The organism is Lysinibacillus sp. CNPSo 3705, from assembly GCF_028674935.1.
In the GTDB taxonomy this organism is placed as follows: domain Bacteria; phylum Bacillota; class Bacilli; order Bacillales_A; family Planococcaceae; genus Lysinibacillus.
This window is the reverse complement of sequence record NZ_JAQZSD010000026.1, coordinates 1-53988: the sequence shown is the minus strand read 5'-3', so window position 1 is coordinate 53988 and position 53988 is coordinate 1. Positions and strand designations below refer to the sequence as shown.

Here is a 53988-nt window from a genome sequence, read left to right as displayed (position 1 = left end):
TGTTTGATGTCCAAAATTTTGTTTCGTTCACTAACTCAAGGTTAGCTAGTAAAAACTTTATTGATTACGTTTTGCTTGTTCAGTTTTCAAGGTTCATTTCTTCACCGCTGTTTTCAGCGACTTTATTATCATAACTTGTATTCAACAAGAAGTCAACAACTTTTTTAAATTCTTTTTTTCAAATCTTTTTTTCAAGTCGTCCTTCTTGTTAAGGACAAGTAATAATATATAATATAGCAATTTAAAAATCAAGCTTTTTTTAAAAAAAGTTTAAAAATCTTTTTCTCATCAACTACAAATAAGAGAATTCCTACTATAACAATGAATCCACCAATAATTTGTGTGGCTATTAAATATTCTTTAAAAATTAGAAGAGCTAAAATGGCCGCGCCAATTGGTTCAAATAAAATCGCAATGGAGACTACATTTGTACTAACGTATTTAATTGACCAATTAAATAGAGTATGACCAAATAAATTAGGAACTATCGCTAATAAAATAAACCATATCCAGTCCATAGTTGAATAAGGGCCGAACGATTCCCCCTTAATAAGAACATAGATAAACAATGTAATTGTACTAACAGCATAAACAATCATCGTATATGTCACAAGGGATAACCTTTTCCGTACATCTTGTCCAAATAAAAAGTAAGCTGTAACAAGTGCGCACGCGACAAGAGCAAGCATGTCTCCATAAAATGCAGTACCACTAAGTTTAAAATCTCCCCAACTAATTAAAATACTACCGACAATAGCAATAACTCCTGCAAAAATGGTTTTCAAAGTAATGTTCTCTTTAAAGAAAAAATATGTACCTACAAATGCAAACAATGGCTGTAGTGTAACCAAAACTGTAGAACTTGCTACAGAGGTGTAATTGAGTGATTCAAACCATAAAATAAAATGAAAGGCTAAAAATATGCCAGCAACAGAAGAAAATAGCCAATCACGTATTCTTAATTTCTTTACCTCGTTTGTGTACTTCCAAAAAAACAGAGGAGCCATTATTACCACCGAAAAGAACATACGGTAAAACGCAATAACTCCCGCTTCTGCATTTGCTAATTTCACAAATATGGCTGACAGGGATACAGAAATTACGCCAATAAAAATAGGAATGTATGGATGAATTTTGGCTTTCTCCATTAAATCCAACCTCCAATAAATTTCGTCTCGGCATCATTACGTCTGGATTCGGCTTTATGTCCCTATAAAGGACCCCTTTCCAATTCCGTGTCATCCGCCGGAAACCTTAACTTATACTCGTATTACTTTCACTACCTATAAAGGTTGAGACATTTGTTGCTGTCGCTTCGCTTTCGCACAGAAAACATTTGTTGCTGCCGCTTCGCTTTCGCACAGAAAACATTTGTTGCTGCCGCTTCGCTTTCGCTCCCAAAAATATGTGGTGAAAGAAATTAAAAATACTTATACTTCATTACGATCGTGATGTACAATACAAAAAAGTAATGTACATATAATAATGACACCTTGCATATCTCTTAGCAATACGAAATATCTGTGGAGGGTTGCGTATGGAAACCTTGGAAAATATGATTACATATGAAGTTGGCATAAAATTAGTAATTGCAGCCACATTAAGTTTAGTAATCGGTATCGAAAGGGAATTAAAAAAGAAGCCTGTAGGATTAAAAACAAGCTTAGTTATCGCTACATTTAGCTGTTTATTAACTGTCATTTCGATTGAAACCGCCTATTCAACACCCCCAAGGTCAGAAATCAACATTACAATGGACCCTTTACGCTTGGCTGCCCAAATTGTTAGTGGGATTGGATTTCTTGGAGCAGGTGTTATTCTAAGACGAGGGAATGATAGTATCTCAGGTTTAACAACTGCAGCAATGATCTGGGGAGCTGCTGGGATAGGAATTGCTGTTGGCGCAGGCTTTTATATAGATGCTACATTAGCGGTTATTATCATTGTCTTCGGAATTGAGGTTTTATCGCCGTTTCTAATGAAAATAGGACCAAAAAGAATTCGTATGCGAGAAATATCATTGAAAGTTCAGATTAACAATGATGACAATAGTGAATCCTTTTTACAATTCTTAAAGGAAAACAATATTATTATTGAAAACATACGCATTCAAGATGTTCCAAATGATAATAATGTTTTTCACGAATTAGATTTACGCTTATCATTAATAGTCTCTGATAACTTACTGTCATTTTATCGTTCATTACGAGCACTACCCTATATAGAAAAAATCGAAATGGAAATTTTAAACTAGTTGGAGGATTCTTTCGTGGTAGAAATAATAAAACTATTAAAAAACGGGAATAAGCCCTCTCTGTTGGCAGCAGTAGTCAATGCTTTTTTAGGAATTATTAAAGGTGTTGCCTTCTTCTTTACAGGTAATGTTGCCATGTTTGCAGAAATGATGCACTCACTAGGAGATGCAGCAAACCAATTATTCGTTTATATCGGCTCAGCGCTGTCGAAAAAAGCACCGACAAAACAATTTCCGGGAGGCTTTGGCCGAATTGTAAATTTAGTTTGTCTTTTTGCAGTTATAATTGTGGCTATCCTTTCTTATGAAACCGTTAAAGAAGGCTGGCATCATTTTATACACCCTGCTGGAGAATCTAAAGGAATGCTCATTGCACTTGGCGTATTATTGATCGGTATTGTTTTAGAAGGGTCAGTTCTTGCAAAAGCTGCCGTTGAAATACTACATGACGCTGGACAGGAAAAAGCGGGAATAATAACAGCTATCCCTAAAGCTTTCCCTTATTTAAATCGCGCAAAACCAGCAACAAAATTAGTATTTATGGAGGACTTAGTAGCTACAGGTGGTAACGTGTTGGCCTTCGGTGCTATCTTAATTGCGCACTTTACAGGCTGGGCAAATATAGAAGGACTCGTTTCAATGATTATTGGCTTTATGATGTTCTATGTTGTAGCAAAAGTGTTTCTCGATAATGCACGTGGAGTTATTGGGGAAACAGACGAAGAAATGCTAAATCATATTGCTCATCTTGTAATGGATGACCCAAACATTAAAGATATTGTTCGCCTAGAAGTCATTAAAGAAGGTGAGTTTTTACATGTGGAATTAGTTGCTGAAGCTGACCCTAACCTATCACTCGCTTTTCTAGATGATGTACGCGACCATTTAACAGAGGTCATATTAAGTCAGAAGGGTGTATCGAAAGTGGCCATTTTATTTGATGAGGATGACGGAAAACAAGATTGGGTGCATATTGGCGAAAGACCGGAAAACTCAACATTTAAACAATAACTTATTATCAAAACATTTTAAATGAGATAAATAGCCAATTGCCATTTTCAGGCAGTTGGCTATTTTTTTATACCAGCACTAGATGATTTTGTTCTCGTTTAACTTCTTCTGTACCTTCCATTAAGCAATCTAAAATCTCTTCATTATTTAAAACATGAACTGTTATCATAAAAGTTAATAACTTTTTTAAAGTGATAATCTTTTTTATACCTTGCTGTTGAATAACGATTTTTGAGAATTTTAATGTTGCCAATCGATTAGCTAATGCATATTCTTCTGCATTTGTATTCTCTCTTCCATCTGCATAGCAACCTAATATGAAATTACCAGCATAAGAGTTTTTCAATACATTAGGGTGCATAGATTGGTAATGTACCTCTGCAATCGAATCATCATTATTCATCATTTGATGAGTCACCAAATAATGTTTTAAAGCATCTTTTAAATCAATTGCAATAGCTGTATACTTCGATAATAAACCGGCACTATTTCAGTATTCCCTAAATAAGGTTTTGCTTCTACTACAATTTCCCCAGAAGGACATACAAAAACTTGTACATTTGCTTTATTTACACCATCTGTAAAGGTAATATTCGTTTGGCCACTTTGTAAGCTTTTTAAAAATATACTTTGCTCAACGATAATCCCGTGACAATTTGGTCATTCTCAACTTGTAGTGATTGCGTTTCAATTCCCAAAACTTCTACACAATTTTGCATTTTATAAACATGCTGCTGAAATGACGTCTCTATGCAACCCTTTGTGCCATCGCGCTCTTCAAGCATTTGTTTCAACATTTGCTCCCTCTCCATCCTAGTAAACAGGGCTGGAACAAATGTGTTTCAGCCAACTAAAATACCGAACTATCCAATGAAACTCTCATGAAGTGTTTCGGAATAGTTCGGTTTGTCTAGTTATCGTGTTTTATTAATTTAGAGATTATTCGGCTTTATGAAGGAGCATTTAGTTAGGTCCCAGCCTCATATTCATCTTTACTAATCAATTATGTCTCATAACTAACGTCCAGAAATAGAAAGGAGTTAAAGTGAGTTTTGCAAAATAGTACGCACATCTTCTTCCTGTAATTTGTTAAAGTTTCCAAAGGGGCCATTTTGCATAGCATGTTCTACTATTCGCGGGAATTTGGAATCGTCAATTTCATAATCCGCTAGACTACTTGGAGCTCCTAGAGAAGTCCAAAATGCCGATAAACGATCAATTCCTTCGTATGCAACCTCTTCTAGAGACTTCCCTGTTGCGTCGACACCGAAAACGCGTATTGCGATACGTGCAAAACGCTCTGGATTTACGGGTACACTTAAACGCATCCAATGTGGTTGTAATATTGCTAGACCACCTGCGTGCGGAATATCGTAAACTGCAGAAACAGCGTGCTCAATATTATGTGATGCCCAATCTCCACGAGAGCCAATCGATAAGGATCCATTTAACGCAATTGTTCCTGCTAATAAAATTGTTTCACGCAACTGGATATTTCCTAAATCTTCTAACAGTTTAGGTGCTGTTGTAATGACCGTTCGTAAAACTCCTTCACACATTTCATCTGTAAGCGGTGTATTCGTCGTATTATGGAAATATTGTTCAAGTACATGCGACATCATATCAACGATACCGTAAACCGTATGATTTTTTGGTACAGTCACTGTATACACTGGATTTAAAATTGAAAATTTTGGGAATACTGCAGGGCTACCCCAACTTAGTTTTTCTTCTGTCGCAGCGTTTGTAATGACAGAACCTGAGTTCATTTCGGAACCTGTTGCGGCTAGCGTTAATACCGCCCCGAGCGGTAAAGCGTCCTTCACAATTACTTTACGTTTTACAATATCCCAAGCATCGCCATCATATTTTGCACCTGCAACAATTAACTTAGAACAATCAATTACAGAACCGCCACCAACAGCTAGGACTAGATCAATTTCTTCTTTTTTACAAAGATTAATACCAAGTCTTGCTGTTTCCACACGTGGATTTGGCTCAACACCGCTAAGTTCAAATATTGTTTTATTTGCTTCTTGTAACTTTTCGATAACAGCATTGTATACACCATTTTTCTTAACACTGCCTCCACCATAGACAACTAATACCTTTTCACCATGTTGCGCTAACTCATTCGCAAGCTTTTCCAGTGCATTTTCACCAAAGTGTAACTTCACTGGGTTATAATATGTAAATGAATCCATTCAATTCGCCCCTTTCTACTTGGATTTTCGCATATTTCTATTGATGAAAGCAAAGATTTAAAACCAATCTTGACTCCACTGTCATTGCATTCACTCTTAACTCTTCACACTTTTTTGCGTGCATACATAAAAAACGAGTCATCCGACTAGGAATGACCCGTTTTTCTTATATATTTATTAAACCCATCCACGGAAGCGTGAAGCTTCTGCAGTGCGGCGAACACCTACCATATAAGCTGCTAAGCGCATATTAATGTTACGTGTTGTCGCTGTTGTATAAACGTTTTCAAATGCATCAACCATTTTTTTGTAAAGACGTTCTTCAACTTCTTCTTCTGTCCAGTAATAACCTTGGTTATTTTGTACCCATTCAAAGTAAGAAACTGTTACACCACCAGCAGATGCTAATACGTCTGGTACAAGTAAAATGCCACGATCAGTTAAAATTCTAGTTGCTTCAGCAGTTGTTGGACCGTTTGCTGCCTCTACGACAATGTTTGCTTTAACATTGTGTGCATTGTCAGCAGTAATTTGGTTTTCGATAGCAGCTGGCACTAGAATATCACAATCAAGCTCTAATAATTCTTTATTTGAAATTGTATTTTCAAATAATGTTGTTACAGTACCGAAGCTATCACGACGATCTAATAAATAGTCGATATCTAAACCTTCAGGATCATGAAGTGCACCATAAGCATCTGAAATACCGATTACTTTCGCGCCTAAATCATGCATGAATTTCGCAAGGAAGCTACCCGCGTTACCGAAGCCTTGAATGACAACACGTGCACCTTTAATATCAATGCCACGTTTTTTCGCTGCTTCTTGGATAACAATTGTTACACCTTGTGCAGTTGCACGGTCACGACCTTGAGAACCACCAAGCACTAGTGGCTTACCTGTGATGAAACCTGGTGAGTTGAATTCATCCATACGGCTGTATTCATCCATCATCCATGCCATAATTTGTGCATTCGTAAATACGTCTGGAGCAGGAATATCTTTTGTTGGTCCTACGATTTGACTAACTGCACGTACATATCCACGGCTCAATCGCTCGATTTCATCCATAGACATTTGACGAGGGTCACAGATGACACCACCTTTACCACCGCCATAAGGTAGATCTACGATACCACATTTCAATGTCATCCACATTGAAAGCGCTTTAACTTCTTCCTCAGATACTGCCGGATGGAAACGTACTCCACCTTTAGTTGGCCCTACAGCATCATTATGTTGTGCACGGTAACCAGTAAATACTTTTGTTGTACCATCATCCATTTTCACTGGAATACGAACTTGTAACATGCGAAGCGGCTCTTTTAATAATTCATACATAGCTTCGTCATAACCAAGTCTATTTAGAGCCTCTTGAATGACTTCTTGAGTAGATGTGAACAGATTTAAGTTTTCAGACATATTAAATCGCCTCTTTGTTTTTTATAATGATAGTATATCGGCATCATTGTAACATACTTCCGAATTAAAATGTGAACATTTTGTTAAAGATTAAATACTTTTTCAATTTGTTCGATTGACCAGTCTAAATCCTCTTGTGAAATAACAAGTGGTGGCGCGAATCGAATGACTGTATCATGTGTTTCTTTACATAATAAGCCTAATTCTTTAAGCTTTTCACAGTATGGACGTGCAGCCTCTGTTAATTCCATTCCGATAAATAAACCACGACCACGAACTTCTTTAATGACTGGGTTATTAATTTCTTTTAATTTACCTTTAAAGTATTCACCAAGTTCGTGTGAACGCTCTGCTAATTTTTCATCTAGTAATACTTTAATTGATGCAATTGATACAGCACATGCTAAAGGATTACCACCGAAAGTTGAACCATGTGATCCTGGGTTGAATACACCTAAAATTTCACGATTTGCAGCTACACATGAAATCGGGAATACACCGCCGCCTAAAGCTTTCCCTAAAATGTACATATCAGGCTCTACTTCTTCCCAATCACATGCAAACATTTTACCCGTACGCGCTAAACCAGCTTGGATTTCATCTGCAATGAATAAAACATTGTTTTCACGGCATAGCTCGCGTGCAGCCTTTAAGAAACCTTCTGATGGAATAACGATACCAGCCTCACCTTGAATAGGTTCAATTAAAAACGCTGCTGTATTTGGAGTAATTGCAGCTTTTAATGCATCTAGGTTACCGTAATCTACTAACTTAACATTCGGTAACATTGGACCGAAGCCACGACGATATTCTTCGTCAGATGATAAAGATACAGCAAGCATTGTACGACCGTGGAAGTTACCATTACATGCAATGATTTCAGCTTTCCCATCTTCTACACCTTTTACATCATAAGCCCAACGACGAGCCGCTTTAAATGCTGTCTCTACCGCTTCAGCACCTGTATTCATCGGTAATACCATTTGTTTATTCGTTAATTTTCCAACAAGCTCATACCATTCACCAAGGTTTTCGCTATAAAATGCACGAGAAGTTAGTGTTACTTTATCAGCTTGTTCTTTTAACGCGGCGATAATTTTTGGATGACGATGCCCCTGATTCACAGCAGAGTAAGCTGAAAGCATATCTAAATATTTGTTACCTTCTGGATCTTTTACCCAAGCACCCTCAGCCTCTGAAATAACGATAGGTAGCGGATGATAGTTTGCAGCACCAAAATTTTGCGTTTGTTCAATCACTTGATTTGTTTTTGTCATAAAGTATTCTCTCCTTACGTTCATGATGAAAAACTCTGGAAGACTCTGTTTTTCTATAAATAAGTTCAATAGAACAATTTCAGCATTTTCTGAATATAAAAAGCAAGAATCTGCCCACTACTCCTAGGTAAGCCGCCTCGACATTAGCGCCTGCGGTTCTTGCCGGACTCACTTTACCAGGAGGAGTCTCGCAGATTCTCTTATAATTTATGCCCCAGCATAATTGCGTTCGGAGGCAACTTCTTCAGTCAGCCAAAAGAAGTTATAGCATTTCAGAAGTTGTTTTTGCTTGCATGTGAAGTTGTAGATAGTCAGGGCCACCTGCTTTTGAGTCAGTACCTGACATATTGAAGCCGCCGAATGGTTGGTAACCAACGATTGCACCAGTACAGCCACGGTTGAAGTATAAGTTACCTACATGGAAATCTTCACGTGCTTTTTCTAAGTTCATACGATTATTTGTAATAACCGCACCAGTTAAGCCGTATTCAGTATCATTTGCAATATCAATTGCTTGATCAAAATCTTTAGCTTTTGTAATAGCTACAACTGGTCCAAAGATTTCTTCTTTCATAATTCGTGCAGAAGGATCTACGTCTGCAAATACTGTTGGTTGAATGAAGTAACCAACTGAATCATCAGCTGTACCTCCTGCAACTAAGCGACCTTCTCCTTTACCAATTTCAATGTACTCTGTCACTTTATTGAATGCTGCTTGGTCAATAACTGTTGCCATGAAGTTGTTGAAGTCTGATGGGTCACCCACTGTTAACGCGTTTGTTAATTCCACTACACGGTCAACAACTTGGTCATACACATCTTCAACGATAACAGCACGAGAACATGCTGAACATTTTTGACCTGAGAAGCCAAATGCTGATTTTACGATAGATTGTGCTGCAAGCTCTAGATCCGCTTCTTTATCAACAACGATTGTATCTTTACCGCCCATTTCAGCGATAACACGTTTAATCCAAATTTGACCGTCATTTAATACAGACGCACGTTGATTAATGCGTAAGCCTACATCACGAGATCCTGTGAAGCTAATGAAGCGTGTTTTTGGATGATCAACTAAATAGTCACCTACTTCTGCACCAGAACCTGGTACAAAGTTCACAGCACCTGCTGGAAGACCTGCTTGCTCTAACACTTCGATAAATTTAAAAGCAACTACAGGTGTTGTTGAAGCCGGTTTTAATAATACAGTGTTACCTGTTACTAAAGCTGCCGCCGTTGTCCCCGCCATAATTGCGAATGGGAAGTTCCATGGTGAAATAACAATACCAATACCTAATGGAATATAGTCATAACGGTTGTATTCCCCTGGACGACTTTCTACAGGTTGCCCTTCTTTAATACGGAGCATTTGACGACCATAGTATTCTAAGAAGTCAATTGCTTCTGCAGTATCTGCATCAGCCTCAGCCCATGGTTTACCTGCCTCTTTTGTTAAAAGTGCTGAAAATTCATGTTTACGACGACGAATAATTGCCGCTGCTTTGAATAATACGTCTGCACGAATAGCCGGATCTACTTTTTTCCAAGTTTTGAAAGTTTCATCTGCTGCCTGCATTGCTTTTTCAGCTAGTTCTTTGTTTGCTTTTGATACGCGACCAATTACTTCTGTTTTCTTTGCTGGATTATATGAAACGATTTTATCTTCTGTCGTAATACGTTCTCCACCGATAATTAGTGGATAGTCATGACCTAAATAACTCTCTACTTTATTTAATGCTTCTAAATATGCGTTGTAATTTGCCTCTTGAGTAAAATCTGTGAATGGTTCGTGTTTGTATGAAATCATACTTTATCCTCCCTCGTGAGATGTGTTTTAAGTGCGCAAAAAACATTGACGCAAAATATCTTTGCGTTTAGAATATTCTTACACTTATTATAATGCAAAATTTTGTTGCATATTTCAAGTAAAAAATTTTTGAGGTGCACATTTTATGAAAAATTCTGAACCGCTACTTCCTTTTTATAAGTTTATTGCAACAAATGTTTCTGTTGGTATTCATGCTGTAGACCTTTCTGGCAAAACAATTATTTATAATACAAAGATGAAAGAAATTGAAGGTTTCCATTTTGATGAATTAGCAGATCGTTCTGTTATTGAAATGTTTTCCTTCCGCCAGCATGAAAGTACTTTAATGCGTGTATTACAAACAGGTAAAAAGGAAATTAATGTGAAACAAACTTATTGGAATAAAAATGGTCATGAAATTACAACCATTAATGATACTTTTCCACTTTATGTTGAAAATAAACTAATTGGAGCAATTGAATTTGCTCGTGACATTACATCACTCGAAAAGCTAGTTTATCAGCCTCTTCGCCGATATGATGAACCTTTAACATTCGATATGATTACAGCAGTTTCCGAATCGATGAAACAAATTATCGCAAACGCAAAAAAAGCAGCAGCTGTGAAGTTACCGGTCTTATTAATTGGAGAATCGGGTACAGGAAAGGATTTAGTCGCAGAGGGGATTCACCATGCAGCATCGCCTGATCCTGAAGCATTTGTAACATTAGTAAGTCGTCGCTCTGTTCCATCTGTTTTAGATAAATTGCAGGAGCTCTTACAAGATGACAAGGCATATACTTTTTTCTTCGAACGCATTGACTTTTTAAGTTTAGACATTCAAGAGAAACTGTTAGAGGTATTACAATCACTTCCACAGTCTAAATACATGCTAATCGGAAGTGTCGGAAGCGACCCTATTACATTGATTGAGGAGAAAAAACTTTCAAAATCACTGTATTATTTCTTTGCTACAATGGCGATTACCATCCCAAATCTAACAGATCGAAAAGAAGATATTCTTCCATTCGTAGATGATTACTTTAACCGCCATCGGGAACGCTTCGCTTCAAATGTCCGTGATCTAGCACCTGATGTCCAGGATTTATTTTTGCAATATGATTGGCCAGGAAATTTAAAGGAGCTTGAGCTATTACTAGATGAAATTGTGTCGTTTATGACCACTGAATCAACAGTTACCTCAGATTTATTACCCATGCATTTCCGTTTCAAAGTACAACAGCAGGACACAACTAATCACGAGCCGGAATTCTTTATGTTCCAACAACAGAATGATGTTATGCCACTCGATGCTTATTTGCGTGAAGCTGAATCATATTATGTGCAAAACGTCTTAAATTTATATGAAGGCAACATTACAAAGGCAGCTAGTGCACTTGGCATGAGTCGTCAAAACCTACAATATCGAATTCGAAAAATAAAAAATCAATAGTTATATTTGAATACAAAAAAACGAGGATACCTTCAAATTTGAAAGCATCCTCGTTTTTTATCTCGCACAATAACATGCAGCAATTATTTGCCTGTATCGAAAGCGTCAAATGCAAACATAACTGCCAGTAAATGCGCGTTTGGTGAAGACTATAATCAGTGGGGGATAAAGCCCCCACTAAATCAACTATGCCTCGGCATAATTGGGGTCCGGAAGCTTTAACCACTTTCAGCGGATAGTTTGCTGAAGAAGTTAAAGTTTCACTTTATTGACCTGACTGTTCGATCCAGTCCTGTAATTTATCTTTTAGGGAATTAAAACCATTCGCATCCGATTCATCTACACGGTCCTGCAATGATTTACGTGGTAGTACATCTTTTTTACGCAATGTAGCTGGGCGCTCCTGCAAAGCACGGATCGATAAACTAATTTTTTCGGCATCTTCATCGATTTCAAGTATCTTTACTTCAACCTCTTGCCCAACTGACAAAAATTCACTAACGTCCTTTACAAAGCCGTACGTAATTTCGGAAATATGTACAAGGCCTTGTGTATCTTCATCAAGCGCAACAAATGCACCATACGGTTGTATTCCTGTAACTTTACCGGTCAACACGTCCCCTAATTCATATTTTTGTCCCATAACCTTTGCCCACTTTCTTTTTGTTTGCTACGTATATATCACCACAAATTATAACATAGGTGTATTAGTGGGGCAAAAATTCATACCATCAATCCGTGATTCCTGTGATGCGATAATTACCTTCTTTGTTTATTGATAATTTAATAAGAAATTGTCTACCATACATATCCTGATACTCTTCAGAAACACGAACAGCAACCGTTGGATAGCTACCATCATATTCACCTAATTGGCTAAAGATATTTAAACTTTTAACATTATCTAACAAACTTGAATTAATGTTCGTTCCTGGCATTAATATAGCTTTTTGTAAAGATTCGTCTCCAATAGTTATTGCATATAAATAAAGGGAAACCATATTTAATGGGCGTAATTGATCGATAAATGTTTCAGCATCGCTTTTTTTATATTGCTCATATATACTCTTTATTTGTGATTCATCAATACTTACAATCGTAAAATCACTATCATTAATAAATCCTGCTGTTTCTTCTCGAGTTTGCAATATGATTGTCCAAATATCATAAGTTGATAACTGAGTTAAAGTATTTGAGCGATTGTTCTGTTGTAGTTCATGCAAAATTGTTGAAGCAGTTTTCTTCATTACTTCCCCGTACGTTCCATTAGCTACTTTTTGCAAGAAATCCATATAATCTTCATGAGGTTCTCCATCTTTTGTAAGAGCAGGATAGCTTGCAGTTCCTTTCAACAACACTAACCATGTATTTTCAAAACTTTGTCTTAAAACCTTGTAACTAGGTGAACCTGCGTTTACATCTGCTAGTAATGTACGCTCCATTAATTTTAAAGATTTAGCGGTTTCTTCTCGTGTATACGTTAAATCATCTGCTAATAATAACTGTCCCTTTTCTAAATACTCAAAATAACCAAAAATATCAGGATGCAATTTATGGATATTGGGTGGCGAAAATTCACCGTAAATCGGTGTGGCTTTAAAATAAAACGTCCCTTCTTCATTTTCTTTCAATTCCATGAATTGATTATTTGCGGCCTTAATAATTGCCCGTAAATTTGACGGATATTTATTGGTATCTTTCGACTTCTTTAGAAGAGGTTCATATGGTTCAAGAAGATCGTTGTAAAAATTTTCTAATTCCAATACAGTATCTTCATATAAGCGATATACCTCAAAAGATTCATCGAACGTTAAATTAGATTCATCAATCGTTTCCAAGGCTCTTCTTGGTGTTATTAATTTATTAAGTATAATTTCCTCATTAATTTTTAAAAACTGTACATCCTCTTCTTGTTCATGAGAATTCCTCCTTGTATAGAAGTCTAGCACGTAGTCAGCTTCTTTAATAAATTCAAATGCATTCAATTCATCAATAGTAACTTTTAACTCTCTTCTTATTTGTTCTTTTTTACTATTGTATTTTTTAGTTATCTTTTCAACCCATTCTTTAATTCCAACTTCCTTTTTTTCTTCCTGAGAAATATCCTTTTTACTATTTACAAGTTCTGGTTGGTTAATCATATAAGATGAAACGAGCATACTCACTAAAAGTACACTTGCCATGCTTGCGATCCAGACTGCTGGCTTTCGCCATCTTGAAGGGGGCTTTTGTGTTGTTACTGTTTCTAATGGTTGTTGTGTTGCATTTTCTGCCTCGATTTGTGCGAAAACGGCTTCTGGATCTAACTGTGGTTCCAAACGATTATAGGATTTTTTCAGAAGCTCCATTCGTTTTTCAAATTGTTTATCATCCATTTTCAACACTCCCCTCCTCCATTAACACCGCTTTGAGTTTTTCCTTTGCACGCAATAGACGAACTTTGACAGTTGCTAACGAAATATTTAGTACTTCCGCTATCTCCTCATACTTAAATTCATGGAAGTAAAATAATATGAGCGGATAACGATATTTTTCATCGAGTTCTTTAATAGCATTATGTAATTGCCTATCCTCCTCAAAATTAAGGACATACTTTTCGGCTGAAGATGAGGGCGTTTGCCGCTGAGCACCTAGCCTCTCTTCCTTTGCCTGCTCCTGCTGTTCTTTGCGATAATAATCACGGGTTGCATTTAATGTAATTTTATAGAGCCATGTCGTAAAACGATCCTGTTTAAATTGATGTAAAAAACGATACAGCTTCACAAACACCTCCTGTGAAACATCTGCTAAATCATTACTATGTACGCCACATTGAAAAGCAAATTTTTCAACTGTTCGTTGATGTATTCGGATTAGCTCTATATAGGCGTCTTTGTCTCCTCGCTGAGCCCGTTCTATTAATTCAGTTTCAGTCACGGTCTTCCCCCCTTCGCACATGTAACGAATCATTGTTCCTAATTGTTACATATTTTTACTTATTAATAAAAAATACAAAGATCTCGCTACATCAAAACAAAGCTACTAAGACCTCGAATTTCGTTACTAAAACTATATACTGAACCACTAAAACACCCCTGTTTTACAAACAAAATTAAGATAAGAATTTCTATGAATCATTTACCCAAAATTTACTTTTTCAGGAGAATATCAAGGTAAGATAAAGCTTTAATTTAAGGAGGGTTTAATTCCGCGTCTTCGAGAGATCAATTTACATCTAAAATTGGGTTATTTTAGCTGTCGCTGGAAGTTCTATAGGGGTTAGAGCTATGTGGCAGTTTCCTTATATGGCGGATACTAACGGCGGAAGTGTTTTTTATTATGTATTCTATGTTGCTATCTGATGTGAAACTTTTGCTCGATCTAGTTTCGACTATGTAGACTTTTTGACGAATAGTATTAGTATGCCAATTGGAGCCTTACTGATTTATCTTTGCAGGCTAAAGCCTTCCTCTAGTCAATTTTGAATATTTTAATTCGGTCTCCAATAGGGATATTTTTTTTCTCCAAAGGATCTTGCCTTTGTTTAAATAAAAGACCGTTAAAAAACGAGGTTGTCTCTAAATTGAAAGAGACAACCTCGTTTTCTATAGAAAAGCAAAAGCATCATTGCACCCGATTCAGCTTTATGCTAGGCATGATGTTGATCATTCAGTCGTGCCACAGGACGTGACGTTCTTAACTGAGTCCCTCTATTTCAGCGGTTGTTTGAAAACCCTCTAAAAAGTTAAATAATGCATTTTGCTTCAAATTTTATCGCAATAAGCTTGTACGAAATGGCTACACAATCTTCAAATGGAATCCATTCTTCAAACGAATGCTCATATGTTTCTTGAATAACCTTTGCAAGAGTTGATGGATCATCAATACCTTGCAATGCTGCTACAACATCTGCAGTTTCAGTATCATAATGATCTGGACCTAAGTGGAATGGATCCCACTCCTCTAGCAGACGTACGGCCGCTTGATTCATTTTTATATTTTCCAAAATACTCACCTATTATCCTTTTATCATACTCGTATGATACCATAGTAAATAAAAAAGAAAAGAGTGATTTACTTGTCTATTTTCGATCAAACTATTAAACGTCGTTGTACAAACTCTGTAAAATGGGACGCAATGGAAAATGTATATGGGCTACAAGATGCTTCAGATATACTACCAATGTGGGTAGCGGATATGGATTTTGCTGCTCCAGAAGCCGTATCAAAAGCGCTACAAGAACATGCTGCAACAACTGTTTTTGGCTATAGCTTTGTTAGCGATAAAGCAGTGCAAGCGATCGTAGACTGGCAGCATGCACATCATGAGTGGCATATTGACAAAGAATCAATTGTTTTCTGTAACGGTGTTGTTGCTGCTTTAGCAGATAGTATCAAGGCACTAACAAATCCAGGAGATAAAGTTCTTATTTCCTCACCTGTTTATCCGCCATTTTATAATATCCCGAAAAGTAATGGCCGAGAGATCGTTAGTTGTCCTTTAGTTGAAGAAGATGGCACATTTGTCTATGACTTTGAAGCCTTTGAACAAGCACTTGCTCAAAATGTGAAAGCCTACATATTGTGTAATCCTCATAATCCTGGTGGCTATGTATGGGATGAAGCTACATTAAAGGAAATCGTACGACTATGTGCAAAGTATGATGTTGTTATTATTTCCGATGAAATTCATTCTGATTTAATGTTGGATGGCTCAAAACATACACCATTAGCAAAAATCGCTGGTGATGAAATGGATCGTATTATTACGTGTATGGCACCGACAAAAACATTTAATCTAGCTGGGATTCAAGTCGCTTATATGATTGTAACGGATAAGAAAAAACGTAAGCTACTAGAAGCAGTTCATATGGCTAGTGGGCAAGGCTCATTAAATACTTTTGCTTCTGTTGCACTTCAAACTGCTTATACAGAGGGTTCCCCATGGTTAAATGACATGCTTTCTTATATTTCAAATAATATGGACTATGTGATTGCTGAATTAGAACAATTACCTGGTATCCATATTAGAAAACCTCAGAGCACTTATTTACTTTGGATTGATTATCGAGAATTAGGACTTGATGAAAAAGAAATCATGAAACGCTTGCTGGAAAATGGCAAGTTAGCATTAGAGCCTGGGACTAAATATGGCGATGAGGGTAGAGGCTTCCTGCGTATGAACGTCGCTTGCTCATTTGACACAGTAAAAGACGGTGTTCAGCGCTTTAAGCAAGTACTTCAACAATAGAAAGTAAATAGTGAAGGATATCTCAAGTTTTCCTGAGATATCCTTTTTTGTTGAGAAAATACAGCTCATATGGAGAATGATACGAGAAAAATGCCCCGCAATCCTTAAAGGCTGCGAGGCGTCTGATACAATCAATTATGATTCGGCATAATTGCATCCGGGATCGGCCGGAAGTTTTAACTCCGTTGGGTATTTAGTCACCCGTTGAATACAGTTAAATATTTTGCTGATTGTTTGTATTATTTTTCTCTGAAAGAATACGTGCTTCGATTTCCTTTGATTTCATTTCTTGTTTCTTAGAAATCTTACGGAAAACAGTAAAGACAACAATACATAAAATAAGCATGATCAAAAATTCAAAAGCTGCAGGAATATAGCCTGATTTATCTTCTGGGAAATATAAAAATTGATACATTAAATGTTTCATGTTTTACACGTCCTTACAATTATTATTCAAAAACTGTAATTGACTCGATTTTCACATCTTCTACTGGCTTATCACGGAAGTCTTTTTCTACATCTGCAATTTTGTCGACAATGTCCATTCCTTCAACAACATGACCAAATACAGTATGCTTATGGTCTAACCAAGGCGTACCGCCATTTTTAGCATATGCTTCAATAATTTCTTCTGGGAAGCCAGCACCTTGTAATTGACGAAGCATATCACTTGGAAGGTGCTTCATTTGTACGATAAAGAATTGTGAACCATTTGTGTTTGGACCCGCATTTGCCATCGAAAGGGCACCGCGAAGATTAAATACGTTTTCAGAGAACTCATCCTCGAAAGAGTTACCCCAAATTGACTCACCGCCCATACCTGTACCAGTTGGGTCACCACCTTGAATCATAAAGTCTTGAATTACACGGTGGAAAATGATGCCGTCATAGTATCCTGATTTTGCATGGCCTAAAAAGTTTTCAACAGTTTTTGGTGCATGCTCTGGGAATAATTTAATTTTGATGGCACCTAATGTTGTTTTCATTTCTACAAGTACTTCGCCTTCTAGTACTTCTGTTGTTAATTGTGGAAACATTGAAGTCTCTCCTTTAAATGTAAAATTTCAGTTTCATTGAAAATGATAGTACTATCATTTCTGACCTCATTTTAGTCTAACATACTTCTTAATGGTTTTCTTCACCAAAGTATTGACGATTTTTTGCACTTTTAATTTTTCAGCTTATCACCATCCGCAGTGTTGAATTCTCTTCCGACTGGGCTTCCGTTAAGCCGCTTGGCCATTAAGTGGTTTTTTTCGTAAAAGCGCACGATGGTGTTATTACAGTACTGTTCTTCGGTTAAGAAATATTTTTTCATAATAACCCCCTTACTTTATTTTTTGATTGTTCATATATTACCTTGAATGACCATAAAATGAAAAATATCGGAATGAAGATGGAAAATTGGAATAGGATTATATGAATAATAATAGACAAAATGGAGGGCTTGAATGAAATTTATACAAAAAATAAGTGTAATTGGACTGTCGGTATGTATGTTGAGTATCGTTTTTTCATCTACCAGTATGGCAACAAAAATCGTTACAGAAGAGCACCTAAATTCAGTAAATGAAAAAAATAAAAAAGAAGTTAATGATTACAAAAACGACTCCGCTAAAATATTAGCACAAGAAACAAAAACGGTAGTAATTGAAACAGAAAAAGAAGATAAATCATTATTAGAGCAAAAAACAAAAGAATTTGAAGAAAAAATGAAAATGAAACAAATAACCTTTATTGAAGAGGGCTTGAAAAAAGCAACAACGCTTCAAGATGTAGAAAAAGTAAAAAGTGAAGCAGCCAACCTATTAACAAAAGAAAAAGAATTGTTTAAAGCGGAAAGTGAAAAATATGTAAAAACAAAAATTGATACGGAAAAAGTGAATTTAGCGATGATTTCAAGTTCATATAAGACGGTTAAAGATGACTTTTTCACTTTTAATAAACACAAATTCTATTACTATGATGTCAATAAAAACGAATTTATTCCAAACAATAAAGTAAATAAAATAGAAGAAGTAAAAGAATTTGAAAAAAACCACATAGAAGATTCAAAAGTAAAAGATAATCCAATCAACACCTTAATCCTGTTCATTTTCCTTGCATTGTTATGTATTATTCCTCTTATGATAAGTAACAGTCAAAAAAACAGAGCGTAAGCTTTCTTGATGCTAGTAGCGTTCGTTCCTCTGCCTGTTCGCTCCATGATCCCATCTATGACGCTAACTACACTCCAGTCAACTTATTCACAGAAACACATTGTTATCGACATCCGCCTTCCAAAGAGTAAAAAAGGATTTATACATAAACTGTGTGTGAATCCTTTTACTTTATTATCATGTCTAACCCCTTCACCAATCACTCTTAATAAGCTCTAACAAACGTCGTCTCCAACTTCATTATTATAAATACAAATAGGTCGTAACGCGTATTTGGAAACTATCCAAATTATGTTATTCTGTTGAATGACTCATATTTAGAGTGGAGGCACACATGAAAAAGGCTTTTGGTTTTTTTATCATTTTACTATCCTTACCTGTCCTTTGGTGGATTAGTACAAATATTAGGACAGAGATCAATGCAGCACAAGCGCATGAGGAGCAAATCGCCAGTGCTATTCATTTACCGGAAGTACAGCCACAGCTTCCAGTAACACTTATTGATCGAAACGGCAAAACATTTAGCGAGGAATATGTCGAATGGCGGCAACCTCTAACATTACAGGAAATCCCAAAAATTGCCCAGGAAATTTTTATTGCAAGTGAGGACGCTCATTTTTATGAGCATATCGGCTTTGACCTTAGTGCTATCATCCGTGCAGTTGTTGCTAACTCAAATACAAATTCAACTTCTCAAGGGGCTAGTACTATTACACAACAGCTCGTTCGAATGCGTTATTTATCTGACGAAAAAACATATGAACGAAAATTAACAGAGATTTTTTACTCTCATGAGCTTGAGAAAGAATTTGATAAAGACGAGATTTTAACGATGTATTTAAATGAAGCCTATTTCAGCAATCAAGTTTATGGAATCGGTGGAGCAGCTACCTATTATTTTCAAAAACCACTCCAAGAATTATCTATAGCTGAAATTGCATTTATTGCTGCCATTCCGAATAACCCGTCGCTTTATAATCCTTTAAAAAACTTTGAAAAAACTAAAGCGAGGCAGGAGCGGTTATTAGATACACTTGCAGCGAGTGGCGCTATAACAAAAGAAGATGCCATTACATATAAAGCTGAAACTATCGCATTAAATGTCAAGAATAAAGCACAAAGCTCCCCTATGTACAGCACGTATGTCCTACAAGAGCTTAGATGGTTAGTTGCAGAAAAAGAAGGTTATTCAGATCGACTTGCAAATTCACAAAGCGAGGAAGAGAAGAAAAAAATCAAAACGCAGCTAGACAATCGACTCAATGCATTATTCCAAAATGGATTAACGATTTATACCGCGCTTGATCCAGACAAACAAGCACATGATGAGGAAAAAATGACGGCGATTCTAGGCTCAGGTAAATTACAAGCAGCTGGAGCAGTTATTGATAATACATCCCGAGAAGTTGTTAGTCTTTATGCTGGGAAAAACTACGAAAAGTTTGGTTATCATCGGGCCTTTCAAGGTACACGTCAGCCAGGCTCTGCCTTTAAGCCATTAGCTGTATATGCGCCTTTCTTTGAAACGACAGCACATACACCTGATTCTATCGTCAGTGGTGGCAGTTATTGTGTCGGTTCATTTTGTCCACAAAACTATGGAGGCTTTAAATACGGTGATGTACCGATTCGAGTAGCATTTCGAAATAGCTACAATACATCGGCTCTCCGTCTCTTTAACACCGTCGGAATTGATACAGCCTTTAGTTACTTAGATCGCTTTCACTTCCGCTCTATCGTGGCAAAAGACCATACTTATGCTGCCTCTTTGGGAGGATTAACGTATGGCGTTACAGCACTTGAACTAGCGGATGCTTATACAAGTTTTATAGACGGCTCATACGTACTTGCCCATAGCATTCGTAAAGTAACAGCATCTGATGGCACGGAGCTTTACAGTTGGGATTCAGCACGCGATCAAATTTGGGCACCAAAAACAGTTAAGTATATGCGTTCAATGCTTGCAGATGTTGTTACCAAAGGTACCGCGCAAGGCGTTTATAGTAGAAGTAACTATGTCGGTGCCAAAACAGGAACAACTAACAACTATCGCGACTACTGGCTCGCCGGATTAAATGATGAGTACACTGCAGCAGTATGGCTTGGCTACGATAAGCCACAATCTATGGAGAGATTAGAAGCTTATAAGATTCATCACAAGCTATTTAATGTTTTACTGGAATAACCTAAAAGTTGATATGCATACGAACAATAGCAAAGCATCATCTTTATCCGAAATACCAAACCTTGCCATTGTAGATACGACGTAATATTTGTGTGTATGACAAATTGTCCTCTCCTGGCAAATAACAGCAATTATATTTTGTTAAACTTAAAGTGCAAAGCGAAAATTCCTCTCGTAATTTGTCTTGACAACAATTACGATGCTTGAGTTTCCGCTTTTTTCTATAGCAATGTTATTTATCAAAACAGGATGAATTAAATTACATATCATCATAAAGAAGGGAGAATGTAGCATGAAAAAAAAGTTATTTTTGTTTTTATTATTGTTAGGACTTTTATTAGGAGGATGTATTAAGAAAGACGAAGAAGGCAAATTTGTTATTGATGAAGTCTCTACATCAGCTTTGGAGGACGGAAAAAATTACTATATTATAACAGCTATTAGATGGACTGGTAATGATAACGTGATCATCAACGATATTGACTTACTTCACGCTGAGTCTAACATTCAATATCAGTTTTATGCAGGTGAAAGTGGTAAAAAGCTAGGGGTATATAAACGAGGCAAAGAAGATATCGGAGAATTAAAAGACATCAAAGATTGGACAATCGAAAAAGAAGGGGTCCTAATTATGTCATTCCAACTAGAAGATGTGAAAAAGAATCCTAAACGACAAATCAAAATTCTCTATACTGTCAATGATAAACAGCAAGAACAAATTATTGATTCAAGTACAATTCAAAATCTTTATACAACCGCAAAATAAATACTCTTAAGCACTTATGCACATTTGACAGACGCTGCAGATCCTAATGCAAGGATGTAACGCTTTAGTCAACGCGGCACTATCCCTAGAGAATGCAACAAAAAGTTATGAAATTACTAATGACAAAAGGCAACAGGATACAATCCCCTGTTGCCTTTTATGAATGAAATAAACGATTTGGTGCATTTAGTGAGCAAACGGTAAACTTGCTAAAATACCATTATACAATTTTAAAACAACATAAACTAATAGCGATAATAGTATAGTCCACATAAAAAGTTCAAATACTAATAAGCCAATTGTTCCACCCATCGACATAAAATGACTCATTTTATAGATAAGATAAATAAAGTAGATAAAAACGGTTAAGACAAAAATACCTACTAAAACGTAAATAAATTGAATAGCAAAGGCTGAACAGATTGCACCAACTAATAAAATGATGTATCCACCTCGTGCTTGATTCACTGTCGTACCATCATGATCCTTTGAGAAAAATAACATTCCTAACTCATGAATCGTTTCCCCTACTAATTTTAATGCTGAAAATAGCATAAAAAAGATTACAGCAAAGACAATTAGCAAGAATACACGGAGCTCAAAATCGGATAAAAACTCACGCATGCCGGAATACACACCGATTGCATGAAAAACTTGCAACGATTCACTTACTGCATACATTCCAAACGTCAAACTAAACAATAAAATTGTAATTAATGGTAGATAACCATAAATATAAGGGTTCTTCATAAATAATTTTTTCCTCTATTATTATTGATAACTTCCTATTTATAATATATCCAAAGTTCTTCCATTACCGCAAGCTAAATCATATGAGTGCATATGCAATCCTACAAAAAGTGCGATATAATTAACATACTTATCTGCATAAAGGAGGATTTTTTTGTTACAAGTACTTTATATTTTCATTCCAATGCTTGCTGCAATATTTGTGCCACTTTTATATAAAAGCATTAAAAATATTCACACAGGCTGGTTTGTTCTTGCAGTACCTGCTACACTCGCGATTATTTACGCGTCTTATATCGGAAAAGTAGCAGATGGTAAAGTATTTCTTGAAGAGCTTCCTTGGATTCCATCGCTTGATATTTCCGTCGTTTCTTATTTAGATGGACTTAGCTTGCTGTTCTCATTGCTGATTACTGGAATTGGCTCATTGGTCGTACTTTACTCTATTTTTTACTTAGACAAACATAAAGAAAAATTACATAATTTTTATGTTTACCTATTATTATTTATGACCGCAATGCTAGGAGTAGTACAGTCAGATCATTTAATTACACTGTACTTCTTTTGGGAACTAACATCTATTTCATCATTTTTACTGATCGGCTATTGGTATGCTCGTGATGCCTCTCGCTTTGGTGCACTTAAGTCAATGATGATTACAGTCGGTGGCGGCTTGATGATGTTAGGAGGATTCATCCTTCTTTATTTAATGGGAGGAACGTATTCAATCCGTGAACTTATTGTAATGGCACCTAGCTTAGTGCAGCATCCCTTGTTCACCTGGTCGCTCGTTTTAATACTGCTAGGAGCGTTTACAAAATCTGCCCAATTCCCATTCTACATTTGGTTACCAGATGCAATGGAAGCGCCAACACCAGTAAGTGCATACCTCCACTCTGCAACAATGGTAAAGGCAGGTATTTATTTAGTTGCACGTTTCACACCAATTTTCGCTGTTTCTGAGCTTTGGGTATGGCTCGTAACAAGCGTAGGTATTTTAACGTTATTTTGGGGTTCATTCTTTGCTATAAAGCAAACAGATTTAAAAGGAATCCTTGCTTTCTCCACAGTGAGTCAGCTTGGACTTATCATGTCTTTGCTCGGCGCTAGTGCTTTAGCGTTTCATGGCAATGGGACTACAGATACTATTAAATTTGCTGCCTTTGCGGCAATCTTCCATCTTATCAACCATGCAACGTTTAAAGGAAGCCTATTCATGATTGCAGGCATTGTCGATCATGAAACAGGTACACGTGATATTCGTAAGCTCGGTGGATTAATGAGTATTATGCCGCTTAGCTTTACAGTAGCGGCTATCGGAAGCTTATCAATGGCTGGTCTACCGCCATTTAACGGCTTCTTAAGTAAGGAAATGTTTTTAACTGCTATGCTTGCACTGCAAAATTTCGATTTTTTAGGCTTCGAAACATGGGGAGCACTCTTCCCGATTGTCGCTTGGATTGCTAGTATATTTACATTTGTCTATAGCTTCTATTTTGTTTTCAGAACATTTACTGGTACATATAAACCAGAAAAATTACCTCATAAACCACACGAGGCACCGATTGGTATGCTAATTTCACCGATGATTTTAGCAGCATTAGTCGTAACAATATTCTTTATTCCGAACCTAGTTGGTGATACTTTTGTAAAACCAGCCGTACAAGCTATTCAGCCATTCTTATATGATTCACCAAAGGATATTGATATTCACGTGGCTGCTTGGCATGGTGAAATTACTCCCGAATTAGTCATGACATTTGGCATCGTAATTGTTGGGGTTCTATTGTTTGTAGCATTACCGAAATGGCAAGTTATTTACCAAAGATTCCCGAAATCTTTAACGTTAAATAATGCATACGACAAGATTATGCTCGGGCTAGATGTTGGGTTAAATCGCGTATCACGTCTTTATATGACGGGCTCTATGCGTCACTACCTGCTGTATATGTTTAGTAGCATTGCGGCGATTGTAATCGGTTCTTTATTTGTGAAGAATGCTTTTACAGTCTCCTTCCAAGATATTTCACCTATTCGTCCTTACGAAATCATTTTAGTTGTAGTGTTAGTCATTGGAACAGCCATTACAATTTTGGCAAAGTCACGTTTAACAGCTATTATAGGCCTTGGTGCTGTGGGCTACACAGTAGCATTATTCTTCGTTATTTTTAATGCTCCTGATTTAGCATTAACACAGCTTGTCATTGAAACAATTTCTGTTGCGCTATTTTTACTAGCGTTTTATCATCTGCCGAAGCTGGGAAAACGGGAAGAGCGCATGAGATTCCAATTAAATCGCGCGATTGTTTCCGTTGCTGTCGGTGTTATGGTTACGCTTGTAGCACTGTCTGCACATTCACAAAAATTGATTCCGACTATTTCGAAATATTATGAGGAAACCGTTTATTCAAAAGCAGGCGGTGGAAACATTGTCAATGTTATCTTAGTAGACTACCGTGGCTTTGATACATTATTTGAAATTACAGTACTAGCTATTGCTGGAATGGCCATTTTAGCAATGATAAAGCTACGCATGAATAGAAAGGAGAAAACACATGAAAACAAATGATGTCATTATACAATTTACAACAAAAATTGTATTCTTCATTATTTTCTTCTTCTCCATTCATATTTTTCTCGCTGGTCATTACACACCTGGAGGCGGCTTTGTTGGTGGACTTTTAACATCGAGTGCGATCGTGCTCTTAGTCCTTGCCTTTGATTTAAATACGGTTCGTAAGGTTTTACCTATAAATTATACGTATTTAACTGCAATTGGCTTACTTCTAGCACTCGCAACAGCTGCTTTCCCAATGTTTGTAGGTAAACCGTTTTTTACACATTTCTTTGATTATTTCGATTTACCGCTTCTAGGCAAACAGTCATTACACACGGCTATGCTTTTTGATAGCGGTGTCTATTTGGTTGTTGTCGGCGTTACGATGACCATTATTCAAACGATTGGGGAGGATGAATAATGGAAATATTGATGGCGTTTGTCATAGGCTTTCTATTTATGGCAGCGATTTATTTAATCTTATCCAAAAGCTTATTGCGTATTATTATCGGGACAGGTCTTTTAAGTCATGGCGCTCATCTTCTCATTTTAACGATGGGCGGGCTAGGTGGAGAAGCACCACCTGTTTTAAAGGAAGGGGCAAAAACTTTTGCAGACCCATTACCACAAGCGCTTATTTTAACAGCGATTGTTATTAGTTTTGGGGTAACAGCTTTCTTCTTAGTACTCGCCTATCGTTCTTATCAGGAGCTCGAGACAGATGATATAAGCTTAATGAGAGGAAGTGATGAGGATGAATAACTTCCTTCTACTGCCAATTATCATTCCATTTTTCTTCGGTATGATGTTAATATTCGGGCAAAAAAACTTAAAATATCAGCGTTCATTCGCATTACTTGGTATAGGTCTCGCACTTATATCAGCCATTTCACTGCTTATAAAAGTGAAAAATGATGGTATTCAAATGGTAACGTTCGGGAATTGGCCTGTGCCGTATGGCATTACGATGGTTTCTGATATGGTATCTGCATTGCTTGTCACTACAACGCTGCTGATCACCTTCTTTGTTGTTTGGTATGGCTTTGGTTCCATCACAAAGGAACGTGAACGCTTCTTCTATTATCCTGGCATTATGTTTATTTTAACTGGGGTTAACGGGGCATTTACGACAGGCGATATTTTTAACCTGTTCGTGTTCTTCGAGGTTTTGTTAATGGCCTCTTATTTGCTTATCGTTCTTGGGGGCGAAAAAGGACAGCTTAAAGGTTCCATTAAATATATTTTAATTAATGTTATTTCATCTGCTTTATTTGTTATTACAGTTGCCTTCCTTTACTCTGTAGTAGGCACATTAAACATGGCAGATATTGCGGTAAAAATTGCTGAAATTAATCAGCCAGGTATCGTTACGGTTATAGCTGTACTATTTTTAATGGTATTTGGGTTAAAAGCGGCTATTTTCCCGCTATACTTTTGGCTACCAACTTCTTATGCAGCAGCACCTATACCAGTGCTAACGCTATTTGGTGCACTACTAACAAAGGTGGGCATTTATGCGATTACTCGAACATATACATTGTTCTTTGTTCATGATTTATCGTATACACATGATTTACTGATGGCATTAGCAGTTGCAACCATTATTGCGGGCTGTATTGGTGCACTTGCCTACCATGATGTGAAGCTCATCATTATATATAATATTGTCATAGCTGTAGGTGTTATTTTATTTGGTGTTTCTCAAATGAATGAAATCTCCCTAAAAGGTGCAATGTTTTATCTAATCCATGACATGCTAATTAAAGCAGCGCTCTTTATGTTAATAGGGATCGTCATCTACATTACTGGCACATCTGATTTACGAAAAATGGGCGGTCTTATGAATAAATATCCTGCTCTTGGTTGGTGCTACTTAATTGCAGCATTTGGTTTAGCAGGGATCCCCCCTCTTAGTGGCTTCGTTGGAAAGCTGTTGATTGTACAGGGCGGATTTGAAGCAGGCAGTAAATGGAGTAGTATTTTTATTTTAGCTTCATCACTTCTCGTTTTATTATCGGTTATTCGTATTTTCCTTTATGCTTTCTGGGGTGAAGAAAAAGAAACAACGGGTACTGTCGATAAAAAAGTCTACTATACACTATTTGCGCCTACCGTTCTTTTAGTGCTCATTACTGTAGCGTATGGTGTAGGCTCTGAATGGATTACGCCATTTATGGACGATGCGGCAAAACTATTAAGTGATCCATCTATTTATATAGATGCTGTAATGAAGGAGGATTAGAGATATGGCATTTCAAATTATTTTAAATGTTGTACTTGCCTTCGTTTGGATGTTCCTTTCTTCTAATTACACAGCAACAGGCTTTATCATTGGGTTTATTCTCGGTATTATATTGCTCATTATTATGCGTAGATTTTTTACTACCCGTCTTTACGTCTACCGCATATGGGCAATCATTAAGTTGACATTACTCTTTTTAAAGGAGTTAGTGTTAGCGAATGTACAAGTTCTTCGAGTGGTATTAAAGCCTAAGTTGGATATGCAACCTGCGTTCTTTGCCTATCCGACTGTGTTAACACAAGAATGGGAAATTACATTATTATCGAGTCTCATTACGTTAACACCTGGTACGGTAGTAGTGCACGTATCTGATGATGCAAAAACTTTGTATGTACATGCGATTGACATGAGTGATGTCGATGAAGCCATTACAGCAATTCGAGATTCATTTGAAAAAGCGATTTTGGAGGTGAGTAAATCATGACAACATTTATTATTGCTTCGATTGTAGTGATTTGCTTATCAATGATTGCAGTCATTTATCGAATGGTTAAAGGTCCTTCTGCATCCGATCGTGTGGTAGCATTAGATTCATTGGGTGTATCAGTCATCTCACTCATTGCACTGTTTTCTGTATTGGTTGAAACAAGCTTCTTCCTAGAGATTATATTACTGTTAGCGATCTTATCGTTTATCGGTACGGTTGCTTTCTCTAAATTCATAGAGAAAGGAGATATCATTAAACGTGACAATTCTCGCTAATAGTTTAGTTATCTTTTTCATTTCTGTAGGGGTGCTATTTATAGTCGTGACAGCCATAGGTCTTGTCCGTTTACCTGATTTGTACACACGTGCGCACGCTGCTTCAAAAAGTGCAACGCTCGGTGTCATGTGCGTACTTATCGGCGTATTCTTTCACTTTTGGCTTATTGAAGATCACTTTAATCCACGCATTTTGCTTGGTATACTATTCCTGTTCATCACAGGTCCTGTTGGAGGGCATATTATGACTCGCTCCTCGTACATTGCTGGTGTAAAGCCTTGGAAAGGCACAATACACGACGAGCTGGGACCTGAAATTGATCGGATGAAAAAGGAACAAGGCATAAAATAACTTTTCCAAAAAAGTTGGCCAATGAATAAACTTCATTGGCCACTTTTTTTAGTTATTTGATAGCATAAAAAATTCCTTCTCTAAGCCAATGCCTTCCCAAAAGTTTAGTGCTAAGTCATTTTCTAAATCTACATAAACATTTACTACAGTAGTATCATGTTCGTCATTAAACCAATGCACTAAATCATCTACTAGACGTTTAGCAACCTTCTGTCTTCTATACACTGGCACTACATAAACCTCGTCAATTTGACCATAGTTCATATCGAAAATAAAATCCTTTTTGATCGAAGCCATTCCAAAACCAATCATTGCATTATTTTCATCAGTTGCTATATAAATGGCCCCATATTTTGATTGAATATATTGTTCTAGTTGTTCTTGAATACCCTTCCTTTCACTCTCCCCTAATTCACAATCTGCAGTTTCTATGGCATTTTCATTCCATAGCTCCAATATTTCATATAATAATTTTTGGTTTACAACATCCTCCGTTAATCGTTGAATATGTATGCTCATTTCTTCATCTCCTATAACATATGATGACTTAATCATCCCACAACATATGGAATAATTCTATAATAAATAGGTAAATCTACCATTTAAAAAAATCTGCTTATCAGAAGTAAGCAGATTCTTTAAGAAAACAGATTTAGTATATATATCCTTTTGAAGTTAATATGTCTGTGAGCTGGTCAACGCATTCTTCGATAGAATAAAGTTCTGTGTCTAAAATAATTTCTGGATTTTCCGGTTCTTCATAGGGTGCGCTAACCCCAGTAAAGTTTGGAATTTCCGCATTACGTGCTTTTTTATAAAGACCTTTTGGGTCACGTTTTTCACACGTTTCTACCGAACAATTCACATATACCTCTATAAATTCGCCTGTTTCCACAAGCTCACGAACAACTTGACGATCTTCTCGATAAGGTGAGATAAAAGCAGTTAGAACAATTTGTCCATTTTCCACAAAAAGCTTAGATACCTCTCCGATACGTCTGATATTTTCTTTTCGACCAGCTTCATCAAATCCTAAATCCTTATTTAAGCCATGGCGAACATTATCACCATCTAAGACGAATGCTTGATGGCCACGTTCAAAAAGTCGGCGTGCAAATGCGTTTGCCACAGAAGATTTCCCAGATGCTGATAAACCGGTGAACCATAAAATAAAACTTTGATGCTTGTTTTGTGTGCGACGCTCCTCTTTCGTAATGGAAGCTTCATGCCAAACGATATTTGAACTCACTTTAAAACCTCCTTACGCATTCCTTTAATTAGTACATCCACAACCTCTTTTCGGCTAAATGTACTTGGGGGCAATTCGCCGTTACGTAACATTTCACGTACCTTGGTACCCGATAAAATAACATGCACCGAGCTATCATGTGGACATGTTTTCGTCGTTGCCATGCCCTCACATTTGTTGCAATAGAAACTATGCTCAAATTTTAATGGAATAATTCCTAATTCATCTTCCGTAAATTGTTCAAAGATTTTTTGTGCATCGTATGTGCCATAGTAATCACCAACACCTGCATGGTCACGCCCAACGATAAAGTGCGTACAGCCATAATTTTTTCGTACAAGTGCATGGAAGATAGCTTCCTTTGGACCTGCATAACGCATTGCAGCTGGAAACACGCCTAATTGCACGCGATTATTAGGATAATAATTTTGTAGTAAAACTTCGTAACTTTCCATGCGAATAGCAGCTGAAACATCGTCTGATTTTGTTTCTCCAACTAGTGGATTTAAAAATAATCCATCAATTGTTTCAAGAGCCGCCTTTTGAATATATTCATGTGCTCGATGCACGGGATTCCGTGTTTGGAAGCCTACAATTGTTTTCCAGCCCCTTTCTGCAAAAAGCTGGCGTGTTTCAAACGGATCGAATGAGTAGGCTGGGAACTTTTGCTCTAGACGTTTTACTAATGTAATTTTTCCGCCTACATAAATACTTGGGCGTTCATGCAACTTTTTAACACCGGGATGCTCAATATCCTCCGTGCCGTATATTAACAACGCCTCTTTCCGTTTATTTGGTTCATAAATATCAGCAACTTCAATAACGCCATAAACAACATCACCATATACTAATTTCGCCTCATCACCGGACTGCAATGTTGCAGCTACATCCTTTGCTACAGGTAATGTAATCGGAATACTCCATACCACGCCTGACGCTAAACGTGTATGTTCAACAACTGATTCATAATCCTCCCGTGTTAAAAAACCTTCAATTGGGCTGTAACCACCGATAGCAATTAACTCTAGATCACTAAGCGCAATGGCATCAAGCTCAATAACTTTATTTATATGCGTTACTTCCTTCTCTGGATTAAAGGCTTGCACTAATAGTCCACCATGTGGTTGTAAACTCATCGAAATCCCCTCCTAGATCTATTGAATTACTTAGTTTTATTTGCATATTTTTTTAATTTTTAGTCTTGGGCAAATTGAGGCTTCTGCGATTGATTAACTTCTTTTCAGAGGTAATCGGGAATTCCTCTGATTGGATCAGCTCCCCTTCAAATGTGATCGGTTCACGTCTGATTGGATTAGCTCCTATAAAAATAATCGGCTGTCTCTCAAGTAATCCGTGTATTTATATTCCTTCACCCGCATCGTATATGGAGCGCTCTTCTTCACGCATTGTTCGCATTAAGCTGATGACACCCAGTGTTCCAACAATGATACTGCCAATTAAGACGATGGCATAGACATCTTTCTCTAAAAATAGTTGTATTAAAAAATAGGAGATGGCTAAAGAAAGGATTGGTGAGACTATCCAAATTCGAATTATTTTTTTCACAATATGCTTATGGAAAATTTGTCTCCCGTTTTTAGCCATCCCCATCCCGATAATCGAAGAGGATGTTACTTGTGTTAACGGTACGGGAAGCCCAAAGATAGAACTTATACCGACTAGTAGTGCACCTGTACTCGATATTAATATCCCTTCTGCCTTTTCAAAGCGCATTATTTTTTTACCATTTGTTTCAAGCACCCGTTTTCCTAGTAACAACGCCCCAAGCGCCACGAATGCCCCACCAAGCAATATTCCAGTTGTTACAGGCATCATTCCTGCACCAACAAGAGGTCCAACTGCATTTGCTACATTATTCATCCCTGCTGAAAAGGCTTCAAAAAATCCTGCAAACACAAGGAGAAACGTTAATATTGGATGATCTTTTAACAAACCATTGACTCGTAATTTATACAGCCATTTTCCAAAGACAAATGCAATGACAAACGCCACGATTGGCACTATTACCCAAAATGATGCTATCACAAGCAATGATTTAATATATAGCACTTTATAGGCAATCCCTACACCTACAACTGCTCCTACTGTCACTTCACTTGTCGATAATGGGATGCCTAAAAGATTAGCGATAAATAGTGAGCTTGTCGCAGAAATCAAAATAATTATGACAATCTTTACGGTAATGTACTCCTTTGACATGATACCGGCGCTTATTGTTTTTACGACCTCCCCACCTCCAAGAACTGCTCCTGTAAAAACACCCACAGAACAAATGAGCAGTGCTTGCCAAGCTTTTTTGATGGCACCAGCCCCATAAGCGACTCCCATTGAGGCAGCTGCTCCGCTAGCACCTATATTCATCGCAAAAAATAAACTGATCGCTATTGCTACATATTCAAGCATGGCAAAACTCCCTTACCCATGTAATCCACACTCCGTTTTACCAGATCCCTGCCATCTGCCTGAACGTAAATCATCCATTGTAAATACTGGTTTTGTACAATGCTCACAACCAATGCTTGGATAGCCTTTATCGTGCAACGGATTGTATGGCAAATTATGCTTTGAAACATACCGCCAGACATCTTTCCATGTCCAATGAATGAGTGGACAAATTTTAATAGATTTAAATTTATCGTCAAGATTGATAAAGTTCATATTTTGTCGGGTCGGTGATTGTTCACGACGCAAACCTGAAATCCAAGCTTTTGCTCCAGCTAACGCTTTATGTAACGGCGCAATCTTGCGAATATCGCAGCATTTATTTGGATTAGACTTCCATAATTCATCACCGAATTCAGTTGCTTGTTGTTCGAGTGTTAGTGCTGGTTTTTGCATAATAATGTTCAGCTGCGGATATTTATCTTTTACTTTATCAATCGTTTCATATGTTTCCTTAAAATGAACATCTGTATCTAAAAAGATAATCTTCGCATTAGGCTTTACCTTTGAAATAAGGTCAATCAAGACAATTCCCTCAATCCCAAAGCTACATGCATAGACGATATCCTCACCATATTCTGCATAACTCCACTGCAAAACCTCTAGTGCAGCCTTATACGTATCGTCTACCTGAAAATTCAATGTTGGCTCATGCCAAGTTGCATATGTTAGCATATAATCCTCCTTATAACGTAAAAGAGGCGTTCTAACGAAAGACATATTTATAGACATGTCTTTGTTAAAACGCCTCTAGTTTGACTAGCCAGCTCATTATTTAATTTCTTTCAACTACAGAAACCTCTATAGGTGTTGAGATGAATGCAGTTTTAGTCACTTATTAGCGAGTGTCCAACGCTTCCTCATTCTACAATCATTTTTCCTTATTACCAAATATATACTAAAGTACACCTAGTAGTCAACTAGGCTTTCAGAAAAAAATTCATTTCAATGAGCCTACATTTTACATTGCATTCTCGTATATAATGATGGTCAAAAGCCAAATTTTTAAATTCCTTGTTGACTAATAGGAAATATATGTTTAATGTATAACTAAGCTTTGAACCAAACCAATATAAAATGCTGATCAGAGTATCTGAAGGCCATCTACTTATGACGATTATACATCGTACCAGTAGATGGCCTTTTGTAATCTCTAGACAAAAAAGGAGCGATTTTTTATGAAAAAAAGGAAACATTTTCTCCAATCGTTAGCACTTTTATCTACATTAGCTCTACTATTAACCGGTTGCGGCAGTAGCTCTTCAGAGAAGAATACAGGGGCTCAGGAATCCAAAAAAACTGTAGAACTATTAAATGTATCCTATGATCCAACACGTGAGCTTTATGAGGAATTCAACAAAGATTTTATAAAAAAATGGAAGGATGAAACCGGTCAAGATGTAACGATAAAACAATCACATGGAGGCTCTGGTAAACAGGGGCGAGCTGTAATTGATGGTCTAGAGGCAGATGTTGTTACGCTAGCACTAGCTTACGATATTGATGAGATTGCACAAGCTCGAGGCCTATTAAATAAAGATTGGCAAACAGAATTTGAAAATAACTCAACACCTTATACATCGACTATTGCCTTTTTAGTACGTAAGGGCAATCCAAAAGGTATTAAAGACTGGAATGATTTAATTAAAGATGATGTATCTGTCATCACACCAAATCCTAAAACATCTGGTGGTGCACGTTGGAATTATTTAGCCGCTTGGGCCTATGCAGGGAAATTATATAAAAATGATGAGGCAAAAATAAAGGAATTTATGAAAGCTCTCTATAGCAATGTGGAAGTACTAGATTCTGGTGCACGCGGTGCGACAACAACATTTGTTGAACGTAAAATTGGTGACGTCTTAATAGCATGGGAAAATGAAGCACATTTATCGCTCAATGAATTGGGTGACGAGTTTGATATCATTACACCTTCTTTAAGTATTTTAGCTGAGCCACCTGTCGCAATCGTTGACAAAATCGTTGATAAAAAAGGCACACGTGAAGTAGCAGAGGCTTATTTAAAGTATTTATATAGTGAACGGGGTCAAGAAATTGCGGCAAAAAATTACTATCGACCGCGAAATGAAAAAATTCTAGCAAAATATCAAGGGCAATTTCCAAAACTTGAACTCGTTTCAATTGATGATTTTGGTGGTTGGGCAGAAGCACAAGCGAAGCATTTTAAAGACGGTGGTACATTCGATGAAATTTATGTACCTCAATAAGGAGGCATGTCATGAGTATTTTAACTGTTAATAAAACGACACGCCGCATTATTCCAGGTTTCCACCTTTCACTTGGCTACACTATGTTATATGTTAGCTTGCTAGTCTTATTGCCACTATCTATGATTTTTATTCATACAATGTCCTTAAGCTGGGGAGAGTTTGTTGATATTGTGACCGCTCCCCGTGCTACTGCTTCCTATAAGGTAAGCTTTAGTACAGCGTTCACTGCTGGTTTACTAAATGTTATTTTTGGCACAATCATTGCTTGGGTGCTTGTGCGCTATCACTTTCCATTTAAACGAATCATCGATGGACTTGTCGATTTACCCTTTGCTTTGCCAACTGCTGTGGCAGGAATTGCCTTAACGTCACTCTATGCGCCAAATGGTTGGATTGGTCAATTTTTTAATTTTAAAATTGCCTATACACCACTCGGCATTATCATTGCCCTTACATTTATCGGGCTACCATTTGTCGTCCGTACTGTGCAGCCTGTTTTACAAAATATTAGTACCGAGGTTGAGGAAGCCTCTGCAAGTCTTGGAGCAACTCGTTTTCAAACCTTTCGTAAAGTTATTTTTCCAGAGCTTGCTCCTGCCATTTTAACAGGTTTTTCATTAGCCTTTGCACGTGCACTAGGAGAGTATGGCTCTGTTGTTTTTATCGCCGGCAATATGCCGATGAAGACTGAAATTACGCCATTAATAATTATGACTAAGCTCGAGCAATATGACTATGCTGGTGCAACTGCTATTGCAGTGGTCATGCTTGTCACTTCCTTCATCCTACTATTTAGCATTAATTTAATACAATGGCTGGTAAATCGTCGCTTTGTACATTAGGAGGTATTTATGGAACAGTCTACATTTATACAGCAAGTTGCTCCTGCAAAAAATAATGCAGTGACAAAGTCCGCTGCCTTACAAGAGCCTCGCTTTGTCCGATATACGCTAATTTTTATTGCGCTAGCTTTTTTAGCATTTTTCATTGTACTCCCACTAGTATCAATTTTTTCCACTGCCTTTCAAAAAGGGGTAGACGTATATGTAGCAGCTATCACACATCCAGATGCATTGGCAGCTATAAAATTAACCTTAACTGTCGTCGCGATTGCAGTACCATTAAACGCAATCTTTGGCGTTATGGCTGCTTGGGCTTTAACAAAGTTCAATTTTAAAGGAAAAAATCTATTACTGACAATCGTCGATCTCCCTTTTGCAGTATCTCCTGTTATTGCAGGTTTAGTATTTATTTTGTTATTTGGCTCACAAGGATTATTTGGGGATTGGCTATTTGACCATGACATTAAAATTGTTTTTGCGCTACCTAGTATTATCCTTGCTACTGTCTTTGTTACGTTGCCTTTTGTTGCACGGGAGCTTATTCCTCTTATGCAAGCACAAGGCACTTCTGAGGAGGAGGCGTCCATTTCACTTGGTGCCAATGGTTTTAAAACATTTTGGCATGTGACATTGCCAAATATTAAATGGGGCTTATTGTACGGGCTTATACTATGTAATGCTCGGGCAATTGGTGAATTTGGTGCCGTTTCTGTCGTATCAGGGCATATTCGTGGAATGACAAATACAATGCCCCTTCATATTGAAATTTTATACAATGAGTACCAATTTGCAGCAGCCTTCGCCGTTGCTTCACTAATGAGTGTGATCGCCATTATGACACTTATCGTTAAAGATATTATTGCTTGGAAATCAAAATACGATTAAGGAGGTATTGTCAGCATGAGCATTCAAATTAACAATGTATCTAAAAAATTCGGTTCCTTTCAAGCTTTAGAAGATGTTTCACTTCATATTCAATCAGGGGAACTGGTTGCCCTTCTCGGCCCATCTGGTTCTGGCAAAACTTCCTTACTACGCGTTATTGCTGGACTTGAAACGTCAGATGTTGGCGAGATTTTATTTGATGGTCAATCGATGATAGATCGCCATCCAAAGGAGCGAAATGTAGGCTTTGTATTCCAGCATTATGCCCTTTTTCGCCACATGACAGTTTTTGACAATGTCGCTTACGGTCTTAAAGTACGCCCCCGTAAAACAAGACCGTCTAAATTAGAAATAAAGAGCAAAGTGATGGAGCTTCTACGACTCGTCAAACTAGATAATTTTTCTGATCGTTACCCAACTCAGCTATCAGGTGGGCAACGTCAGCGTGTTGCGCTTGCTAGAGCTCTCGCAGTGGAGCCCAAGGTGCTTCTATTAGATGAACCTTTTGGAGCGCTGGATGCTAAAGTGCGCAAGGAATTGCGTCGTTGGCTTCGAAAGCTTCACGATGATTTTCATATTACAAGCATTTTTGTCACACACGATCAGGAAGAGGCACTTGATGTTGCAGACCGAATTGTCGTTATGAACAACGGCAAGATAGAGCAAATTGGTAGTCCAGACGACGTATACACAAACCCAAAGAGTCCTTTCGTGTATGATTTTTTAGGTAATGTAAATCTCTTTAAAGGACGGTTACAAAATGGTATGCTCCTGCATGGTGAATTTGCGATTGATGTACCTGGTGTACTAGAACATCCAGAGGGTCATGCAGTAGGCTATGTACGTCCCCATGATATTCATATTGAGAAAACTAACAAATCTGGCACCGTCCCCGTCAAAGTTAGCCATATTCATTTGCTCGGACCTATCGTGCAGATTGAGCTGCGTCGTGAAGATATAGATGAATTTTTAGAGGCAGAACTGACTAAGGAGCAATTTACTAATCTTCAGCTTAAGGTTGGTGACCATGTATTTGTCAAACCAAAGCAATTAAAAGTTTTTATCCCAGAGGACTTTTCCATTTAAAAAAGCCGTGTAGCAATTTTCTTTGCTACATGGCTTATTTTATTTATGATGAAAATCTCGTCCGTCGTAAACAGCTGTTACATAACCCGTACGTATAACAAAATCACCGAAATGCTCGCCCTCTAGACGTTCCTTCGCATAGTGTAGAAGGATTGGACGAAGCTCCGTCAATATTTCCTCCTCCCCTATATTTTCACGGTATATTTTATTAAGACGATCACCAGTAAAGCTTGCGCCTAAATACATATTATATTTCCCTGGACCTTTACCGATAAAGCCAATTTCAGCCATTGCTGCACGAGAACAACCATTCGGACAGCCTGACATACGAATAACAATTTCTGTATCATTTAAGCCTGCTTCATCGATGATTGTTTCAATTTTTGTAATAAGGGAAGGCAAGTAACGCTCTGCTTCTGCCATCGCTAAACCACATGTTGGTAACGATACGCAAGCAATCGAATTACGACGCAAGGCAGAATAGTGTGCACCATCTGTAAGCTTGTATTGCTCAATAATAGCAGCGATTTTTTTCTTCTTTTGCGGCGTTACATTACTAATCATTAAATTTTGGTTTGGCGTTAAGCGGAAATCACCCGTATGCACCTTCGCAATTTCTCGTAATCCTGTTAGTAGTTCATAATTTTCAAAGTCCTTAATACGACCATTTTGAATAAATAATGTATAATGCCATTGGCCTCCTGCACCTTTAACCCAGCCAAACTCATCACCTGTACGATGAAAGGTAAATGGCCGCGCCTCTTGAAAACCCCAGCCTAGACGACGTGTTAGTTCTTCGTTAAACCATTCAAGTCCTCTAGCGTCAATTGTATATTTAAAACGTGCATTTTTACGCACCGAACGATTTCCATAATCACGCTGAATCGTAATAATTTTCTCCGCCGTTTCCAATAGTTTATCAGGTGTAATAAAGCCAATTATACGTGCAAGCTGTGGGTATGTTTCATGATCGCCATGTGTCATGCCCATCCCTCCGCCAACTGCTACGTTAAAGCCTATTAGCTTACCCTCCTCAACAATTGCAATTAACCCTATATCTTGTGAGAATACGTCCACATCATTACTTGGTGGAACAGCAATACCAATTTTAAATTTACGTGGCAAATATTGCGCACCGTATATAGGTTCAATTTCTTCATCCTGAGTGTCAACTACCTTTTCACCATCTAGCCATAGTTCATGGTAAGCCTTTGTTCTAGGTAATAAATGCTCACTTAATTTTACAGACCAATTATAGACTTCCTCATGTAATGCGGATTGATTGGGATTTACATTACACATGACATTACGGTTCACATCTCCGCAGGCAGCAAGCGAATCTAATAACACCTCATTAATTTCCTGCATATATTTTTTAACGTTCCATTTTAAAATGCCGTGCACTTGGAATGCCTGACGTGTCGTTAATTTTAAGGAGCCGTTACCATACTTTCTTGCCATTTCATCCATTACTAGCCATTGTGCTGGGGTAGCTGCTCCGCCCGGTGTACGTACACGCACCATAAATTGATAGGCAGGCTCAAGCTTTTGACGCTGACGTTCATTTCGAAGATCTCGGTCATCTTGTAAATAACTACCATGGAACTTCATTAGACGATTATCATCCTCTGGAATACCTGAGCTTAATGGATTGTTCATCGTACGCTCTAATGTTCCGCGTAGATAATTACTGTCGGTTTTAATACGTTCTACATCACTAGGCTTCCCTGGTTGTGGGGGTAAAATTATTTTTCCTGTCATTTGTTATCGCTCCTTTAATCAATTATGCCTGGCATAATTGTAGCTGCCGCTTCGCTTTCGCTACATAAAACATTTGTAGCTGTCGTTTCACTTTCGCTACATAAAACATTTGCCGAAAGAAGTTAATAAACGTCACGTTGATAGCGTTTTTGCCGTTTTAGCTCTTGGACAAAGGCTTTAGCTTCCGCTGGCGTTTTTTGTCCCTGTTGTTCAATAACGCGAAGTATTGTTGCATCAACATCAGCAGCCATCGATTTTTTATCGCCACAGACATAAATGACTGCTCCTTGCTCTAGCCATTCATAAAAGGCGACAGCATTTTCCTCGATTTTATGTTGAACATATATTTTTCTATCTGTATCACGGGAAAAGGCGACATGCATTTGACTGAGCGTGCCTGAAGCAAGCCAACGCTGCCAATCCGTTTGATAAAGGAAGTCTGTGACAAAATGTTGATCACCCAAAATTAGCCACGCTTTTCCTTCGATCCCTAATTCCTCACGCTCCTCCAAAAATGCACGATACGGGGCTACACCTGTGCCAGCACCAATCATAATAATCGGTGTGTCCTTATGCTCTGGTAGTCTAAAGTTCGGATTTTTATGAACATAAATCGGTAGTGTATCTCCAATTTGAGTACGTTCCGCTACACTTCCAGAGCAAACACCAAGACGTTGTCGCCCATTCGTCTCATAGCTTACTTTTCCAATTGTTAAATGTACTTCTTCACTATTTGCCTTCTGACTACTAGCAATAGAATATAGACGTGCTGGAATTTTACGTAGTAAATCTACAAATTGCTGCGCATCCCATATAAATGGTGCAAAGTCTTGCACAACGTCAAGTAAGTCTCTTCCCTTCGCATAGTCCTTCCATGAATTAGAGTCTTCAAGTAGCTTTGCAAATTCCTGATGGACTGTATAGGCACCAATTTTTTGTAACAACGGCTTTGATAATACCGTAATTTCTAACTTTTTTTGTAATGCATCCTTTAATGGTAGCGTTTCTTCGAAGACGGTTACTTCCGTTTGTGGATCAAACTGTAACGCTGTGATTAAAGCATCTACTAGCTTTTTATCATTATCTGGTTGAATACCGATGCTATCTCCTGGTTCGAAATGGAAACTGGCACCTTCGATGGATAATTCAATATGACGTGTTTCTTTATTTGATCCGCGGCCGTTTAAATTAATGTTTTCAAGTACTTCTGCATAAAACGGATTTTTACGGGAATATGTAGTGCCTCCTTGTACTGTCTGATGTTGTGTAGTCGTAGCAGCTATATCGGTCTGTTGCAACAACGCCTGCTGAACAGCAGAGAACCATTGTGCAGCAGAGTCATCATAATCTACATCACAATCTGTGCGAGGGACGATTAAAGTTGCCCCTAATTTGGCAAGCTGTTCATCAAAATCCTTTCCTGTTTTACAGAAAAATTCATAAGAACTATCTCCTAAGGCCAATACAGAATAATGAAGATGCTCTAAATTAGGAGCACGCTTACTATGCAAAAAATCGTAGAACTGTATCGCTTGATCAGGCGGATCCCCTTCCCCATGCGTGCTAACAATGAGCAAAAGATTCGCTACCTTTTTTAAATTATTTGGCTTAAACGTTGCTAACGATGCAATGGTTACGTCGACATCGTTATCTTTCAAAGCTAAGGCATATTTTTCAGCTAACCCCTGGCTATTGCCTGTTTGTGAACCATATAAAATCGTCACGGTCTTGGTGCTTGTTTTTACTATCGGTGTTGCTTCTTCGACAACAGCATCAATAGTTGCTAGTGGTGCGCTTAAATAGCCGTTTAACCAAATCCTCTGTTCTCCTGTTAGTTTAGGAAGCAGCTCATTTAACAGCTTTACCTGCTCCTCATTAAATGGACTATTAACTACTTGTAGTTTCAATCTTGCCACCTCACGTTTTAGTATCAATTTCTAATCTTGATTATTTGTTTGATTTTGGTTGTATTTCACAACTATTTTCAAGGTCATTTGCTGATGATTTATCATCGAAGTCGTATTTTTTCCTTCTTTTCAATTTGAACCACATAGGAATTTTGCACAATCAATGTAATCGATCCGTGGTTTACAGTATTTAAAATTTGGCGGACATTATCTAATGCTAGATTTACATTTTCGGTCCTTTTATCTACCATTACAAAACACCTTCCTTAGTAATTTTTAATAATTGACAAATACGTTCCACTAAAACTTCCCTTACATTGTCGTCATAGCCTAAACTTTCACATAAAATAACGTTCTTATTCTCATACTCTTGTAATTGCCTTGCTATACTTTGGCGCAAAATCCCGGTAAATAACAAATACGGCACTATAAACACTGGATGGATCCTATTCTTTTCTTGTTGTATCCAATCTTCAAATGTAGGACCCACTCCATATAAAAAACATGTGTCTACTGCTTCATAGGCATATTTATCACGCAATCTTGTTGCAATTTTTTCTAAATCACTCTTTACTGCAGGATCACTACTCCCACGACCTATAAGTAAAACACTTGCATCGTTAGTAGGGTACTTTGCTTCTAAAATTCTAGTTTGTAGTGTATCAATTAATAATTCATGGACACCAAGTGGTTCACCGTATGTAAATCGCACTTGTGGATGCTGTTTTTTTGCTTTATCAATCTCACTTGGAATATCGTGCTTTGCATGCTGAGCAGCAAGCAATAAAATAGGCACGATCGCTATAGCTGTAGCCCCTCTGTAAATACAGCTTGCTATCCCATCTGCAATTGTCGGCGTCGCAAGCTCTAAAAAACAAATTTCTTGAATCGGTATTTCAATGTCCTGTTGTACACCCTTAAGGAAAATTTTCGCTTGCTCCACGCCTGCCTTTACTCTACTTCCATGAGCGACATATAAAATAGCTTGCATGAACCCACATCCTTACACAGTAGCTTCCGCTAAATGTGGCTGCGGAATATTTTGCTCAAACCATTGAATTGTTTCCCTCAAAGTAACAACTTTACCTACTACAATTATGCTTGGATTTTGGATATTTTCACGCTGTACAATGTCTTCAATATTAGCTAAAGTTCCTGTAACTGTTTTTTGTTGTGAAAATGTACCCCAATGGATAAGTGCTATCGGTGTTTCTTTATCACGCCCATACTTGAGTAGCTGTTGACGGATATAGGGAAGGTTACCGACCCCCATATATATAGCAATCGTATCGATTCCTTTTGCTAGACTTTCCCATTGAATAGTATCATCCTTGCCCTCTCTCATATGCCCAGTGACCACTGCAAAACTTGAGCTTAAGTCACGATGTGTAACAGGAATCCCAGCATAAGCAGGCGCTGCTATCCCAGAAGTAATGCCAGGCACAATTTCAAATGGAATATTATGCTGAGCAAGCACCTCTGCTTCCTCAGCTCCCCTTCCAAAAACGAATGGGTCGCCTCCCTTTAATCTTGTTACAATCAATCCTTGCTGTGCATAGCTAACAAGTGATTGATTAATTTGCTCTTGGATCATAGCGTGCCGTTGAGGCAGCTTACCGCAAAAGATAAGCTTAGCCTCTCGTTTAGCATAGGATAGTAGATTCTTATTTATGAGTCTGTCATACAGGATGACATCAGCACATTCGATACACCGTAATCCTTTTACCGTGATAAGATCCACATCGCCAGGACCAGCACCCACTATAAAAACTTTTCCCATTTGATTTCACTCCCTCTTTTTTCTTGCTTAAGATAGGAAAAAGAGACTCATATTATCCATAGGCAAAGCAATGCCTGTGAATAATAAGAGCCTCTAGTTTACTAGTCAGCTACGTATTTAATTCTTAGTAATATAATAAGAATAATAAATAATATAGTATATTCTGTCAATACATTATTTAGTGCCTAAAAAATGATTTTTATTAAATTTTACTTAATCAATTATGCCTCTGCATAATTGCGTCCAAAATCGGCTTTGTGCTTAGGCCTGTAGATGCTTTCTGTGCGAAAGCGAAGCGACAGCAACAAGTGTTTTCTGTGCGACAGCGACAGCAACAACATGATGTTGGTCACTCGGTCGTTACCACAGGACGCAGCGTTCTTAGAGTTCCTATATGTCAGCCGATGTTTTTGACACCCGCTGAAAAGTGACTTAAAACCGCATTCAACTCACCACCTATAGAAGTGAAAGACTTCTGTACCTGTACCTGTCACTTCGCTTTCGCTACTTAACACTTGCTAAAAGAAGTTAAAGAAAAAAACCAGGTGTCACTTGCTGACATCTGGTTTTTTTGAGATCTATGTTGTTTGAATTAAAATCTACGAGGACCTCTAAATGGACCTGGTCTGAAAAACGGTGGTCTGAAAAACGGTGGCCCGAAAAACGGTGGCCCGAAAAATGGTGGTCCGAAAAATGGTGGTCCGAAAAATGGCGGCCCGAAAAATGGCGGTCGGAAAAACGGCCCACCTACTGGCATAAAGCCTCCTGGAAAACCTCCGAAGAATGTCATAAGCTTCCTCCCTTTTTTTATTCTATCTTATGTAGGAGGATGCATTTATCACATGTCTATTGCCTATCCTATTTTTCTTCTCCCAAACGTTGCACAAAATTTGCTAGTGTACGTACCATTACGCCTGTACCACCTTTTGGACCTAGATCATGTACAGCAATCGCATCTGATGTTCCCGCAATATCTAAGTGAATCCATGGTGTATCACCAACAAACTCACCAACGAAGCCTCCTCCAAAAATCATGTGCCCATCACGACCAGGAGAGTTATTTAAATCAGCGACGTCTGATTTACGAATTCGTTTTTTATCATTTTCTGTTAAAGGCATGCGCCATACAAATTCATCAGTCTCTTGTGCAGCTTCCATGAAAGCAGCAAAAAAGTCATCGTCATTAGAAAGGGCACCTGTTTTATCCATACCAAGTGCTGTAATCACTCCACCTGTTAACGTTGCAACATCGATCAGAGAAGTAGCTCCTTGTTGTTTAGCATATGTAGTAGCGTCTGCTAATACTAAACGTCCTTCCGCATCAGTATTTAAAACTTCTACCGTCTTACCGCTATATGTCGTAATGACATCATCCGGCTTAAATGCAGTGCCAGATACCATATTATCGGTAGAACCAATAACTGCTACGACATTTTTATTAGGACGTAATTCACCAATGATTTTCATGGCACCTAGCACTGCTGCCGCACCGCCCATATCGCCCTTCATGCCTACCATTGCATCTCTCGGCTTTAAGGAATAGCCACCTGTATCATACGTAACCCCTTTGCCGACAAGACCAATTGGATCATCAAAATCTTCAGTCGCTTTATATTTTAATGTGATTAAACGAGGTTCTTCATGGGAGCCCTGATTAACACATAAAATACCGCCCATACCGAGCTCCTCTAATTGTGCTTTATCTAAAATTTCAACTTCAAAATTGTACTCGACTGCAAGGGACTCTGCGTAATTAGCTAAGTCTGTCGCTGTCAGTAAGTTTGGTGGTAAATTAATTAAACTACGTGCTTCATTTACTGCATTTGCATAAATAGCACCAACTTCAAAGCTTGCCACCACTTCATCTAAATCATTTGCAGTAGTTACAAGGTGAACAGCGTCTATACGTTTCTCTGCTTCATTTGATGTTGTTTTGTAATGAGGAATTGAATAATATCCAAGACCTGTTCCCTCACCAGCTAAAAAGGCAACATCTGTTACAGTAATCGACTCTGTCGTAAACGACTCAAGCCAAATCGAATATTCTTTAACCTTTAAAGCTCTTAGTTCCTTGCCAAGCAAGCCAAATGCTGCACGAATATCACCTTCAGTTAAATTTTTACGCTCATCCAAACCAACGAATAAAATACGTTTAAGAGCTGCATGGTCTTTTAAGAATGGCAATTTCGTCATTTTTTTAAGCTCAGTAGATACATCCCCTGCACTAATCCACATATCAAGGGATTCTCCATAAAAGGATGAAAAGCTTGCCCAATCTTGCATTTGCTCACGATGTCTAGTGACTCCCACTACTAGCACTTCAGTAGAAATCGTTTCAAATGTTTTTGCTTCTTTTACAATATGCATGTTAAATTCCTCCATTCACTATTTCTATTATACCTAAGTTTCAGAAAACGCGTTATATTTAGCTTTTAGAAAATAATGAATGTTATAATAAAAGTAATTATAAGTGAAGGTTGTGATGATTATGAGTTTACTTCAAAATACCCCTTTACTCGTTGCCCTTTTTGCAGTTCTCTTTGCACAGTTTGTAAAAATCCCTATTCATTTTTTTATGACAAGAAAGATTAACTGGGGATTATTTACTTCCACCGGAGGAATGCCTAGCTCCCACTCCGCTTCCGTAACAGGACTAACAACATCTATTGCCTATGAAACAGGATTAGATTCCCCCATTTTTGCCGTAGCCGCTATGTTTTCATTTATCGTCATGTATGATGCGAGTGGCGTACGCTTTCAGGCAGGTCAGCATGCAGCTGTATTAAATCAACTACGTAAAGACTTTCAAACTTTACTTCATGATTTAAAAAAATGGCCGCAAATGGATGGGCAAGAAAAAATGGAAGAGCTAAAAACATTGCTAGGCCACAAACGGAGTGAGGTATTTTTCGGGGCATTAACCGGCATTTTTATCGCCATCATCACATACCAGTTTATTTTGTGATAACAGACACATCCTCATGTTGAGGCTGTGTTTTTTTATATCGGAACACTTTTGTGATTTATCGGGAACATAAAAAAAATCAGTATTCTTCTCTTCATAGAAAGAAGAATACTGATAAGAGCAATTATGCCGAGGCATAATTGCGTCTGGAATCGACTTTGTGCTAATGCCTGCGTGATGCAGGGCATGGATGCGATCGTTTATGCTAACATCCTTTGTTAACGCCTTTCCGATTCCGTGACATCCGCCGGAGGCTTTAGGCCAACAAATGTTTTTTGTGCGAAAGCGGAGCGTCAGCAACAAATGTTTTTTGTGCGAAAGCGGAGCGTCAGCAATAGCACGATGTTGGTCACTCAGTCGTTGACAGGATGTGGCGTTCTAACACTGAGTTCCTCTATTTCAGCTAAAGTTTGGACATCTTACCTGTCACTACGCTTTCGGTACAAAAGACAGCTGCTGAAAGAAGTTAAAACATTCGATAACCACTTTTACGCAAATAAATCATGACAATCCCCGCAACAATTGAACCGGCAAAGCCACCAGATAAGATAGAAATATCTACAAACTGCAGTGCTTGCAACTTATCTAAAAGTGCTGGAAATGCGGAACCTGGCTTGAAAATATAATCTAAAAAGCTTACATCATCGATAATAAAGATAACAACAATTGGATACACAATTGCCATTAACCAAGTCATTCGCAGTAGCATATTCAATAAAAATCCAATACCAAAGAACATGACGAAAAATAACAAAATTGAAATAATTAACTGTACTAATGAAACTGGACCATCCATGTATGTATAACCTCCGTTTTCCTCTCATTAGTTTACATGATTACTACAACGCTTTCAATGAACATATCCTTGATTTCGCTTGTTCGTCATATTTAGGAATTATGACCGATTTCAGTTCCGACTGCCGCTTCGCTTTCGTTGCAAAGCAAAGCTTCCCGGGGCGTTCAGCCTCCACTCCAATCAACTTATAAATAATATGAATTTCAACAAATCATCGCTACTTTTGATGATGAACCATCATTAAGAAATAAAAGAAACTATTGAAAGCTAGTATACGACTAATTTTCAATAGTTTCTCTCTTTTCATTATGAAGCGGTTTGTGATACTAAATACTTTGGTGACTTCCAAAGCTCAGCCCATTTTTTAAAAGCGGCTATCACAATTATTAGGCCTAAAATTAACATAATAACAGACAATACACCATTTAACATATTGTATCCAGCAGCCGCTGTATTCCAATAAACATTTTTAATCATCCAAAGGCCAGCTACGTTTACAGTGACAAATAAATAGGCCAATGGAATAAAGCAAGTTAAGGCGTAGATTCGCTTATCTGCAACTTTTAAGACTATTGTTACACCACATACTAAACCGATTGTTGCCATCAACTGATTCGAAACGCCAAATAATACCCAAATCGAACTGATATCTCCTGAATACAATAAATAGCCCCACATAAAGCATGCAAGTGCACTTGCAAAGATTGTTCCTGGAAGCCAATTCGTACGCTTCAACGGCTTGTAAACATTGCCGCCAAAATCTTGAATTAAATAGCGCGCTACACGTGTCCCAGCATCAATAGCCGTTAAAATAAAGACCGCCTCAAACATGATCACGAATTGATAAAAATAAGAAGACATTTCGGCAAACCAAGGAATCCCCGTGAAAATATCAGTCATCCCAACTGCTAGCGTTACAGCCCCACCTGTGCGTCCTTCTAAGTCCATCCCAATATTTTCAGCTAATGCCTGTAAATGTACCGGTTCCATTCCTAATGTAGCAAAGACGGCAGGAGCTGAATTTATCGCAAAATAATCTGCAGGATGTAGAGCCGTTGCTGCGATTAAAGCCATTACACCTACTAAAGATTCTACGAGCATAGCACCGAAACCAACGATACGAATATCTTCCCAGCGATCAATCATTTTTGGCGTTGTCCCAGAGCCTACAAACGCATGGAAGCCAGAAATAGCCCCACAGGCAATTGTAATGGAGACGAATGGCCATACTGGACCAGCAATTACTGGGCCACCACCATGTATAAACTCTGTAATTGGTGGAAATTGAATGATTGGGTTCACGAAAAAGACCCCAATAATTAACGCAATAAATACGCCAATTTTCATGAAACTACTTAAATAATCACGCGGGGCTAATAAGAGCCATACAGGTAATGCCGCCGCAAAGAATGCATAGATAGGTAGAATAATAGCTAAGGTATTACGGTCAAACGTTAAAAAATCACCAAAGGCTGTCCCTTGAATCATCGGTCCAACAAATACACCAATCATTAACAAAATAAAGCCAACTGTTGACGTAACTATTAAATTTCCTGTTTTACGATATGCAATACCAACAAGCATCGCTATTGGAATCGTAATCCCTACTGCAAAAGTTCCCCACGGATTTCGCTCCAACGCACCAAGGACAACCATCGATAGCCCGGCCATTGTAATTGTAATAATGAAAAGCATGGCAAGGCCTGTACAAAATCCTGCAACAGATCCTAATTCCTTCTTCATTACCTCTGATAACGACTTTCCTCCATGGCGCATAGAAGCGAATAACACTACCGCATCATGTACTGCACCACCGATTACTGCACCAATTAACAACCAAAGGAGCCCCGGCAAATAGCCAAATTGTGCAGCTAAAATAGGTCCAACTAACGGTCCAGCTGCTGCAATCGCTGCAAAATGATGACCAAATGTTACCCACTTATTCGTCGGAACATAGTCTTTACCATCCTCCATAGCGTGTGCTGGGGTGGGCGTATCATCTTTTATCTTAAGTACCTTCTTTGTGAAAAATATGCCATACAAACGATAGCTAATCATCAGTACACAAATGGAACCTATTACAATTGTAATAGCATTCATGTTATCACTCCTTTTTTACGTTTTCCACATCATAGCAAACGAATTGAAAGATTATTCGTAAAATTCACCAAAATGTCAGAATTTTAAGTTGAAAGGGTGTTTTCTACTGTTGAAATGCAGTTATTTTGATAGCTGGAAAATCTTGCGCACTTCCTTCATATAAAGCCTGCTAACAGGTATCGAATGTCTATTATGCAAAATCAAATTGTATTTAGAGCTACTCCAAGGCTCCAGCTCTACAATATGGTCTAAATTGACGATAAATGCCCGATGGACACGCACAAAACCTTTTAAAGTGAGTTTCTTCTCCAAAACGGCTAACGACTCTGAAGCAAAATATTTCCCTTTCTCAGTGACAACAATCGTCTTACTATCTTCAGATGTACAATATAAAATTTCCTGTATATTAATAAGCAAAATTCGATCATTCACATAAACTGTTAATTTATCAAGCTTGTCCAATTGTAAATGCTTTAACTTCTCCAGCGTTTTATCCTGCGTCGCTCTTCTTTTCGCTACTAGCTTTTCAACTGCACTTTGTACACGCTCTTGCTCAAATGGTTTTAAAATATAATCAAAGGCGTTCACTTCGAATGCCTGTAATGCATACTCATCATAAGCAGTAGCAAAAATAATTTCAGGTTTAAATATGCTTTGTTGCAGCTGTTTTGCTAATTCAAGGCCATTATTTACGCCTAGCTGAATATCTAAAAACACACAATCAATCTGCTCATACTGAGGATCCTGCAGTATATCCTCCAAATCCTCCGATTCTCCAATAATCTGGACTAACTTTGTTTGTTCCAATAAATATCGCAATTCAGCCCTTGCTAACGGTTCATCATCTACTATATAGACATTTAACATTTCTCTACTCCCATCTTGTGGCTTTTAACGGCAGCTGAATCATAATTTTCGTGCCAACGTCCAGCGTACTTGAAATGTAAAAATCTGCCTCAGTTCCATAAATTTCATGGATACGCTGATATATATTCCATAAAGCTGTCCCTGTCCCTTGCTCGGATTGCATGATCGTTTTGCCAAGCTGTTTAACTTGCTCTTCTCTCATCCCACAGCCATTATCCTCTGTCAACAGCAATAGCTTATTATTAATTCGTTGCACTTTCACGTCAATTTTGCCTTCCTTACGATTTTTAAAGGCATGATAAATGGCATTTTCAACAAGCGGCTGTAAGGTAAACGGCGGAATTTGCACGTCAAAAAGTGATTCATCTAAGTGAAATTGCACATGATAGCGGTTCGGAAACCTCGTTTGTTCAATCGACAAATAAGCCTCCACATGGTCAATTTCATTTTTTAACGGAATTAGCATTTGACGAGCGCCCTGCAAATTACTCCTAAAAAATGTACTAAGCTTTATCAATAATGCTCTAGCTTCATCGGCATCCGTTCGAATCAAACTTGAAATCGTATTGAGACTATTAAAAAAGAAATGAGGATGAACCTGTGCTTGAAGCGCTTTAATTTCGGCATCCTTTAACAGCTTCCTTTGCTGCTCAACTTCAGCATATTCAAGCTGCGATGAAAATAATCGACTAAGCCCCTCAGCAAGCTCCTTTTTCGCCCCTGTTAATGAAGAAATGTTGATAAAATATAACTTTAACGTACCTACTGTTTTATGCTGTACTTTTAATGGTACGACAATCGCAGCACTTAAAGGACAATCTTCATGTGGACAATTTATTTCTTTTGCTGATATCGCTGTTATAATACGTCCCTCTACTAATACACGCTTCGTTAAAGTGGTCATTATTTCTTGATGAATAACATGATGGTCCTCACCTATTCCTGCATGCGCTAAAATTCCACTTGTATCCGTAATCGCGACTGCATCAACTTCGATCTCTCTTTTAATAATTTCCGCAACCGTTCGGCAAGATTCTTCATTTAACCCTTTACGAAAATGTTCAATCGTTTGTTGTGCAATAGAGAAGGCTTGGTGTGTTTGTGATGCTTTTGTGTGCTCTTCCTCATCAATAAAAGTTTTAATAATAATGAAAAATATCAAAATTCCAAAGGCATTCATAAAAATCATCGGTAGCGCTATTAAAGAAACTAATTGCAAAGCTTGTTCAAATGGTTTTGCCACTATTAAAATAATAAGCATTTGTAAGGTCTCTGCACATATTCCGATCATAACAGCCTTTTTATAGGAAAAGGTTTGACGTATTTTTAATTGCTTACTTAAACTACCAGTAATGAATCCTGCTAGTATTGTCGAAACACCACAGGCAACCGCTGTAAAACCGCCAAGGGTAATACGATGAATCCCTGCAATAATCCCCACGCTAACACCAACAAGTGGTCCACCAAAAATACCAGCAATCGCTACGCCAATTAGCCTCGTATTCGCAATAGCTTCCTCTGCATTTATAGTGCTATGTATCATATTTAAAGGATTGATAGACCCACCTTCGATCTTTATCCCTGTATAACTGCTAACTATACTTAAAGCACTAAAAATAATAATAAGCCAAACCTTTTCCTTAACCCCTTGATCCTGAAATAACACTCCTCGAAAGAGCCGCCATCTTGACATTAAAAAAGCAAACACAATGATTAGCCCTACTCGCTCTAACATAAATAAAAAAAGCTCCATCATAGGTCCCATCCTCTGTCACTTTATTTTTTAAAGAACAATTTATAAGAGGAATAGCCAAACACATCTCCTGGGTTAATGCCTTCAATCCCCTCTAATTGGTGCTTTTCAAATTGGTTGGACGCCATTTCTTTTAACATGACTGATGTCATTTCATCCTGAACGAGCTCCGATGGATACATCCATTTCGCTGCTAATAATTCATTTTCCTGAATGCAAATCTGCTGCTGCTCATCCTTCATCCGACAATAAAATATCGCCATATTATCACTAATGTCACCACGAATCACTCCCGTTCGAAAACCAATTAAACCTGATACGTAGCAATCGATACCCGTTTCTTCTTTTAATTCACGAACAACCGCTTCATCTACGGTTTCACCAGCATTGACAAAACCAGCTGGCAATGACCATCTTCCCTTTAATCCACTATACGCCTTTTTAACAACTAGCCATTGACCTAACGCATTTACTGTTACCCCTGCAACACCTAACCAAACTTTTCCTCTATCTTTTTTCATAAGCTTCACCCCTATAGCACTATTATAACGACCAATTCTCCCTATATAGAAGCATTAAATCAGAAAATTATGGTTACTTCATATACACACTGGTTCCAATTTTGTAAATATGTTACACTTTGTAGTAAAGGGAGTATTTACTCTATTTAGAGGGAGGCGTTTTATGTTAAACGAAATATCACCTAAGGCAAAACTTTTTATTATAGCGATAGTGTTACTCTTACTATTGCCCTTCATCGTTTTCTTGTTGCCGCATACCATTTCCCAAACGTTTTATTTTAGCAAAGATAATATCGTGCTAATTACTCCAACAAGCAACTTCACTATGCTTTTCCTAGCAATTACGTTCATTATTTTAACGTTGATCATGCTTGGTTTTAAACGAAATAAATACACCTATTTAATTACGATTATAGTCATCGTGAGCAGTCTAGTTTTAGGCTATTTTTCTCTTTTAAGTTATACCGCTATACAAAAAACACAAATGGTTTTCAAAGAATTTCATCATCAAACTACATATGAATGGCAAGATATTAAGGAAGTAATATATGAGTATGAAGCAGATGCAGCAGGCACTTATTATTTCCAAACTAAAAATAACGAAAAGTTTGTCATTAAAGAAAATGGACAATTTGGCTTAGATGAAAAAAGCGCCATTTACACTATAGCAAATGACAATGGCGCAACGTTTATAGAACGTGAGAAGGTAAAGTAACACTTATTTTGAACACCCTTAAAAAAGCCACTTTCGAGCTAGCGAAAGTGGCTTTTGGTTTTTTTAATGTAAACTACATCCTAAGATAGTACCCTATCTTTTTATGTAATAAGTTGTTCAAGCATTTTCCATATTTAAACTACGAAAACTTATACTTCCAACTGCTTCATATCCCAATTAAGATTTAAGATATTTTTTAATCGACTGACCTGATCTTCTCCAATTGTATTGACCAGTTGTTTTTCTATTTCTGCTTTACATAATTGATTTTTTTCAAAGCAATCTTCACCAAATTCAGTCATTCGAATAGCTTTATGTTTTTTACTATGTTCGACACTCATAACTGTCACCAACCCTTTAACTTCCAAACTCTTTATTATTTTATGGGTTGCTTGTCTTGAAAATTTAACATTTTTAGCTACATCTGAAATCGTAAGTTGTTTTTTATAAATAATCCCTAAAATATACCACTCTGAATTTGAAATATATATATCGTTTTGCTCATTCCACTTCTCTTCCGCAAGTCTTCGAAGTAGTTCGTGACGTTCGCTCAACAAATCAATGACATCTCGATTCTGCAATTCGTCCTTCAACTAGTTCACCTTCATTTCCTATTTTTCGTTATTAATATACAAAAAACAGCGCAAATCGTCAACTAAGTTGACAAAAACCTTTAAATTGTTTACAATTAATTTAGTCAACTTAGTTGACAATATAGTTTGTTGGAGGGGATATACATGTACAACATTGGCGATGTAGTTATTTACTCATCACATGGACTTTGTTCTATTGAAGATATTTGTGAACAAACCTTTAACGACATTACTAAATCTTATTACGTTTTAAAACCATTAAATGATCCACAATTAATCATTCGTACCCCTATTGACAATTCCAAAAAACAGCTTAGAGATGTTATTAAAGAAGAAGAAGCCCTCCGTATTTTACATTCATTCACATCACCTGGTGTGGAATGGATTGAACAAAATACACATCGAATGAGATTCCATTTAGACATCATTAAATCTGGCAATCGCCAAAAACAAGCAAAGCTGTTAAACACATTGCTACGAAAAAAGCTCGAATATAAGACCAATGAAAAAAAATTCCCTAACCAGGAAGAAAAATTATTGCAATCTTTACAAGATACTATCTTTTCTGAATTTTCTATAGCTCTTAAGAAACCATCCGACGAAATTTATGATTACGTTTTAACACAACTTCACTAGTTGTGAATTATCGGTACAATAATAAGGCCACGATCAAAAATAATCGTGGCCTTATTATTATGTAAAAGAAATATAAAAAGGTTCTGCTTCATAGTTGAAGCAAAGTAATAGTTCATGTTTAAAATCTTCATGTTCAATTACTATTCTCCAACATCAAAAAACCGACCTCTATACTTTCACAACTCGTTTGTTATTCACCTCCAATATAAGTTCCTAATCACCATTTACACGCATTATTTTCCAGTTAACAAAATTGTTTATCTTTGAGAAAATAATTGTAATAATAAAGATTTCGAGGTAGTAATTATTTGAAGAAAAATATTTTTACAAGCATTTTGTATATCCTAGTTTTTGTAGGTATGATCATCACATTATTTTTTGTATTTAAGGATATTGATAATTTATTT

Annotated in this window: 54 protein-coding genes; 21 read left to right on the top strand and 33 right to left on the bottom strand. The window is 37.5% G+C overall.

Annotation, left to right across the window (positions count from 1 at the left end; genetic code table 11):
• Nucleotides 1-248 precede the first annotated feature (248 nt).
• On the bottom strand, nt 249-1148 hold the full coding sequence (locus tag PVA17_RS12930; RefSeq protein ID WP_132361676.1) for a DMT family transporter: 900 nt from the start codon (nt 1146-1148) through the stop codon (nt 249-251).
• Nucleotides 1149-1537: 389 nt separating this feature from the next.
• Here PVA17_RS12930 and PVA17_RS12925 point away from each other — a divergent pair, with 389 nt between their 5' ends.
• Nucleotides 1538-2254, top strand: a complete 717-nt coding sequence (locus PVA17_RS12925) for an MgtC/SapB family protein (protein ID WP_132361678.1) — start codon at nt 1538-1540, stop codon at nt 2252-2254.
• 15 nt (nt 2255-2269) lie between these two features.
• On the top strand, nt 2270-3265 hold the full coding sequence (locus tag PVA17_RS12920; RefSeq protein ID WP_132361680.1) for a cation diffusion facilitator family transporter: 996 nt from the start codon (nt 2270-2272) through the stop codon (nt 3263-3265).
• Between the two features lie 67 nt (nt 3266-3332).
• Here the strand turns inward: PVA17_RS12920 and PVA17_RS12915 are convergent, their stop codons facing one another.
• From PVA17_RS12915 to pruA, 6 genes are all read right to left on the bottom strand, one after another.
• Nucleotides 3333-3671: a hypothetical protein gene (locus PVA17_RS12915; RefSeq protein ID WP_274067901.1), complete on the bottom strand. Its 339-nt coding sequence runs from the start codon at nt 3669-3671 to the stop codon at nt 3333-3335.
• Between the two features lie 211 nt (nt 3672-3882).
• Entirely contained in the window at nt 3883-4062 is a 180-nt protein-coding gene (locus PVA17_RS12910; RefSeq protein ID WP_274067900.1) for a hypothetical protein, read from the bottom strand.
• Between the two features lie 243 nt (nt 4063-4305).
• Nucleotides 4306-5469: an iron-containing alcohol dehydrogenase gene (locus PVA17_RS12905; RefSeq protein ID WP_274067899.1), complete on the bottom strand. Its 1164-nt coding sequence runs from the start codon at nt 5467-5469 to the stop codon at nt 4306-4308.
• Between the two features lie 177 nt (nt 5470-5646).
• A complete protein-coding gene (locus tag PVA17_RS12900) occupies nt 5647-6891 on the bottom strand; it encodes a Glu/Leu/Phe/Val family dehydrogenase (RefSeq protein WP_248716969.1) in 1245 nt (414 codons plus the stop codon).
• Nucleotides 6892-6974: 83 nt separating this feature from the next.
• Nucleotides 6975-8168 carry an ornithine--oxo-acid transaminase gene (locus PVA17_RS12895; RefSeq protein WP_132361686.1) on the bottom strand — a complete coding sequence of 398 codons (1194 nt, stop codon included), beginning with the start codon at nt 8166-8168 and terminating at the stop codon, nt 6975-6977.
• Between the two features lie 262 nt (nt 8169-8430).
• Nucleotides 8431-9975 (bottom strand): L-glutamate gamma-semialdehyde dehydrogenase, encoded by a 1545-nt coding sequence (gene pruA, locus PVA17_RS12890; protein ID WP_132361688.1) that lies wholly within the window; start codon nt 9973-9975, stop codon nt 8431-8433.
• Between the two features lie 145 nt (nt 9976-10120).
• Between pruA and PVA17_RS12885 the strand changes: the two genes are divergently transcribed.
• The gene (locus tag PVA17_RS12885; RefSeq protein WP_132361690.1) at nt 10121-11428 is read left to right on the top strand and encodes an AAA-type ATPase lid domain-containing protein; all 1308 of its coding nucleotides are present in this window, start codon (nt 10121-10123) and stop codon (nt 11426-11428) included.
• Between the two features lie 265 nt (nt 11429-11693).
• Here the strand turns inward: PVA17_RS12885 and yugI are convergent, their stop codons facing one another.
• From yugI to PVA17_RS12860, 4 genes are all read right to left on the bottom strand, one after another.
• Nucleotides 11694-12071 carry a S1 domain-containing post-transcriptional regulator GSP13 gene (gene yugI, locus PVA17_RS12880; protein WP_132361692.1) on the bottom strand — a complete coding sequence of 126 codons (378 nt, stop codon included), beginning with the start codon at nt 12069-12071 and terminating at the stop codon, nt 11694-11696.
• A gap of 88 nt (nt 12072-12159) precedes the next feature.
• Nucleotides 12160-13803 (bottom strand): hypothetical protein, encoded by a 1644-nt coding sequence (locus PVA17_RS12875; RefSeq protein ID WP_274067898.1) that lies wholly within the window; start codon nt 13801-13803, stop codon nt 12160-12162.
• Nucleotides 13796-14344: an RNA polymerase sigma factor gene (locus PVA17_RS12870; protein ID WP_132361696.1), complete on the bottom strand. Its 549-nt coding sequence runs from the start codon at nt 14342-14344 to the stop codon at nt 13796-13798. Before PVA17_RS12870 ends, PVA17_RS12875 begins: the two co-directional genes overlap by 8 nt.
• A gap of 808 nt (nt 14345-15152) precedes the next feature.
• A complete protein-coding gene (locus tag PVA17_RS12860) occupies nt 15153-15413 on the bottom strand; it encodes a DUF1871 family protein (RefSeq protein ID WP_132361698.1) in 261 nt (86 codons plus the stop codon).
• A 72-nt stretch (nt 15414-15485) separates the two neighbouring features.
• Between PVA17_RS12860 and PVA17_RS12855 the strand changes: the two genes are divergently transcribed.
• Nucleotides 15486-16658, top strand: a complete 1173-nt coding sequence (locus PVA17_RS12855; RefSeq protein ID WP_274067897.1) for a MalY/PatB family protein — start codon at nt 15486-15488, stop codon at nt 16656-16658.
• Between the two features lie 214 nt (nt 16659-16872).
• Here PVA17_RS12855 and PVA17_RS12850 read toward each other — a convergent pair whose 3' ends face one another.
• The 3 genes from PVA17_RS12850 to PVA17_RS12840 all read right to left on the bottom strand — a co-directional run bounded on the left by PVA17_RS12850 (nt 16873) and on the right by PVA17_RS12840 (nt 17976).
• Nucleotides 16873-17085: a hypothetical protein gene (locus PVA17_RS12850; protein WP_053484185.1), complete on the bottom strand. Its 213-nt coding sequence runs from the start codon at nt 17083-17085 to the stop codon at nt 16873-16875.
• Between the two features lie 22 nt (nt 17086-17107).
• Nucleotides 17108-17695, bottom strand: a complete 588-nt coding sequence (locus PVA17_RS12845; protein ID WP_132361702.1) for a peptidylprolyl isomerase — start codon at nt 17693-17695, stop codon at nt 17108-17110.
• Nucleotides 17696-17826: 131 nt separating this feature from the next.
• On the bottom strand, nt 17827-17976 hold the full coding sequence (locus PVA17_RS12840) for a hypothetical protein (protein WP_274067896.1): 150 nt from the start codon (nt 17974-17976) through the stop codon (nt 17827-17829).
• Nucleotides 17977-18109: 133 nt separating this feature from the next.
• On the opposite strand from PVA17_RS12840, the gene PVA17_RS12835 reads away from it, so the two are divergent.
• The 3 genes from PVA17_RS12835 (at nt 18110) to PVA17_RS12825 (ending at nt 21768) form a co-directional block, all read left to right on the top strand.
• Nucleotides 18110-18817 carry a hypothetical protein gene (locus PVA17_RS12835; protein WP_274067895.1) on the top strand — a complete coding sequence of 236 codons (708 nt, stop codon included), beginning with the start codon at nt 18110-18112 and terminating at the stop codon, nt 18815-18817.
• A gap of 334 nt (nt 18818-19151) precedes the next feature.
• Nucleotides 19152-21002, top strand: coding sequence for a transglycosylase domain-containing protein (locus PVA17_RS12830; protein ID WP_274067894.1), 1851 nt, complete (start codon nt 19152-19154; stop codon nt 21000-21002).
• A gap of 292 nt (nt 21003-21294) precedes the next feature.
• Nucleotides 21295-21768, top strand: coding sequence for a hypothetical protein (locus PVA17_RS12825; protein WP_274067893.1), 474 nt, complete (start codon nt 21295-21297; stop codon nt 21766-21768).
• A gap of 186 nt (nt 21769-21954) precedes the next feature.
• Here PVA17_RS12825 and PVA17_RS12820 read toward each other — a convergent pair whose 3' ends face one another.
• Entirely contained in the window at nt 21955-22518 is a 564-nt protein-coding gene (locus PVA17_RS12820; RefSeq protein ID WP_142510531.1) for a DUF5366 family protein, read from the bottom strand.
• Nucleotides 22519-22672: 154 nt separating this feature from the next.
• On the opposite strand from PVA17_RS12820, the gene PVA17_RS12815 reads away from it, so the two are divergent.
• Genes PVA17_RS12815 through mnhG form a run of 7 tightly spaced genes read left to right on the top strand, consistent with a single transcriptional unit; the run spans nt 22673 to nt 28431 of the window.
• Nucleotides 22673-25087 carry a Na+/H+ antiporter subunit A gene (locus tag PVA17_RS12815; RefSeq protein ID WP_132361708.1) on the top strand — a complete coding sequence of 805 codons (2415 nt, stop codon included), beginning with the start codon at nt 22673-22675 and terminating at the stop codon, nt 25085-25087.
• On the top strand, nt 25074-25496 hold the full coding sequence (locus PVA17_RS12810; RefSeq protein ID WP_049669152.1) for a Na(+)/H(+) antiporter subunit B: 423 nt from the start codon (nt 25074-25076) through the stop codon (nt 25494-25496). Before PVA17_RS12815 ends, PVA17_RS12810 begins: the two co-directional genes overlap by 14 nt.
• A complete protein-coding gene (locus tag PVA17_RS12805; protein WP_049669151.1) occupies nt 25496-25837 on the top strand; it encodes a Na(+)/H(+) antiporter subunit C in 342 nt (113 codons plus the stop codon). Before PVA17_RS12810 ends, PVA17_RS12805 begins: the two co-directional genes overlap by 1 nt.
• Nucleotides 25830-27317: a Na+/H+ antiporter subunit D gene (locus PVA17_RS12800; RefSeq protein ID WP_274067892.1), complete on the top strand. Its 1488-nt coding sequence runs from the start codon at nt 25830-25832 to the stop codon at nt 27315-27317. Before PVA17_RS12805 ends, PVA17_RS12800 begins: the two co-directional genes overlap by 8 nt.
• 4 nt (nt 27318-27321) lie before the next feature.
• Entirely contained in the window at nt 27322-27801 is a 480-nt protein-coding gene (locus PVA17_RS12795; protein WP_132361710.1) for a Na+/H+ antiporter subunit E, read from the top strand.
• The gene (locus PVA17_RS12790) at nt 27798-28079 is read left to right on the top strand and encodes a Na(+)/H(+) antiporter subunit F1 (RefSeq protein ID WP_132361711.1); all 282 of its coding nucleotides are present in this window, start codon (nt 27798-27800) and stop codon (nt 28077-28079) included. Before PVA17_RS12795 ends, PVA17_RS12790 begins: the two co-directional genes overlap by 4 nt.
• Nucleotides 28063-28431: a monovalent cation/H(+) antiporter subunit G gene (mnhG, locus tag PVA17_RS12785; protein ID WP_132361712.1), complete on the top strand. Its 369-nt coding sequence runs from the start codon at nt 28063-28065 to the stop codon at nt 28429-28431. The genes PVA17_RS12790 and mnhG overlap by 17 nt, the downstream gene beginning before the upstream one ends.
• Before the next feature lie 48 nt (nt 28432-28479).
• Here the strand turns inward: mnhG and PVA17_RS12780 are convergent, their stop codons facing one another.
• The 5 genes from PVA17_RS12780 to PVA17_RS12760 all read right to left on the bottom strand — a co-directional run bounded on the left by PVA17_RS12780 (nt 28480) and on the right by PVA17_RS12760 (nt 32818).
• The gene (locus PVA17_RS12780) at nt 28480-28950 is read right to left on the bottom strand and encodes a GNAT family N-acetyltransferase (protein ID WP_132361713.1); all 471 of its coding nucleotides are present in this window, start codon (nt 28948-28950) and stop codon (nt 28480-28482) included.
• 133 nt (nt 28951-29083) lie between these two features.
• On the bottom strand, nt 29084-29680 hold the full coding sequence (gene cysC / locus PVA17_RS12775; RefSeq protein WP_274067891.1) for an adenylyl-sulfate kinase: 597 nt from the start codon (nt 29678-29680) through the stop codon (nt 29084-29086).
• On the bottom strand, nt 29677-30816 hold the full coding sequence (sat, locus tag PVA17_RS12770) for a sulfate adenylyltransferase (RefSeq protein ID WP_274067890.1): 1140 nt from the start codon (nt 30814-30816) through the stop codon (nt 29677-29679). Before sat ends, cysC begins: the two co-directional genes overlap by 4 nt.
• A 223-nt stretch (nt 30817-31039) precedes the next feature.
• Nucleotides 31040-32104 carry a sulfate permease gene (locus tag PVA17_RS12765; protein ID WP_274067889.1) on the bottom strand — a complete coding sequence of 355 codons (1065 nt, stop codon included), beginning with the start codon at nt 32102-32104 and terminating at the stop codon, nt 31040-31042.
• A 12-nt stretch (nt 32105-32116) separates the two neighbouring features.
• Entirely contained in the window at nt 32117-32818 is a 702-nt protein-coding gene (locus PVA17_RS12760) for a phosphoadenylyl-sulfate reductase (RefSeq protein ID WP_132361720.1), read from the bottom strand.
• Nucleotides 32819-33321: 503 nt separating this feature from the next.
• On the opposite strand from PVA17_RS12760, the gene PVA17_RS12755 reads away from it, so the two are divergent.
• Genes PVA17_RS12755 through PVA17_RS12740 form a run of 4 tightly spaced genes read left to right on the top strand, consistent with a single transcriptional unit; the run spans nt 33322 to nt 37187 of the window.
• Nucleotides 33322-34371, top strand: coding sequence for a sulfate ABC transporter substrate-binding protein (locus PVA17_RS12755; protein WP_274067888.1), 1050 nt, complete (start codon nt 33322-33324; stop codon nt 34369-34371).
• Nucleotides 34372-34382: 11 nt separating this feature from the next.
• Complete coding sequence (gene cysT / locus PVA17_RS12750) at nt 34383-35216, top strand: sulfate ABC transporter permease subunit CysT (protein ID WP_274067887.1); 834 nt, start codon at nt 34383-34385, stop codon at nt 35214-35216.
• Nucleotides 35217-35225: 9 nt separating this feature from the next.
• Nucleotides 35226-36101: a sulfate ABC transporter permease subunit CysW gene (cysW, locus tag PVA17_RS12745; protein WP_274067886.1), complete on the top strand. Its 876-nt coding sequence runs from the start codon at nt 35226-35228 to the stop codon at nt 36099-36101.
• Between the two features lie 15 nt (nt 36102-36116).
• Nucleotides 36117-37187, top strand: a complete 1071-nt coding sequence (locus PVA17_RS12740) for a sulfate/molybdate ABC transporter ATP-binding protein (RefSeq protein WP_132361728.1) — start codon at nt 36117-36119, stop codon at nt 37185-37187.
• A gap of 39 nt (nt 37188-37226) precedes the next feature.
• On the opposite strand, the gene cysI is transcribed toward PVA17_RS12740, so the two are convergent.
• From cysI to PVA17_RS12705, 7 genes are all read right to left on the bottom strand, one after another.
• Nucleotides 37227-38948 carry an assimilatory sulfite reductase (NADPH) hemoprotein subunit gene (cysI, locus tag PVA17_RS12735; protein WP_132361730.1) on the bottom strand — a complete coding sequence of 574 codons (1722 nt, stop codon included), beginning with the start codon at nt 38946-38948 and terminating at the stop codon, nt 37227-37229.
• Between the two features lie 122 nt (nt 38949-39070).
• On the bottom strand, nt 39071-40855 hold the full coding sequence (locus PVA17_RS12730) for an assimilatory sulfite reductase (NADPH) flavoprotein subunit (protein ID WP_132361732.1): 1785 nt from the start codon (nt 40853-40855) through the stop codon (nt 39071-39073).
• A 101-nt stretch (nt 40856-40956) separates the two neighbouring features.
• On the bottom strand, nt 40957-41106 hold the full coding sequence (locus tag PVA17_RS12725; protein ID WP_079561519.1) for a YezD family protein: 150 nt from the start codon (nt 41104-41106) through the stop codon (nt 40957-40959).
• The gene (locus tag PVA17_RS12720) at nt 41106-41846 is read right to left on the bottom strand and encodes a sirohydrochlorin chelatase (RefSeq protein ID WP_274067885.1); all 741 of its coding nucleotides are present in this window, start codon (nt 41844-41846) and stop codon (nt 41106-41108) included. Before PVA17_RS12720 ends, PVA17_RS12725 begins: the two co-directional genes overlap by 1 nt.
• Nucleotides 41847-41858: 12 nt before the next feature.
• Nucleotides 41859-42635: a uroporphyrinogen-III C-methyltransferase gene (gene cobA, locus PVA17_RS12715; protein WP_132361736.1), complete on the bottom strand. Its 777-nt coding sequence runs from the start codon at nt 42633-42635 to the stop codon at nt 41859-41861.
• 592 nt (nt 42636-43227) lie between these two features.
• On the bottom strand, nt 43228-43425 hold the full coding sequence (locus PVA17_RS12710; protein ID WP_248716995.1) for a hypothetical protein: 198 nt from the start codon (nt 43423-43425) through the stop codon (nt 43228-43230).
• Nucleotides 43426-43493: 68 nt separating this feature from the next.
• Nucleotides 43494-45002 (bottom strand): leucyl aminopeptidase, encoded by a 1509-nt coding sequence (locus PVA17_RS12705; protein WP_274067884.1) that lies wholly within the window; start codon nt 45000-45002, stop codon nt 43494-43496.
• A 115-nt stretch (nt 45003-45117) separates the two neighbouring features.
• On the opposite strand from PVA17_RS12705, the gene PVA17_RS12700 reads away from it, so the two are divergent.
• Nucleotides 45118-45600, top strand: a complete 483-nt coding sequence (locus tag PVA17_RS12700) for a divergent PAP2 family protein (protein WP_132361740.1) — start codon at nt 45118-45120, stop codon at nt 45598-45600.
• 466 nt (nt 45601-46066) lie between these two features.
• Here PVA17_RS12700 and PVA17_RS12695 read toward each other — a convergent pair whose 3' ends face one another.
• The 5 genes from PVA17_RS12695 to PVA17_RS12675 form a co-directional block, all read right to left on the bottom strand.
• A complete protein-coding gene (locus PVA17_RS12695; RefSeq protein WP_132361742.1) occupies nt 46067-46396 on the bottom strand; it encodes a YuiB family protein in 330 nt (109 codons plus the stop codon).
• Between the two features lie 306 nt (nt 46397-46702).
• Nucleotides 46703-48496 carry a carbon starvation CstA family protein gene (locus tag PVA17_RS12690; protein WP_274067883.1) on the bottom strand — a complete coding sequence of 598 codons (1794 nt, stop codon included), beginning with the start codon at nt 48494-48496 and terminating at the stop codon, nt 46703-46705.
• A 120-nt stretch (nt 48497-48616) separates the two neighbouring features.
• Complete coding sequence (locus PVA17_RS12685) at nt 48617-49363, bottom strand: LytR/AlgR family response regulator transcription factor (protein ID WP_274067882.1); 747 nt, start codon at nt 49361-49363, stop codon at nt 48617-48619.
• A gap of 4 nt (nt 49364-49367) precedes the next feature.
• Entirely contained in the window at nt 49368-51116 is a 1749-nt protein-coding gene (locus PVA17_RS12680; RefSeq protein ID WP_274067902.1) for a sensor histidine kinase, read from the bottom strand.
• Between the two features lie 23 nt (nt 51117-51139).
• A complete protein-coding gene (locus PVA17_RS12675) occupies nt 51140-51637 on the bottom strand; it encodes an NUDIX hydrolase (protein WP_132361748.1) in 498 nt (165 codons plus the stop codon).
• Nucleotides 51638-51800: 163 nt separating this feature from the next.
• On the opposite strand from PVA17_RS12675, the gene PVA17_RS12670 reads away from it, so the two are divergent.
• Complete coding sequence (locus PVA17_RS12670; RefSeq protein WP_132361750.1) at nt 51801-52352, top strand: hypothetical protein; 552 nt, start codon at nt 51801-51803, stop codon at nt 52350-52352.
• A 149-nt stretch (nt 52353-52501) separates the two neighbouring features.
• On the opposite strand, the gene PVA17_RS12665 is transcribed toward PVA17_RS12670, so the two are convergent.
• Nucleotides 52502-52945: a MarR family winged helix-turn-helix transcriptional regulator gene (locus tag PVA17_RS12665; RefSeq protein ID WP_132361752.1), complete on the bottom strand. Its 444-nt coding sequence runs from the start codon at nt 52943-52945 to the stop codon at nt 52502-52504.
• A 144-nt stretch (nt 52946-53089) separates the two neighbouring features.
• Between PVA17_RS12665 and PVA17_RS12660 the strand changes: the two genes are divergently transcribed.
• Nucleotides 53090-53581: a CarD family transcriptional regulator gene (locus tag PVA17_RS12660; protein ID WP_132361754.1), complete on the top strand. Its 492-nt coding sequence runs from the start codon at nt 53090-53092 to the stop codon at nt 53579-53581.
• The last annotated feature ends 407 nt before the right edge of the window (nt 53582-53988 follow it).

Bases quoted from the DNA above. Each gene is read 5' to 3' on its own strand.
- PVA17_RS12930 (WP_132361676.1), bottom strand. From the start codon at position 1,148: ATGGAGAAAGCCAAAATTCATCCATACATTCCTATTTTTATTGGCGTA.
- PVA17_RS12925 (WP_132361678.1), top strand. From the start codon at position 1,538: ATGGAAACCTTGGAAAATATGATTACATATGAAGTTGGCATAAAATTA.
- PVA17_RS12915 (WP_274067901.1), bottom strand. From the start codon at position 3,671: ATGATGAATAATGATGATTCGATTGCAGAGGTACATTACCAATCTATG.
- PVA17_RS12910 (WP_274067900.1), bottom strand. From the start codon at position 4,062: ATGTTGAAACAAATGCTTGAAGAGCGCGATGGCACAAAGGGTTGCATA.
- PVA17_RS12905 (WP_274067899.1), bottom strand. From the start codon at position 5,469: ATGGATTCATTTACATATTATAACCCAGTGAAGTTACACTTTGGTGAA.
- PVA17_RS12900 (WP_248716969.1), bottom strand. From the start codon at position 6,891: ATGTCTGAAAACTTAAATCTGTTCACATCTACTCAAGAAGTCATTCAA.
- PVA17_RS12895 (WP_132361686.1), bottom strand. From the start codon at position 8,168: ATGACAAAAACAAATCAAGTGATTGAACAAACGCAAAATTTTGGTGCT.
- pruA (WP_132361688.1), bottom strand. From the start codon at position 9,975: ATGATTTCATACAAACACGAACCATTCACAGATTTTACTCAAGAGGCA.
- PVA17_RS12885 (WP_132361690.1), top strand. From the start codon at position 10,121: ATGAAAAATTCTGAACCGCTACTTCCTTTTTATAAGTTTATTGCAACA.
- yugI (WP_132361692.1), bottom strand. From the start codon at position 12,071: ATGGGACAAAAATATGAATTAGGGGACGTGTTGACCGGTAAAGTTACA.
- PVA17_RS12875 (WP_274067898.1), bottom strand. From the start codon at position 13,803: ATGGATGATAAACAATTTGAAAAACGAATGGAGCTTCTGAAAAAATCC.
- PVA17_RS12850 (WP_053484185.1), bottom strand. From the start codon at position 17,085: ATGAAACATTTAATGTATCAATTTTTATATTTCCCAGAAGATAAATCA.
- PVA17_RS12845 (WP_132361702.1), bottom strand. From the start codon at position 17,695: ATGTTTCCACAATTAACAACAGAAGTACTAGAAGGCGAAGTACTTGTA.
- PVA17_RS12840 (WP_274067896.1), bottom strand. From the start codon at position 17,976: ATGAAAAAATATTTCTTAACCGAAGAACAGTACTGTAATAACACCATC.
- PVA17_RS12835 (WP_274067895.1), top strand. From the start codon at position 18,110: ATGAAATTTATACAAAAAATAAGTGTAATTGGACTGTCGGTATGTATG.
- PVA17_RS12830 (WP_274067894.1), top strand. From the start codon at position 19,152: ATGAAAAAGGCTTTTGGTTTTTTTATCATTTTACTATCCTTACCTGTC.
- PVA17_RS12825 (WP_274067893.1), top strand. From the start codon at position 21,295: ATGAAAAAAAAGTTATTTTTGTTTTTATTATTGTTAGGACTTTTATTA.
- PVA17_RS12820 (WP_142510531.1), bottom strand. From the start codon at position 22,518: ATGAAGAACCCTTATATTTATGGTTATCTACCATTAATTACAATTTTA.
- PVA17_RS12810 (WP_049669152.1), top strand. From the start codon at position 25,074: ATGAAAACAAATGATGTCATTATACAATTTACAACAAAAATTGTATTC.
- PVA17_RS12805 (WP_049669151.1), top strand. From the start codon at position 25,496: ATGGAAATATTGATGGCGTTTGTCATAGGCTTTCTATTTATGGCAGCG.
- PVA17_RS12800 (WP_274067892.1), top strand. From the start codon at position 25,830: ATGAATAACTTCCTTCTACTGCCAATTATCATTCCATTTTTCTTCGGT.
- PVA17_RS12795 (WP_132361710.1), top strand. From the start codon at position 27,322: ATGGCATTTCAAATTATTTTAAATGTTGTACTTGCCTTCGTTTGGATG.
- PVA17_RS12790 (WP_132361711.1), top strand. From the start codon at position 27,798: ATGACAACATTTATTATTGCTTCGATTGTAGTGATTTGCTTATCAATG.
- PVA17_RS12780 (WP_132361713.1), bottom strand. From the start codon at position 28,950: ATGAGCATACATATTCAACGATTAACGGAGGATGTTGTAAACCAAAAA.
- sat (WP_274067890.1), bottom strand. From the start codon at position 30,816: ATGAGTTTACAACCACATGGTGGACTATTAGTGCAAGCCTTTAATCCA.
- PVA17_RS12765 (WP_274067889.1), bottom strand. From the start codon at position 32,104: ATGCTTGAATATGTAGCAATAGCGATCAGTTTATTTTTTGCGATGAAT.
- PVA17_RS12760 (WP_132361720.1), bottom strand. From the start codon at position 32,818: ATGCTAACATATGCAACTTGGCATGAGCCAACATTGAATTTTCAGGTA.
- PVA17_RS12755 (WP_274067888.1), top strand. From the start codon at position 33,322: ATGAAAAAAAGGAAACATTTTCTCCAATCGTTAGCACTTTTATCTACA.
- cysT (WP_274067887.1), top strand. From the start codon at position 34,383: ATGAGTATTTTAACTGTTAATAAAACGACACGCCGCATTATTCCAGGT.
- cysW (WP_274067886.1), top strand. From the start codon at position 35,226: ATGGAACAGTCTACATTTATACAGCAAGTTGCTCCTGCAAAAAATAAT.
- PVA17_RS12740 (WP_132361728.1), top strand. From the start codon at position 36,117: ATGAGCATTCAAATTAACAATGTATCTAAAAAATTCGGTTCCTTTCAA.
- cysI (WP_132361730.1), bottom strand. From the start codon at position 38,948: ATGACAGGAAAAATAATTTTACCCCCACAACCAGGGAAGCCTAGTGAT.
- PVA17_RS12725 (WP_079561519.1), bottom strand. From the start codon at position 41,106: ATGGTAGATAAAAGGACCGAAAATGTAAATCTAGCATTAGATAATGTC.
- PVA17_RS12720 (WP_274067885.1), bottom strand. From the start codon at position 41,846: ATGCAAGCTATTTTATATGTCGCTCATGGAAGTAGAGTAAAGGCAGGC.
- cobA (WP_132361736.1), bottom strand. From the start codon at position 42,635: ATGGGAAAAGTTTTTATAGTGGGTGCTGGTCCTGGCGATGTGGATCTT.
- PVA17_RS12710 (WP_248716995.1), bottom strand. From the start codon at position 43,425: ATGACATTCTTCGGAGGTTTTCCAGGAGGCTTTATGCCAGTAGGTGGG.
- PVA17_RS12705 (WP_274067884.1), bottom strand. From the start codon at position 45,002: ATGCATATTGTAAAAGAAGCAAAAACATTTGAAACGATTTCTACTGAA.
- PVA17_RS12700 (WP_132361740.1), top strand. From the start codon at position 45,118: ATGATTATGAGTTTACTTCAAAATACCCCTTTACTCGTTGCCCTTTTT.
- PVA17_RS12695 (WP_132361742.1), bottom strand. From the start codon at position 46,396: ATGGATGGTCCAGTTTCATTAGTACAGTTAATTATTTCAATTTTGTTA.
- PVA17_RS12690 (WP_274067883.1), bottom strand. From the start codon at position 48,496: ATGAATGCTATTACAATTGTAATAGGTTCCATTTGTGTACTGATGATT.
- PVA17_RS12685 (WP_274067882.1), bottom strand. From the start codon at position 49,363: ATGTTAAATGTCTATATAGTAGATGATGAACCGTTAGCAAGGGCTGAA.
- PVA17_RS12680 (WP_274067902.1), bottom strand. From the start codon at position 51,116: ATGGAGCTTTTTTTATTTATGTTAGAGCGAGTAGGGCTAATCATTGTG.
- PVA17_RS12675 (WP_132361748.1), bottom strand. From the start codon at position 51,637: ATGAAAAAAGATAGAGGAAAAGTTTGGTTAGGTGTTGCAGGGGTAACA.
- PVA17_RS12670 (WP_132361750.1), top strand. From the start codon at position 51,801: ATGTTAAACGAAATATCACCTAAGGCAAAACTTTTTATTATAGCGATA.
- PVA17_RS12660 (WP_132361754.1), top strand. From the start codon at position 53,090: ATGTACAACATTGGCGATGTAGTTATTTACTCATCACATGGACTTTGT.